This window comes from uncultured Anaerovibrio sp. (assembly GCF_947302755.1).
In the GTDB taxonomy this organism is placed as follows: domain Bacteria; phylum Bacillota; class Negativicutes; order Selenomonadales; family Selenomonadaceae; genus Anaerovibrio.
On record NZ_CAMYWM010000002.1, the window covers coordinates 1 to 57671 of the forward strand.

50 protein-coding genes (1 of these 50 running past the window's edge) are annotated in these 57671 nt (G+C 44.5%); 34 read left to right on the top strand and 16 right to left on the bottom strand.

The features are described from left to right. Positions 1–119 precede the first annotated feature (119 nt). A complete protein-coding gene (locus Q0Y54_RS00320; protein ID WP_297963061.1) occupies positions 120–1892 on the top strand; it encodes a MutS-related protein in 1773 nt (590 codons plus the stop codon). Positions 1893–1949: 57 nt separating this feature from the next. On the opposite strand, the gene Q0Y54_RS00325 is transcribed toward Q0Y54_RS00320, so the two are convergent. Continuing rightward, a complete protein-coding gene (locus tag Q0Y54_RS00325) occupies positions 1950–2888 on the bottom strand; it encodes a sugar-binding transcriptional regulator (RefSeq protein WP_297963063.1) in 939 nt (312 codons plus the stop codon). Positions 2889–3250: 362 nt separating this feature from the next. On the opposite strand from Q0Y54_RS00325, the gene Q0Y54_RS00330 reads away from it, so the two are divergent. Further along, complete coding sequence (locus tag Q0Y54_RS00330) at positions 3251–4135, top strand: YitT family protein (protein WP_297963210.1); 885 nt, start codon at positions 3251–3253, stop codon at positions 4133–4135. A 216-nt stretch (positions 4136–4351) separates the two neighbouring features. Here the strand turns inward: Q0Y54_RS00330 and Q0Y54_RS00335 are convergent, their stop codons facing one another. Beyond that, a complete protein-coding gene (locus Q0Y54_RS00335) occupies positions 4352–4801 on the bottom strand; it encodes a cytidine deaminase (protein ID WP_297963066.1) in 450 nt (149 codons plus the stop codon). A gap of 338 nt (positions 4802–5139) precedes the next feature. On the opposite strand from Q0Y54_RS00335, the gene Q0Y54_RS00340 reads away from it, so the two are divergent. Both Q0Y54_RS00340 and Q0Y54_RS00345 read left to right on the top strand, forming a co-directional pair. Next, complete coding sequence (locus Q0Y54_RS00340; protein WP_297963069.1) at positions 5140–6336, top strand: tetratricopeptide repeat protein; 1197 nt, start codon at positions 5140–5142, stop codon at positions 6334–6336. A gap of 519 nt (positions 6337–6855) precedes the next feature. After that, the gene (locus Q0Y54_RS00345; protein ID WP_297963081.1) at positions 6856–8067 is read left to right on the top strand and encodes an LCP family protein; all 1212 of its coding nucleotides are present in this window, start codon (positions 6856–6858) and stop codon (positions 8065–8067) included. A 101-nt stretch (positions 8068–8168) separates the two neighbouring features. Here Q0Y54_RS00345 and gyrA read toward each other — a convergent pair whose 3' ends face one another. Beyond that, entirely contained in the window at positions 8169–10598 is a 2430-nt protein-coding gene (gyrA, locus tag Q0Y54_RS00350; RefSeq protein ID WP_297963083.1) for a DNA gyrase subunit A, read from the bottom strand. A 233-nt stretch (positions 10599–10831) separates the two neighbouring features. Then, entirely contained in the window at positions 10832–11737 is a 906-nt protein-coding gene (locus Q0Y54_RS00355; protein WP_297963085.1) for an exopolyphosphatase, read from the bottom strand. Positions 11738–12036: 299 nt separating this feature from the next. Here Q0Y54_RS00355 and Q0Y54_RS00360 point away from each other — a divergent pair, with 299 nt between their 5' ends. Next, positions 12037–12603: a guanylate kinase gene (locus Q0Y54_RS00360; RefSeq protein ID WP_297963087.1), complete on the top strand. Its 567-nt coding sequence runs from the start codon at positions 12037–12039 to the stop codon at positions 12601–12603. Positions 12604–12703: 100 nt separating this feature from the next. Here Q0Y54_RS00360 and htpX read toward each other — a convergent pair whose 3' ends face one another. The 7 genes from htpX to dnaA all read right to left on the bottom strand — a co-directional run bounded on the left by htpX (position 12704) and on the right by dnaA (position 20748). After that, positions 12704–13567: a zinc metalloprotease HtpX gene (gene htpX / locus Q0Y54_RS00365; RefSeq protein ID WP_297963089.1), complete on the bottom strand. Its 864-nt coding sequence runs from the start codon at positions 13565–13567 to the stop codon at positions 12704–12706. A gap of 142 nt (positions 13568–13709) precedes the next feature. Continuing rightward, the gene (gene gyrB, locus Q0Y54_RS00370; RefSeq protein WP_297963091.1) at positions 13710–15683 is read right to left on the bottom strand and encodes a DNA topoisomerase (ATP-hydrolyzing) subunit B; all 1974 of its coding nucleotides are present in this window, start codon (positions 15681–15683) and stop codon (positions 13710–13712) included. Between the two features lie 19 nt (positions 15684–15702). Beyond that, positions 15703–16617, bottom strand: coding sequence for a DUF721 domain-containing protein (locus tag Q0Y54_RS00375; protein WP_297963093.1), 915 nt, complete (start codon positions 16615–16617; stop codon positions 15703–15705). 4 nt (positions 16618–16621) lie between these two features. Further along, positions 16622–17743, bottom strand: coding sequence for a DNA replication/repair protein RecF (recF, locus tag Q0Y54_RS00380; protein WP_297963095.1), 1122 nt, complete (start codon positions 17741–17743; stop codon positions 16622–16624). A 6-nt stretch (positions 17744–17749) separates the two neighbouring features. Further along, positions 17750–17971 (bottom strand): RNA-binding S4 domain-containing protein, encoded by a 222-nt coding sequence (locus tag Q0Y54_RS00385; protein ID WP_297963212.1) that lies wholly within the window; start codon positions 17969–17971, stop codon positions 17750–17752. 22 nt (positions 17972–17993) lie between these two features. Beyond that, positions 17994–19109 (bottom strand): DNA polymerase III subunit beta, encoded by a 1116-nt coding sequence (gene dnaN, locus Q0Y54_RS00390; protein ID WP_297963097.1) that lies wholly within the window; start codon positions 19107–19109, stop codon positions 17994–17996. A 247-nt stretch (positions 19110–19356) separates the two neighbouring features. Beyond that, the gene (gene dnaA, locus Q0Y54_RS00395; protein ID WP_297963099.1) at positions 19357–20748 is read right to left on the bottom strand and encodes a chromosomal replication initiator protein DnaA; all 1392 of its coding nucleotides are present in this window, start codon (positions 20746–20748) and stop codon (positions 19357–19359) included. 447 nt (positions 20749–21195) lie between these two features. On the opposite strand from dnaA, the gene rpmH reads away from it, so the two are divergent. The 9 genes from rpmH (at position 21196) to Q0Y54_RS00440 (ending at position 28781) form a co-directional block, all read left to right on the top strand. Beyond that, a complete protein-coding gene (gene rpmH, locus Q0Y54_RS00400) occupies positions 21196–21330 on the top strand; it encodes a 50S ribosomal protein L34 (protein WP_027396727.1) in 135 nt (44 codons plus the stop codon). 111 nt (positions 21331–21441) lie between these two features. After that, positions 21442–21789: a ribonuclease P protein component gene (gene rnpA / locus Q0Y54_RS00405; RefSeq protein WP_297963102.1), complete on the top strand. Its 348-nt coding sequence runs from the start codon at positions 21442–21444 to the stop codon at positions 21787–21789. 9 nt (positions 21790–21798) lie between these two features. Then, entirely contained in the window at positions 21799–22008 is a 210-nt protein-coding gene (gene yidD, locus Q0Y54_RS00410) for a membrane protein insertion efficiency factor YidD (RefSeq protein WP_297963104.1), read from the top strand. Between the two features lie 151 nt (positions 22009–22159). Next, complete coding sequence (locus Q0Y54_RS00415; protein ID WP_297963107.1) at positions 22160–22828, top strand: YidC/Oxa1 family membrane protein insertase; 669 nt, start codon at positions 22160–22162, stop codon at positions 22826–22828. Positions 22829–22831: 3 nt separating this feature from the next. After that, positions 22832–23503 carry an RNA-binding cell elongation regulator Jag/EloR gene (gene jag, locus Q0Y54_RS00420; protein ID WP_297963110.1) on the top strand — a complete coding sequence of 224 codons (672 nt, stop codon included), beginning with the start codon at positions 22832–22834 and terminating at the stop codon, positions 23501–23503. A 179-nt stretch (positions 23504–23682) separates the two neighbouring features. Then, a complete protein-coding gene (gene mnmE / locus Q0Y54_RS00425) occupies positions 23683–25101 on the top strand; it encodes a tRNA uridine-5-carboxymethylaminomethyl(34) synthesis GTPase MnmE (protein WP_297963113.1) in 1419 nt (472 codons plus the stop codon). A 359-nt stretch (positions 25102–25460) separates the two neighbouring features. Then, the gene (gene mnmG / locus Q0Y54_RS00430; RefSeq protein WP_297963116.1) at positions 25461–27356 is read left to right on the top strand and encodes a tRNA uridine-5-carboxymethylaminomethyl(34) synthesis enzyme MnmG; all 1896 of its coding nucleotides are present in this window, start codon (positions 25461–25463) and stop codon (positions 27354–27356) included. Next, entirely contained in the window at positions 27353–28072 is a 720-nt protein-coding gene (gene rsmG, locus Q0Y54_RS00435; protein WP_297963119.1) for a 16S rRNA (guanine(527)-N(7))-methyltransferase RsmG, read from the top strand. The genes mnmG and rsmG overlap by 4 nt, the downstream gene beginning before the upstream one ends. A 247-nt stretch (positions 28073–28319) precedes the next feature. Next, positions 28320–28781, top strand: coding sequence for a hypothetical protein (locus tag Q0Y54_RS00440; protein WP_297963122.1), 462 nt, complete (start codon positions 28320–28322; stop codon positions 28779–28781). A 188-nt stretch (positions 28782–28969) separates the two neighbouring features. On the opposite strand, the gene pfkA is transcribed toward Q0Y54_RS00440, so the two are convergent. Then, entirely contained in the window at positions 28970–29932 is a 963-nt protein-coding gene (pfkA, locus tag Q0Y54_RS00445) for a 6-phosphofructokinase (protein ID WP_297963125.1), read from the bottom strand. Between the two features lie 139 nt (positions 29933–30071). Here pfkA and Q0Y54_RS00450 point away from each other — a divergent pair, with 139 nt between their 5' ends. Beyond that, positions 30072–31244 carry a phosphoribosylaminoimidazolecarboxamide formyltransferase gene (locus Q0Y54_RS00450; protein WP_297963128.1) on the top strand — a complete coding sequence of 391 codons (1173 nt, stop codon included), beginning with the start codon at positions 30072–30074 and terminating at the stop codon, positions 31242–31244. Between the two features lie 688 nt (positions 31245–31932). Here the strand turns inward: Q0Y54_RS00450 and Q0Y54_RS00455 are convergent. Then, positions 31933–34308: a homocysteine S-methyltransferase family protein gene (locus Q0Y54_RS00455; RefSeq protein ID WP_297963131.1), complete on the bottom strand. Its 2376-nt coding sequence runs from the start codon at positions 34306–34308 to the stop codon at positions 31933–31935. Between the two features lie 527 nt (positions 34309–34835). Continuing rightward, positions 34836–35504: a vitamin B12 dependent-methionine synthase activation domain-containing protein gene (locus Q0Y54_RS00460; RefSeq protein ID WP_297963135.1), complete on the bottom strand. Its 669-nt coding sequence runs from the start codon at positions 35502–35504 to the stop codon at positions 34836–34838. A gap of 179 nt (positions 35505–35683) precedes the next feature. Here Q0Y54_RS00460 and Q0Y54_RS00465 point away from each other — a divergent pair, with 179 nt between their 5' ends. From Q0Y54_RS00465 to Q0Y54_RS00490, 6 genes are all read left to right on the top strand, one after another. After that, positions 35684–36442, top strand: coding sequence for a ParA family protein (locus tag Q0Y54_RS00465; RefSeq protein WP_297963138.1), 759 nt, complete (start codon positions 35684–35686; stop codon positions 36440–36442). Further along, on the top strand, positions 36435–37472 hold the full coding sequence (locus tag Q0Y54_RS00470) for a ParB/RepB/Spo0J family partition protein (protein ID WP_297963141.1): 1038 nt from the start codon (positions 36435–36437) through the stop codon (positions 37470–37472). The genes Q0Y54_RS00465 and Q0Y54_RS00470 overlap by 8 nt, the downstream gene beginning before the upstream one ends. Positions 37473–37492: 20 nt before the next feature. Further along, positions 37493–37999: a DUF4446 family protein gene (locus Q0Y54_RS00475; RefSeq protein WP_297963144.1), complete on the top strand. Its 507-nt coding sequence runs from the start codon at positions 37493–37495 to the stop codon at positions 37997–37999. A 92-nt stretch (positions 38000–38091) separates the two neighbouring features. After that, the gene (locus Q0Y54_RS00480) at positions 38092–39027 is read left to right on the top strand and encodes a peptidoglycan DD-metalloendopeptidase family protein (protein WP_297963147.1); all 936 of its coding nucleotides are present in this window, start codon (positions 38092–38094) and stop codon (positions 39025–39027) included. A gap of 24 nt (positions 39028–39051) precedes the next feature. Beyond that, a complete protein-coding gene (locus Q0Y54_RS00485) occupies positions 39052–39441 on the top strand; it encodes a polymer-forming cytoskeletal protein (protein ID WP_297963150.1) in 390 nt (129 codons plus the stop codon). Positions 39442–39506: 65 nt separating this feature from the next. Continuing rightward, positions 39507–39908 (top strand): thioesterase family protein, encoded by a 402-nt coding sequence (locus Q0Y54_RS00490; RefSeq protein ID WP_297963152.1) that lies wholly within the window; start codon positions 39507–39509, stop codon positions 39906–39908. Positions 39909–40342: 434 nt separating this feature from the next. On the opposite strand, the gene Q0Y54_RS00495 is transcribed toward Q0Y54_RS00490, so the two are convergent. Beyond that, positions 40343–40531 (bottom strand): hypothetical protein, encoded by a 189-nt coding sequence (locus tag Q0Y54_RS00495; protein ID WP_297963155.1) that lies wholly within the window; start codon positions 40529–40531, stop codon positions 40343–40345. A gap of 99 nt (positions 40532–40630) precedes the next feature. On the opposite strand from Q0Y54_RS00495, the gene Q0Y54_RS00500 reads away from it, so the two are divergent. The 11 genes from Q0Y54_RS00500 to Q0Y54_RS00550 all read left to right on the top strand — a co-directional run bounded on the left by Q0Y54_RS00500 (position 40631) and on the right by Q0Y54_RS00550 (position 54896). Next, entirely contained in the window at positions 40631–41794 is a 1164-nt protein-coding gene (locus Q0Y54_RS00500; protein ID WP_297963158.1) for an efflux RND transporter periplasmic adaptor subunit, read from the top strand. A 2-nt stretch (positions 41795–41796) separates the two neighbouring features. Continuing rightward, positions 41797–42756 carry a biotin/lipoyl-binding protein gene (locus Q0Y54_RS00505; RefSeq protein ID WP_297963160.1) on the top strand — a complete coding sequence of 320 codons (960 nt, stop codon included), beginning with the start codon at positions 41797–41799 and terminating at the stop codon, positions 42754–42756. Between the two features lie 5 nt (positions 42757–42761). After that, on the top strand, positions 42762–44966 hold the full coding sequence (locus Q0Y54_RS00510; RefSeq protein WP_297963163.1) for an NHLP family bacteriocin export ABC transporter peptidase/permease/ATPase subunit: 2205 nt from the start codon (positions 42762–42764) through the stop codon (positions 44964–44966). Positions 44967–45019: 53 nt separating this feature from the next. Next, positions 45020–47701, top strand: a complete 2682-nt coding sequence (locus tag Q0Y54_RS00515; RefSeq protein WP_297963166.1) for an NHLP bacteriocin export ABC transporter permease/ATPase subunit — start codon at positions 45020–45022, stop codon at positions 47699–47701. A gap of 12 nt (positions 47702–47713) precedes the next feature. After that, positions 47714–48259 (top strand): RNA polymerase sigma factor, encoded by a 546-nt coding sequence (locus tag Q0Y54_RS00520; protein ID WP_297963169.1) that lies wholly within the window; start codon positions 47714–47716, stop codon positions 48257–48259. A gap of 245 nt (positions 48260–48504) precedes the next feature. Beyond that, on the top strand, positions 48505–48678 hold the full coding sequence (locus Q0Y54_RS00525) for a hypothetical protein (protein WP_297963172.1): 174 nt from the start codon (positions 48505–48507) through the stop codon (positions 48676–48678). A gap of 74 nt (positions 48679–48752) precedes the next feature. Then, positions 48753–48911, top strand: coding sequence for a hypothetical protein (locus Q0Y54_RS00530; RefSeq protein ID WP_297963175.1), 159 nt, complete (start codon positions 48753–48755; stop codon positions 48909–48911). Positions 48912–49002: 91 nt separating this feature from the next. Then, complete coding sequence (locus tag Q0Y54_RS00535) at positions 49003–49374, top strand: hypothetical protein (protein ID WP_297963179.1); 372 nt, start codon at positions 49003–49005, stop codon at positions 49372–49374. Between the two features lie 439 nt (positions 49375–49813). Further along, positions 49814–50920, top strand: a complete 1107-nt coding sequence (locus Q0Y54_RS00540) for a glutamate synthase (RefSeq protein WP_297963182.1) — start codon at positions 49814–49816, stop codon at positions 50918–50920. Continuing rightward, complete coding sequence (locus tag Q0Y54_RS00545; RefSeq protein WP_297963185.1) at positions 50908–52539, top strand: glutamate synthase-related protein; 1632 nt, start codon at positions 50908–50910, stop codon at positions 52537–52539. Before Q0Y54_RS00540 ends, Q0Y54_RS00545 begins: the two co-directional genes overlap by 13 nt. 17 nt (positions 52540–52556) lie before the next feature. Then, entirely contained in the window at positions 52557–54896 is a 2340-nt protein-coding gene (locus Q0Y54_RS00550; protein WP_297963188.1) for an FAD-dependent oxidoreductase, read from the top strand. Between the two features lie 260 nt (positions 54897–55156). On the opposite strand, the gene Q0Y54_RS00555 is transcribed toward Q0Y54_RS00550, so the two are convergent. Next, a complete protein-coding gene (locus Q0Y54_RS00555) occupies positions 55157–55927 on the bottom strand; it encodes a DeoR/GlpR family DNA-binding transcription regulator (protein WP_297963198.1) in 771 nt (256 codons plus the stop codon). A 328-nt stretch (positions 55928–56255) separates the two neighbouring features. Between Q0Y54_RS00555 and Q0Y54_RS00560 the strand changes: the two genes are divergently transcribed. Continuing rightward, positions 56256–57440, top strand: coding sequence for a multidrug effflux MFS transporter (locus Q0Y54_RS00560; RefSeq protein WP_297963200.1), 1185 nt, complete (start codon positions 56256–56258; stop codon positions 57438–57440). Positions 57441–57452: 12 nt separating this feature from the next. Beyond that, positions 57453–57671 carry the 5' portion of a M18 family aminopeptidase gene (locus Q0Y54_RS00565; RefSeq protein ID WP_297963202.1) on the top strand. It continues 1080 nt past the right edge of the window, so the window shows 219 of its 1299 coding nt (coding positions 1–219); its start codon is at positions 57453–57455; its stop codon lies beyond the right edge, outside the window.

Genomic DNA, 57671 nt, shown 5'->3' on the forward strand with positions numbered 1-57671 from the left:
CTTTACTCCCACCTAAGAGGAGGGAGTCTTAGCACCCGTTAGCATCGGATAAATTTTAGGATTATTTGTTTATTAAACTCATTAATTGTATAATGATGGAACGTGAGGAGGAATAGCCAATGGAACAAGCCTATTTTGAACAATTGCACAAGGACTCCCAGGCCATCATACAAAAATATCAAAAAACAAGCCAGGCCTTTACCACTAAACGTACCTTATCCTTTCTTGCCCTGCTGGTAACTGTGGCTGGGGCCTATGATATAGGTTCTCCCTGGCCCCTTTTAGCCGGACTGGGGATTTTCGTCTATTTCTTTTATCTCATACGGGGCCACAGCCGTCTCCATGATGACCTTGATTACGAAACAAACCGGGATGAGGTAATAAAGGAATATATTCACCGCTTTACAGGGGATTGGAAGGAATTCCGGGACAAGGGGGAGGATTTTCCGGAAAGAAAGCTGACTCAGGATATTGACCTCAATATTTTAGGTCCTTCCTCAATATTTCAATACCTTAATATTGCCAGAACAAATAAAGGACGCAGTATGCTGGCCCACCGCCTCCGGCCGGAGCCTGTGGAGGTCCATGAATTACCCCTGCGTCAGAAGGAAGTCAGCTTCTTTATAAATCATATAGAGGATGCCATAAAGCTGCAGGCCATAGCCCGCCAGATTCCCTTTAATAACCGCATGGATTCCCTTCTGGCCTATCTAAGGGACAGGCAGGGTGATCCAAGCCCCCTGATGAATAAATTAATATTTATATTGCCCATTACTGCCTTTATATTATTAGTGGTAAGTCTATTTAACGTCATACCCATCGAAATACCTGGAGTATTATTTATCCTACAGCTTTCCATAGCCTTATTGTCATTGGGCAAAAATGGCGTACACATTACCCCATTGTATCGTCTGAATAAGGAATTAATCAGCTATTGCCAGCTTTTATTTACCATCAGAGCCATAATGCCACAAAAAACCGGAGGGATTGACCCGGCGGAAATAGAAGAGGCCCTTGCACCAATAAAAAGGCTGGGAATATTATGTGCCCTGGCGGAGGTCCGTCATAATTTTATTCTCCTGTTTTTATTAAATGCCATCTGCCTATGGGATTTCCACATTGTGCGCAGCTTCATAGGCTGGCAGCAGGCTTACGGACACCGGCTGGAGCATTGGCTGGATATGTGGCATGAAGCCGAGGTTGCCATCAGCCTGTCTGTCATTGGCCATACCCGCCCTGATATTACCATGCCGGAGCTGCTGGAAATGGAGGATGGCAAGCCCCATATTGAAGCTGAAGCACTCAGTAATCTCCTTATTCCACCTGGTGAGGCCATCCCAAATTCCATTACCTTAGGCCCATCCCTAAATATTATTACCGGATCCAATATGTCCGGTAAAACCACCTGGCTGCGCACTCTGGCCAGCTCCTGTATATTGGCCTATGCCGGTGCTCCGGTATGCGGAAAAGCACTTCGTCTCACCCCTGTCCACGTCCTTACCTCCATAAGAGTAAACGATGATCTGGCTAGTGGAATATCCACCTTTTATGCAGAGCTGATACGAATAAAAGCCATGATTGAAGCTGCTGACCGGCATATACCTATGCTGGCGGTAATTGATGAAATATTCAAGGGCACCAACTCTGCCGACCGGATCGTGGGAGCGGAGGCAGCCCTGAGGCGCCTGAGCCGTCCCAACCTTATTACTATGGTTTCCACCCATGACTTTGAGCTTTGCCACATTAAGGCGGAGCAGGTACCGGTATTCAATTATCATTTTGAAGAAAAATACCAGGAGGATAAGCTTCTTTTTGACTATACCATGAAGGAGGGCCCATGCCAGACCACTAATGCCCAATTTCTCCTGAAGCTGGTGGGCATAACAGATTAAAAACAAAAGCTCCTCCCATATGCACCGGCTGTCGGTCACAACAGGGAAGAGCTTCCTTTAGTTCTTCAATAATTCTTTGGCTGTAAATTGGTCAGTTATAAACACATTGGCATAATGGCCCTTTAAGGCCGCTCTTATAGCCGGTATCTTGGCTTCACCGCCGGCAATCATAATACTGTGCTCCTTTGATTTCAGATCCTCCAGCCTGATTCCCACAGTGCGGGCATCCAGCTCCTTGTTACAAATCCGGCCATCGGCATCAAAAAATCTGGAGCAGATATCACCTACAGCCATTTGCTGAATTCTTGACTGCTCAGTTTGATCCGTATACCCCAAGCGGAAAAACAGGGCATTTGGACGAACCGTACCCACACCAAATATGGCAATATTGGCATGACTGCCGATTTCCAGCACCCGCTTTATGTGGCTGTCCTGATCCACCATTTCCTTTACCTCACGGCTGCCAAATACCACCGGAAGTGGTAAATATTGGGCAATGGTGCTGTAATTATTGGAAAAATTGTCCAAAATATCCTTGGCGTAGTTACGCCACTTGGAATGGGTAACGCCCCCCTCCAGCTGGACAATCTGGGAGCCCTTTAAAGCCCTTGGCAGCAAGGAACAGGACATTTCATACAGGGTGGTTCCCCAACCAACACCTATAATATCCCCATCCTTAACGATGGAATCAAGATATTCAGCTGCCTTAATTCCAATGTATTTCTTAATTTCATTTTCATCATTAATAGTAGATGAGGCTATACGTACCTCATGAAGATGATACCTTTCCACAAGCATCTGCTCCGTATTGGACATATCCTCCACCGGATCCATAATCTGAATTTTTACATACCCTTTGTCCTTGGCATATTGCAGCAGCCTTGAAACCGACGGCCTTGATATACCCAGCTCCTCTGCTATCCGTTGCTGGCTGTATTCCGAACGATAATACAGCTTGGCAACATTAATGGACAGCTTATCTCTGTCACGAGTCATACCGCTTTCCCCCTAAAAAAATACCCATGTAGGAAAATATGTACCCACAATGTTTACACAATTTCATTATCCATGTTACAAATGTAAAAATCAAGTAATTATTTAAATTTTCTGAATTTTTTTCAAATTTACAATAAATAACTGTCCCGTGTTAACTTGTGCCATATGTATTCTTATGTTTTAATATTTACTAGAGGTGAACCATTATGAAGGAAACGCAACAAATTGAGCCTATGGTAAATGAGCAGTTAATAGATGATAACAAAATTGCAGATACAAAAAATGAACAGCCGGACAATATTACCACCAATACTGATAATCCATCGGAAGAGAAGGTGGGGGAGAAGGAAGCTGCCTCATTGATGCATAATCCCCTAAAAAAAAGCCTTGTTAAAAAAAATAAAACCATCGGCAGCTATATAAAAAAATTCCTTATCCTGTGCTTCGGTGCTTTTCTTTATGCCGTAGGCCTGGAAACCTTCCTGATACCAAATAATATAATTGATGGCGGAGTGGTGGGTATATCCATTATGGCGGCTGCCCTGACACCCCTTAACTTTAGCGTATATCTGGTTCTTATAAATATCCCTTTCCTGTATTTGGGCTATAAGCATATCGGTAAAACCTTTTCTGTTTCGACCATTGTTTCCATTATTCTGCTATCATTATGGACAGAATATTTTAAGCCGGTCCCTGAGGTGACCAATGACTTTTTCCTGGCTGCCATATTCGGTGGTATTACTGCCGGCATAGGTGTGGGCCTGATTATCCGAAACAGCGGCTCCCTGGATGGCACGGAAATAGTGGCCATCATCATGGATAGGCGCAGTACCTTCTCCGTTGGTGAAGTGGTGCTGTTTTTCAATATATTTATCCTTGGGGCTGCCGGCTTCGTCTTTGGCTGGGATAAGGCCATGTATTCATTGGTTGCTTATTTTGTCATTTCCAAGATGATTGATGTGGTTATAAAGGGCCTGGACGAATCCTACGCCGTAATGATTGTTTCCGAAGAAAGCGACGAAATCGCCGACGCCCTGATGCACCGCCTTGGTCGTGGTGTTACCTTTATAAAAGGCATGGGTGCCTATACTGGTGATCCAAAAAAGGTTATTTATTGCGTAGTTACCCGTCTGGAGGTGGACAAGCTGAAGGATATCACCATCGACAAGGACGAAAACGCCTTCATTACCATAAACCCCGTTCACGACATAGTAGGCGGCCGCTTCAAGAAAAAATCCATACACTAACATCAAAGCCCGCTGGGAACGGATAAGCATATTAATGCTAAAATCCAAACCCAAGCGGGTTTTTATGTGCAAATATGTCATTTTTGAATAATTTTCACAATTATAACTTGTAAATTTTGTCGTTTTTATACAAGTTAATACAGACAAAAAGGCTATGGCCGGATGTATTACATGATGACAAACGACCATAGCCCTTATTAATACTATTTTAATTCCTTATTCCAGCTCACCAAATACGCTGAAATGATCCTCGTAGCGCTCCTTTACATGGTTAATACCCATGTATTTAACAAATGGTGCCAGCTCCTCCAGCTTCATTACCCGGATATCACCATCAAGATTGCCCATGACCACCTCAGGAACATTAAATTCAGCCATAACCTGTAAGCAGCCGCCGCATGGCACAAATGGGCTTTCTGTATCAGCCACCACGGCAATGGCATCAAATTCCTGCTTGCCGTCGGAAATTGCCTTGAAAATAGCCGCCCTTTCAGCGCATATAGAAAGGTTGGACGAGCCGTTTTCCACATTACATGCTCCGTACAAGGTGCCATCGGAGGCTAAGATACAGGCACCAACCTTAATCTTTGAATAAGGGCTGTAGCCCTTCATTCTGGCATCCTTGGCCATCTTAATCATAGTATCGCAGATATCTTCATTTAACATATTATCATGGCTCCTTTACTTAAAAATTTCCGCTTAAAACAACCAAAACCATCTAGCTTTATTTTATTCGATAAGACTATTTTTATCAATATTTTTATGTTCCAAAGTCCCTGTTATTCACACTTTCCACAAGTTATCCACAATTATTAACATCTATACACACAATTTTTGTGCATAACTCAAATATTTGCTAAAATGATAACACTGAGGCAGCTTTAGGGATATAAAGAGCATAACCATATTTTCAAAGGAAAAAAATAAAAGGAATAGAGGTGCTGAAAATGAATAGCCTAAATACTCTTAGAAAAAGCATATTAATCATGGGAATAATCCTATTATTGCCATTATTTCTTTCCCCATCGGCATTTGCAGAGCGGCAGCAGGTGGAAGGGGAGGGCTCCTATTTTTTGATGAACAATGAGCTTGAGGATGAAGCACTGGCCAAGGAACGGGCCCGGTATGAGGCTTTGCTGATTGCCAGCGAACAGGCAGCCATTTTTGTGGACAGCTCACCAGAATTGTATTTTGACCAGCTGACCCTTTCTGAATTACGCAGCTATGCTGCCAGCGTTATAAAGGTTCAAAGATTGCCACAATATACCAGCTACCCCAGAGGAAGGGGTACCATGTATTATTGCCGTCTGGTTGCAGTGGCAGACACCAATGACTTTAAGCATACCTCTATTGAGTATATCCAGAAAAGCCGTCGGGAAAGTGAGGAGCGTAATCGTCTGATACGGGAAATGGATGAATTGAAGCATAAATATGCCCGTGCCTACAGCGAAATAGAAAAGCAGAATATCCGCTCCCGCATGAAGCAGCTGCGGGACAAATTTATGAGAAATGAGACCTATACTTCATCTACATATAATACGGCAATGGCAAAGCTGGCTTATAATGACGGCCTTGATTATGATAATGACAAGGATTATTCTAATGCCATTAAATACTATCAAAAAGCCCTCAGCTATGATCCCCGGTATGTACCGGCATATAACAACCTGGGTATAATTTATGAGGATGTATTGATGGACTATGAAAAGGCCCGTGAATGCTTTGAAACCTCTGTCCAGATAGACCCGGCCTATGATTTTGGCTATTGCAATCTTGGTATACTATATAATGATGTATATCACGATTATGATAAGGCCATGGAAAACTACAGGAGGGTTCTTCGCCTGAATCCTAAATTTCCCGGCATCTATCGTTATATAGCCCGCACCTATCTGGCCATGGAGCAATATGAGGATGCCTTAAGCAATGTGCAGAAGGAAATGTCCAATAACAAACCGAAGAAAAATGACTATTGTCTTTTAGGGGAGATTTATCTGGCAACCGGTGAATACGAAAGGGCAATGGAAGTATTGGAAAAGGCCATCAGCATGGATAAGGATTACGCAGAGGCCTATCTTTACCGGGGACTTACCTATGAACAAATGGGGAACAAATTCCAGGCCCTTAAGGATATCAGCAAAGCCAAGGAGCTTGACCCCAACAATGAAAAGGCCATACAAAATTACAGCCGCTTACAATAATACAGACACTCTAACAATTACAAGTAAGGTGGCCATTACAAAATTATCCACATAAAATAACATTTATCCACACAATAAGTGTTCTATTTCTGTGGATAAAGTGGATAACTTTGTGTATAACTCAATATATAGGTTAATTTTGTATTTAAAATACTATATATTGACCATGATATTTACAAATATCCAATATTGGCTGTGGATATTTTACATCTCATTTTCATTTTGCAATTTTATACTTAAAATAATGGAAATATTATCCACAATTAGTTGCATTAGTTATTTGAAAATCATATACTAGTGAGGCAGTTTACTTTTTTTGATAACGCCATTGTTCAAATTTTTCTTCTTTAGAAGAAAAATCTTCCAATTAGCGTTTCAACGAGCTGGGAGACATCTTAAAGCTCGTTATATTATTCTTTCATAATAAGGAAGGGAGCCTAATTGCAAAATAATAAATATACTCAACAACCTATATACCGATCAAAGCGGCGCAAAAAAAAGAGCAGTAATTTTTGGCCCATGTTCCTCTTATTGTGTGCCTTTGCCATAGCAGCTGTAGGAGGAGCTCTTTTTGCGTCCTCCACCAGCTTTGATAAGCCACATGATAAGCCGGAAAAGCAAAACCTCTTGACGGCCAAGGATAAAATCATAGTTATGATTATGGGTGTAGATGAACGGGAGGATGATGTGGGACGGTCAGATACCCTGATGGTAGCCACATTGGATCCCAAAAAGAAAAAGGCTGCCCTTCTGTCCATTCCCCGGGATACCCGAGTAAAAATCAGGGGCTACGGCTTTGATAAAATAAATTCCGCCTACGCCTATGGGGGATATGAGCTCACCAAGGATACGGTAGAGGACCTGATAGGGGTTCATATGGAGCATCATATCCTGATCAACATAAAATCCTTTAAAAAAATAATTGATGCCATTGGCGGAGTGGATATCAATGTTGAAAAGCGAATGTATTATGAGGACGTATGGGATGATGATGGGGGATTGTTAATCGACCTGCAGCCAGGTCCACAGCATATGGATGGTAATACAGCCATTACATATGTACGATATCGTGATGAGGAGGGTGATATCGGCCGTATACGACGTCAGCAGAAGTTCATGCAGGCCGTTATGGACCGAATAACATCACCGGCTATTATTCCACGTATTCCATCCATCATTAAGGAAGTAATCAGCAGCGTTGAGACGGATTTGTCCATGAAGCAGCTTATCGAATTTGCCACTTCCCTTAAGGACGCCCAAAAAACAGGCTTGCAGGCGGAAATGCTGCCCGGTAAGCCAATTTATATCGATGGTGTAAGCTATTGGCTGCCTGATTTGGCAAAGCTTAGAACCACAGTGGCCAATACCCTTGATTGTACCCTTGATAAAAGCTTAAGGGATGATTTGGCTGAGGATACCCGGGAATATGAGCAATCTATTCCGGATAATGCCCGGGAGCTTAATGCCGAGGAGGCACGGGAAATTTATCGTCGGGAAAATACCGAGGATATTGAGCGGGCCAGAAAAATCAACAGGAAGGAATTAACTGATGAAACCCTTAGAAGAGATCCATATGAACGGGCAAATGAACGGTCTGCCGAAAGGGATTCTGATAGGGTAGATGAACCAATAAATACCCCTGCCACTAAGGCGGAGCCGGCTGAACAGCCTAAGAGCCGAGTCCCGGCCCCTTCCCCTACTGTGCCTGGTGTTGGAAAAACCGCCAACTGACAATAACTGAAAATAGTATGGGTAATTGCCTTGAGCAGTTACCCATATTTTTTTAAATCAAAAAGGGACTGGTATTACCCAGTCCCAAATTATATTGTATATTAGTCATTTTTCTGCAACAAGGTTGCCATGGAGGAAACCTTATCCCCATCACTTGGCTTCATGATGATTACCCCCTGGGTATTGCGGCCAATCTGGCTGATACCGCTGATGGAGGTTCTCAATACCACGCCGCCTTCAGTAATGAGAAGCAGCTCGTGATCCTCCTGAACTACTGCCATACCGATTACCTTACCGGTCTTTTCCGTTACCTTGAGGTTGATTATTCCCTTGCCGCCACGATGCTGAACGGTATATTGATCAATGGTAGTACGCTTACCAAGTCCACACTCGGTAACCGTCAATACATCTGCATCCTCTTTTAAGGTATCCATTGCCACCACCTCATCACCGGCAGTAAGTCTGATACCCTTCACACCTCTGGATATGCGGCCCATAACCCGAACCTGATCCTCTTCAAAGGCAATGGCCATACCATTTTTGGTTCCCAGCATAATTTTCTGCTTGCCGTTAGTGATTTTTACACCAATAAGCTCATCCTCCTCCTGAAGATTGATGGCAATAACCCCAATCTTACGGGAGGTATTGAAGTCAGACAGGCTTACCCGCTTAACAACACCCATCTTGGTGGCCATAAACAGGTATTTCTCCGGATCATAATCTCTTACCTGAATAACGGCGCTGACCTTTTCATCCTTATCCAGCTTCAGCAGATTAATAAGAGCTGTACCCTTGGCTGTACGGCTGGCCTCAGCAATCTGATAGGCCTTAAGATAGTATACCCGGCCCTTATTGGTATAGAACAATATGGTATGATGATTGGTAGTAATCAACAGATTTTCTACGAAATCATCCTCCTTGGTGGGCATACCATTTACCCCGGCACCACCGCGGTTCTGCCGTCTATAGGTATCCAGCTTGATACGCTTTATATAATTTCTGTGAGTAATGGAAATAACCACATCATCATCAGCAATCATATCCTCAATATCAATCTCACTCATGTCATGGGTGATATTGGTACGACGCTCATCACCAAATCTGCGCTTAACCTCTGTAAGCTCCTCCTTGATGATTTCCATAATTTTCCACTCGTCAGCCAATACGGACTTCAACCATTCAATTCTCTTCAATACTTCCTGATATTCTTCCTCAATCTTTTCACGCTCCAGACCGGTTAACCGCTGGAGACGCAAATCGAGGATTGCCTGGGCCTGCTTTTCACTTAAGCTGAAGCCCTCCATGAGAGCAGTACGGGCAATATCCGCCGTACGGGACTCACGAATGGTAGTGATTACCGCATCGATGTGGTCAAGGGCAATATTCAAGCCCTCCAAAATATGGGCCCTGGCCTCAGCCTTGGCCAGCTCATACCTGGTACGACGGGTAATAACATCCTCCTGATGCTTAATATAGTAATGGAGAACCTCCTTAAGGGTAAGCACACGGGGCTGATTTTCCACCAAGGCCAGCATGATTACACCGAAGGTTTCCTGCATCTGGGTGTGCTTATACAGCTGGTTAAGCATAATATCAGGATTAATATCCTTGCGCAGCTCCATAACTATACGCATACCACTGCGGTCTGATTCATCCCTGAGGTCAGTAATACCCTCAATCTGCTTATCCCGGACCAGCTCAGCAATTTTCTCAATAAGACGGGCCTTATTGACCTGATAAGGAAGCTCAGTAACGATAATACGCGGCTTGCCATTGGACATGGTCTCAATATTGGCCTTGGCCCGCATCTTAATCTGACCGCGGCCGGTGCTATATGCGCTCTTAATGCCGGCAGTGCCCATAATAAGACCACCGGTAGGAAAATCCGGTCCCTTGATAACGGTCATAAGCTCCTCAGCCGTGGCATCAGGATTATCAATAAGCATTAATACACCATCAATAACCTCATTCATATTATGAGGAGGAATATTGGTAGCCATTCCCACCGCGATACCGGAGGTACCATTTACCAGCAGCTCCGGAAATTTGGATGGTAATACCGTTGGCTCCTTTAATGATTCATCATAGTTAGGAGCAAAATCTACAGTTTCCTTGTCAATATCCTGAAGCATAAGCTCAGAAATCTTTGACATACGAACCTCAGTATAACGCATTGCCGCTGCCGGGTCACCATCCACGGAACCAAAGTTACCATGACCATCGGCCAGCAAATAACGCATGGAAAAGTCCTGGGCCATACGTACAATGGCATCATACACAGAGCTGTCACCATGGGGATGATATTTACCCAATACTTCGCCCACAATACGTGCGGATTTTTTATATGGTTTGCCAGGGGTCATGCCGGCTTCCTGCATAGCGTACAAAATACGTCTGTGTACAGGCTTCAGACCGTCACGAACATCTGGTATTGCTCTGGAAACAATAACACTCATGGCGTAATCAATATAAGAATTACGCATTTCCTGTTCCAGATTTACAGGTAAAATCTTACCTTCACCGAATTCCACTATCTCACCTCAAAAAAAGTTTATTACAAAATCACTTAGCTACTTATTATAACATATTTTGCCTGTTTTTTAAAGCTTTAATCTGCTTAAACCATTGAAAATTAGGCATCCATGGTTTATAACGCCATTGTTCAAATTTTTCTTCTTTAGAAGAAAAATCTTCCAATTAGCGTTTCAACGAGCTTGGGGACATCTTAAAGCTCGTTATAAGGAGGTAATTCACCTATCGTCTGTTATTTCATTAGCTCTGAATAAATAAATCCCTCACGTACCCCGGAGTCACTGTAAATTACCTGCTCAGTACCAAACTTTTTGGCAATTACATCAGCAATTACCAGACCGGAAACAAAGGTATGAATTCTGTCCGGTATATTTTTCATAAGTATAATTGCCTCAGATTGACTTAAATTACCTGTGGAGCCAAACCGCTCAATAATATCATGAAATTTATCCGTATTAATTTCCTTATTATCCTTCTCCATACCGTATAGGTAATTATAAAGAGCCCTTGCCCCCTTAAAGGTTCCTCCAATACCACAAATAACCCTTGCCCTGATATCTGCAAAATCACTGGCTCCGTCAATTACCCTGCGGGCCAGGTCATACATCCTCGCCACCTGGTTGCTGTCGGGAATCAGGGAAGCAGCACATTCCTTTTTTATCCCCAGGGAGCCAATATGGAGACTGATTTTATGCTTTATCTGATTATCCTTGTAATAGACCAGCTCCGTGCTGCCGCCGCCAATATCCACCAGCAGTCCCTCATTCATCCTTAAATTTCTGGTGGCACCCACAAAATCATATTCGGCCTCCTTGTCACCGGAAATAACCGCAATATTAATACCTGTACGATTAATAATTTCATTTACCACCTGATTGCTGTTTTTACAATTTCTCAAGGCAGCTGTGGTAAAGGCTGTAATATTATTTATGCTGAACACCTTCAAAAAATCTTTATATTCCTCCAATACCCGGCAAACCTGATCAACGCCCTCCTGGCCCATAACATTGTCAGTAACATAGCCAGACAGCCCAACCATATGCTTTTTCTTTAAAATCAGCTCCATGGAATCATCCTCTATTTCATAAATTGCCATGCGAACCGTATTGGATCCAATATCTATAATGGCCTGAATCATTTTATGCACCTCTTTGAAAATAATTGAACCATATATATAATATCATAATTTAGTTGAAATTATGATGGAATTATGTTATTATCATTTTGGGTGAACACTGTGGGGACAGTGTTATGGTGGAAAAGGTAGATGGCATGAAACGGGTAGCGTTCGGTTGCTGCCCGTTTTGTGTTTTTTTTATTTATTTATTTTTGCACTTAATTTTTATTACCTCTATTTATTTAAATTTTTTTATGATAAAATAAATATATGACACTATATAAATTATCATTTTATGCGATGAATCGACGGTGAAGTATATGACCAATAAAATTTATGCATTAATTGGACCACATGCCAGCGGTAAATCTACGCTTATTTCCAAGCTTGCCCAAATGGGAGTTCATTTCATTCCGGTTTATACCACCAGAGCTCCTTCTGAATACGACAAAAATTCTGAGGCCACCAAATTTTTGAGCCAAAGTGATTTTTTGCGGCAGGATTGGATTGTAAAGGTTACCTATAAGGGGGATTATTATGGTCTCCTGAAAAACGATGTACTTAGTGCCCTAAAAACTGAGAAGATCAGTGTTACCATGCTTACAATCAACGGTGTAAAGCAGGTCAGCAAGCTCCTGACCAATAATCTTGAGACTATTTTTATTATGGTGGATTATGTTACATTAATCGACCGTATGCTTAAGATGGGTCACAATAATGTGGATATGAAATATCATCTGGAATACGCTGAAAATAACGGCGAATTCGATAATTGGAAGAGCACCAACCACGTTGTTAAGAATATTGGTGACATAGAAAAAACAGTGGATCAGCTGATGGCTATTATGGGACTTATCGGCAGAGTACAGGTCACTAAAAAGGCTTAATATGATTATTAAAAAAAGACTGCTCATTGCGGGCAGTCTTTTTTTTATGCTGTTGATTTGGGCTGACTAATGCCCGGTCTCCAACGGAATAATTATCATTTTACTTTCCCATGCTGGCAGCCTGCTGACGAAGGAGCTGAATCCGTTCACTGGTAGCAGGATGAGTGCTGAACAGGGTAGAGAGCTTCATATCAGAGCCAGCCAGAGGATTTATTATAAACATATGTGAGGTGGCCGGAGTAGCCTGTTCCATTGGCCTTGCATGCATCGAATAATATTCGATCTTTTGCAGGGCATCTGCCAAATAATTTGGATTGCCGCAAATAATACCGCCGGACCTATCAGCCTCATATTCCCTGGAGCGGGAAATAGCCATCTGAATAAGGGCCGCCGCCAACGGTGCCAAAATTATTGTAGCCAGCAAGCCCACAATATTACCACGATCATCATCATCAGAATTTCCCCCAAAAATCATGGACCACTGGGCGATATTGGCAATCATGGATACAACACCGGCAATGGCAGCCGCCACAGTGGAAATCAGGGTGTCGCGATGCTTGATATGAGACAGCTCATGGGCCAAAACACCACTTAATTCATCTGGTGTAAGGGCATTCATAATTCCCGTAGTCACTGCCACCGCAGCGTGGGACGGATTGCGGCCCGTCGCAAAGGCATTTGGAATAGCACTGTTTATAATGCAAACCTTGGGCATCGGCAGCTGGGCATTGGCAGCCAAACCGGCAACCATATTAAACAGATTTGGGGCCTCCTGCTGGGAAATTTCCCTGGCACCGTACATTTTCAATACCATGGTATCACTGAACCAATAAGTAAAGAAGTTCATACCCAGGGAAATCAGCAGCATAAGCATGGCTCCATGACGTCCTCCAAAGGCACTGCCGATGGCTATCATAATACCCATCAGAAGAGCCATCAATACAGTAGTTTTTAACGTATTCATAATTTACATTCACCTCTCTGGCAATATACATTCTCCATCAGATAGGGGCCCGCAGGCCACTCCCTGCCAAGCAGGGCCAAGTCTTTATTTATACTGATTGTACATCACTATTATGAAAAATAAATTAAAAAATGTCAAAAAATCAAATATCCAGATTTCTTACGTATTTGGCGTGCTCTTCAATAAATTGACGACGGGGCTCAACCTTGTCACCCATGAGAATATTAAATAATTCATCAGCCTCCTGGGCGTCCTCCATATCCACCCGCAGCATGGTTCTTGTCTCCGGATCCATGGTAGTCTCCCAAAGCTGTTCAGGGTTCATCTCACCGAGACCCTTATAACGCTGTACATTTACGCCATCACGGCCCACCTCGTTAAGCTTTGCCTCCAGCTCCTCATCGCTGAAGGTATACCAGTGCTTCTTGCCCTTGCGAATCTGGTATAGAGGTGGCTGGGCAATATAAACATGGCCACGCTCAATAAGGGGCTTCATATAGCGGTAGAAGAAGGTGAGCAGCAGGGTACGGATGTGGGCACCATCCACATCAGCATCAGTCATTATAATAATCTTGCCATACCGCCGCTTGGATATATCAAATTCATCACCGATACCACTGCCAAAGGCTGTAATCATGGTGCGGATTTCTGCATTGCTGTAAATCTTGTCCAGACGGGCCTTCTCCACGTTGAGAATCTTGCCGCGAAGGGGCAGGATAGCCTGGAAGCGGCGGTCACGCCCCTGCTTGGCACTGCCGCCTGCCGAATCACCCTCAACAATATAAATTTCTGCCTGTTCAGGGTCCTTGATGGAGCAGTCAGCCAGCTTCCCCGGCAGAGAGCTTACCTCAAGGGCATTCTTTCTTCTGGTAAGCTCCCGGGCCTTTCTGGCCGCCTCCCGGGCCCGGGAGGCCATAACAGCCTTATCCAGTACCCGCTTGGTAATAGCCGGATTTTCTTCAAAGTATTCGTTCAGACCCTCTGATACGATGGAGTCCACAATTCCCCTGACCTCGGAATTTCCCAGCTTGGTCTTGGTCTGACCCTCAAACTGAGGCTCACGGATCTTCAGGCTGATAACGCAGGTAAGACCCTCCCGCACATCCTCACCGGATAAATTCTGCTGATTGCCTTTAATAATATTATTCTTCTTGGCAAAATCATTGGCAGCCCGGGTCAGGGCAATTTTAAAGCCAGCCAGATGAGTGCCGCCTTCCTCAGTATTAATGTTATTTACAAAGCTGTAGATATTCTCCTGATAGGTATCGTTGTACTGCATGGCAATTTCCACAACAATATCATCCTTGGTACCATTAAAGTAAATTGGGGTTTCGTTAATCTTGGCCTTTTTGCGGTTCAGGTGCTCCACAAAGGAACGTATTCCCCCCTCATAATGGAAGGCCTCCTGATTGCCGCTGCGCTCATCCCGAAGGTTAATGGTAATTCCCCTATTCAGGAAGGCCAGCTCCCGAAGTCTGTGCTTAAGGGTATCAAAATTGTATTCGGTAACACTGAATATCTCCTTGTCCGGCATAAAATGAACCTTTGTGCCGGTTTCCTCTGTACTGCCGGTAATGGTCATGGGTGAAGTGGTAACACCGCGCTTAAAGGCAATTTCATGAATCTTGCCATCCCGCTTTACCTGAACCTCCATGTATTCACTAAGGGCATTAACTACCGATACACCTACGCCATGAAGACCACCAGATACCTTGTATCCATCGCCGCCAAATTTACCGCCGGCATGGAGCACCGTAAGAACTACCTCCACAGCCGGTTTGCCGGTTTCATGGAGATCAACGGGGATACCTCGGCCATTATCCACAACGGTGATGCTGTTGTCATTATGAATAGTTACATCAATATCAGTACAGTAGCCGGCCAGGGCCTCATCAATGGAATTATCCACTACCTCATATACCAGGTGGTGAAGACCGCGCTCAGAGGTACTGCCGATATACATACCTGGACGCTTTCTTACTGCCTCCAGACCCTCCAGCACCTGGATCTGATCAGCACCATAATCACCGTCAACAGCCGATACCTCGGAACCGATTTCCTCCACATGTATCTGTACTTCTTCATCATTAATCAAAGCTTCATTTTCAGTGGCCATGAATTAATTCTCCTCCAAATCAAACATTCTTACGCTTTATGCTCTTATGGTATTTATTGCCGGTTTGCATGGCAAAGCTGTCCATAAAATCATATTTGAATTTTTCTATAGTCTGCTTTATCAGCTCCGGAGTCAGCCTATCCGGAGAAACAGATTTATAAAGCATGGTAAGTATGGTGGCCTCCATGCAATCAGTCTTTTTTGAGCTTATCTTTGATGCCAGTATCTGCATCAGTATAATCCGCTGCTCATTTACCTCTTCTGCAGTACAGGGAATGGCTTTTACAATATCGCAAAATCTTGCCCAGGGTACATCCATAAGGTATCTTCTTATGCTTTTCAGCCTATCTATATTGGCATTCCGCTTACAGCTGTCACAAAGCTGGTCCTCCGGGGGACACAGGGTATGACATTTGCTGCAGGGATGCCAATTAGCATTTTTGCGGTATTTTTTATATTTTTCATCGTTAATCTGAACCTTCAGAAGAATTTTTCGCAGCTCATCATCCTGTACTCCCTCAAGCTCATGGGATATCTCATTGACCCTTTCATCAGGTATATCCAGCTTCTGAATTTCCCGGCCCATATCAGCTTCACTGCCATTATCGTCAAAATCAATTTTTTCCGGCTTTACGTTGGTAAATACCAGTTCCTCCACCAGATATTCACCCATAAAGCTGTTTATTTTATTTTTTATTTCATCCTTCATGTATGAAAGCTGGGCAGCCCAAATAGGATGAGAGGTATAAAGAAACAGCTTCCTGAATTCCAGCCTTACAGGGGATACATTATTGGAAATATGCTTTCCCACGATTTTAGGCCAGTAAAACATCACCATGTGGGAAGAAAAATCCTTGCCAATTCCCATAGACTTCACAATCTTTGGAAGTATGATATTCATTTTCTCCAGCTTGCCTTTTCTGGGAGCTGACATGGTATCACATCCTGTCACTTACCTCAACGGTTCCCCTGGACACCGTATAAAATACGCAATTGGCATCCACAGGGAAATAAGCCTTGTCAGTGGCGGTAATAATGGTCTGTATATTTTCCTTTTTGATGAATTCCAAAAGCTGCTGCCGTCGGTTCATATCCAGCTCACTCATAACATCATCCAAAAGCAAAATAGGGTATTCACCCTTTTCTGAACGGATAAATTCCAGCTCTGACAGCTTCATGGACAATACACCGGTCCGCTGCTGCCCCTGGGAGCCAAATGCCTTTAAATCTATGTCATTTACATAAATCTGAATGTCATCACGATGGGGGCCTATGCTGGTGGAACCACGATAAATATCATCCCTTGTTATATTACGCAACGTCTCATTATACCATAAAATTACATTTTCATCTATCTTATCCACAGCTCCCGTATATCCCCGGATAAAATAGGACAGGGACAGATTTTCCTCATTGGTGGAAATGCGCCTCTGCATAAGATTTGCCAGCATATTAAGCTTTTTTACGGTTTCCAGCCGCTTGCCAATGATTTTTATACCGCTGTCCACCAGCTGACTGTCCCACATCTCCAGCATGGACAGACTGGACCTTCCTTCCCTGATATTTTTTAGCAGGGTATTGCGCTGCTGCAATACGCGATTGTATTTTATCAGCTCCCCATAGTAGGCTGGACTAGCCTGGGAAATCTCCATATCCAGAAAGCGGCGGCGCTGGGCAGGTGCCCCCTTTATCAGGGTTAAATCCTCCGGGGAAAAAAGTACTACATTGATTATACCAATCAATTCCTTGGCCTTTATTTTGCTGCCATTATAAATAATCTGACGCCGCTTTTCCCGCTGAAAAATAAATTCCAGCCTATTATCCACACCCATGCGCTGAAAATCAATGGATACAGAGCTTCCGGGCTGATTCCACATAATAAGGTCATTATCCGTACCGGTCCTGAAGGAGCTGCCCATGGAGGCATAGCAAACAGACTCAAGAATATTGGTCTTTCCTTGAGCATTTCTGCCGATAAATATATTCGTTCCATCAGATAAATCCAGGGACAGCTTCTCGTAATTCCTGTATCCCACCAGCTTAAGGTGCTTCAGCTTCATGACATGTTATTCTCCCTTGAAAACAACCTGCCAGCTGCCCATTCCCTTGATTTCTACCACATCACCGTCATGGAGCTTTTTCCGGCGGGCTGTTTCCACTGTGCCATTAACCAGAAGCATCTTATCTTCGATCATCAGCTTCACCTGTCCACCGGATTCCAATACACCGGCCCATTTTAAAAACTGGTCAAGCTGTATAATTTCCGTATTTATTTCGATTTTTTCAATTTTTGACATTTTTACCTCTTTTTTATCTTCCAGGAGTACGTACAGGAGTGATTATATAAGTAAATTCCTCATCCTCCACCATGCGGATTGCTGCCGGACTCAATGAATTATTGAGACTTATGTATAATTCCTTGTCATGAATAATTTTAAGAGCATCAGCAATATAATCAACGTTAAAGGAAATAATAATATTATCCCCATCTATTTCAGCCGGAAGTGCTTCGTCAGCATTACCAATTTCAGGATTATCAGAGGTAATCCGCAGCATACCGTTGGCAAATTCCAGTGTGGCCACATTGTAATCATTGGTACGGGAAATAAGGGATATACGATCAATAACAGCTTTAAATTCTTCAGTATTTAATTTAATCCTGGTGGCAAAAGAATTTGGCACAACCCGGTGATAATCCGGAAACTGACCATCAATGAGGCGGGAAGAAATATAGGTATTATCGAATTCAAAGCTGATTTGATTGGAATTGTATCTGATATTTACCATACGTGGCATATCAGATAATAAAAGCTTTTGAATTTCATTTAAAAGCTTTGATGGAATAATCATTTTGCTTTGGCCTGTAAAATTTTCCAGTACCTTTGATTGAACAGCCAGGCGCTTGGTATCGGTAGCTGCCATAACCACAGTGGAATCCCTCAATTCCATAAAGCATCCGGTAAATACCGGTCTGGCTTCCTCATTGGAGCAGGCAAAGGTGGTTCTGCCAATCAGATCATATAGTACATTATCCATAATCTGCAAATTAAGATTACTGTTTAATTTCTTTATTATAGGGAAATCATCGGCTGACATGCTTATAAACTTAAAATGAGAACGATTGGAGCGGATGTGGGTAATTTTTTCCTCTCTGTCATATTCCAGTTCAATGGTGACCCCAGGAAGCTTTCTCACCACCTCCTGAAAATGACGTCCCACCAGTACTATATTGCCTGGCTCTGTTACTTCAGCCTCTATTTTACATATAATGCCCATTTCATAATCTGTGGCCTGAAGCTCCACCATATTATTTTCGGCTTTAATATAAATTCCTGAAAGGATTGGGTTCTGAGGTTTTGAGGAAACGGCCTTTGATACGGTCTGTATTGCCTGTGATAAATCATTTCTTTGGCATATAAATTTCATTCTATGCACTCCTTATTGTATTTATGATTATTATATATAAAAAATTAGTAGCCGTAATAGTAGGGCATGTGGAAATGTGGATAAGTAGGCAGAGGATATGAAAAAGCTAAAAGCAATACTGTTCATAAAAAGTTGATAAAACAGGGAAGGATATCCACATTAATCACAGGATTATCCTTCCCTGGGGGTTATCTACATTTCTTCTACAGGGAATATACATAGTTATTCACAGAAAATGTGGAATAACTTATACGCGTTCAATGCGCTTTATAAGCTCCTGCAGAGTATTATCAAGTTTTCTGTCTTCCTTCTTTTCTTCACTTATCTTATTGTGGGCATGGAGAACCGTAGTATGGTCCCTGCCACCGAAGAAGTCACCAATTTGTGGCAGGGATGTATCCGTAAGCTCACGGCAAAGATACATGGCAATCTGTCTTGGATAGGCCAAGGCCTTGGTACGTTTGCTGCTGTTCAAATCATCGACCCTAAGATTAAAGTGATTGGCCACCACCTCACGGATAACGTCCATGGTGATTTCTTTATTGTGATTTTCAGGATATACATCCTTTAGGGTGTCGGCCACCAGATCAGTGGTAATCTTTTCCCCGATAAGCTCAGAATAGGCAACTACTCTGGTAAGAGCTCCCTCCAGCTCACGTATGTTGTTATCGATGCGGCTGGCAATATAAACCAGGGCATCAGTTGGTACATTAATGTGATCTGTTTCCGTCTTTTTCTTCAAAATGGCAATCCGCGTTTCCAGATCAGGTGGCTGAATATCTGTCAGCATACCGCCGGCAAAGCGGGAGCTGAGCCGCTCCTCCAGAGTCTTTATTTCATGGGGGGGCCGGTCACTGGACAGAACGATTTGTTTGTTGGCCTGATGCAGGGCGTTAAAGGTGTGGAAGAATTCCTCCTGGGTACGTTCCTTTTTGGACAGGAACTGGATATCATCCACCATCAGCAGGTCGATATTTCTGTATTTTTGACGAAAGGCCTCAGTGGTATTATCCCGAATGGAATTAATAAGTTCATTGGTAAATTTTTCACTGGTGATGTACAGAACCCGCTTTTCCGGATTATTTTTTAAAACCTCATGGCCAATGGCATGCATCAGATGGGTTTTGCCAAGACCTACGCCGCCGTACATAAAGAGGGGATTGTAGTTCTTGCCCGGATTTTTGGCCACTGCCTGGGCAGCTGCATAGGCTATACGGTTAAAGCTGCCTGCTACTATTGTGTCGAATACATAGCGCGGATTGAGGGAAGAGGCATCCCCTGGGGCTATTTGACCAGGTGTGTCATAGGCCGATATAAAGGAATTTCTTTCCTCATTTCCTTCAAAAAGATTATCTATTGGTTCTTCAAGCTCCGGCTCTGATTTTTCTACTACCCTTATTTCAAAGGAAACATCAGATTTATTGAGGCTGTTTTTGCAGGCATCCTCAATAATTGCCATGTAACGCTCATCGATAAACTTTTTTACAATATCATTTGGTGCACCTAAAATTATCACATTATCAGTAAAATCCATTGGTGTAAGCATTGACAGCCAGTTTTCAATAACCTGGGGAGCCAGGTCGTTTTGCAGTTCTTTGATAATTTTATCCCAAATTTCATTCAGCTGCTCTTGAGTCATCTATATATTCTCCTTGATAAAGATAAATGCAATAACTGAGCTTCTCAAATTATTGCATTATCAACAGACAAATAAATTTATCCACACTTGTTAATAAGTATGTGGATAAATTTGGTGTAATAGGCATTATTTTTAAACTTTTTTAATTTTTCTTCTATAATAAATATATGCATATTTTTTATAGCAAAATCTGTTGATAAGTACATGTGAAATACCTCCATAATAATATCAGAATATGTTCCGGTTATCAACAAAAAAAGGTGTATATGTGGTTCCAGTAAATGAATTTATCCACAAAAATTACAATTTATACCCAGGTCAGAAAGTAAAATTTCTTGACACTATAATAAACGGTGGTCTATAATCTTGTTAGTTAAAATCCAAGGACTATGTTTATTGTGGTTTGACCGAGTATTTTGCTCGTAATTATATAAGGAGGTGCCAGCATTGAAGCAGACTTATCAGCCTAATAATCATTGGAAGAAGAAGACTCATGGTTTTCGTGAGCGCATGAAGACCAAGGGTGGCCGTCAGGTTTTGGCAAGAAGACGTGCCAGAGGCAGAAAGAAGATTTCAGCTTAATAAAATGGTCACTTCGGTGGCCTATTTTTCTCTATAGAACCAGTTATATTCCCCAAAGGGCGAATGATGTACCTGGTTCTATGTTCTATTTGCTGAAATGAGGATTTTGCCATGTACAAGTTACCTAAAAGTCGAATCCTGCGCCGTAGGAACGATTTTCAAAAGGTCCACCGTTTTGGGAAATCCTATGCAAACAGATACTTAGTATTGTATGTCTTTACAGCAACCGGGCTGGAGGACAGGGTTGGCTTTGCTGCCGGAAAAAAGCTGGGCAATGCAGTGGCGCGTAATAGAGTCAAGCGTCTTATGCGCGAGTGTTACCGGTTGCACCAGCATGATATCAAGAATGATATTTGTATCCTGTTGGTTGGCAGAAAACCAGCTGTGGAAGTTAAATACCATGTTATCGAAAAGGCTTTTCTCAATTTAGGCAGAAAGGCCGAAATTTTTGGGAGATGAGGATAATTGGTGAAGAAATTCATGTTATTCATGATTGAGCTTTATCGTTCTTATATTTCACCACTTAAGCCGCCTTCCTGTCGCTATGTTCCCACCTGTTCGGAATATGCGATGATTGCTATTGAAAAATACGGACCATTGAAGGGTGGTTATTTGGCAATAAGGAGAATTCTCCGTTGTCATCCCTTTCATAAAGGTGGATATGATCCGGTTCCGTAGAATAGGATTTTATTTTTTTGCACGGAGTTTACTACGAAATCTTAGCAAATCAAATCCGAATGAGGGAGATGAGCTTTAGATTTCGTTGTAAGGGCGCAGTGCGAAATAAGATTTCGCACGAAGTTTACTGTAGAAATTAGGATGTGTTAAATTGGATTTTTTAGCATCGGCCTTTGAGCCTGTTGTAAATCTGTTCCGCCTCATTATGGATGGCTTTTACAACATTACTGTTGCTGCCGGATTTCCAAACTATGGAGTTGCCATCATTCTCATGACTATCTGCGTAAAGCTTTGCCTTTATCCCTTAAATGCAAAGCAGATTAAGTCTATGAAGGCTATGCAGGAAATTCAGCCTAAATTAAAGAAAATACAGAAGGATTATAAGAACAACCCACAGCTGATGCAGCAGAAGATGGGTGAGCTTTACCAGGAGTCAGGAGTAAATCCTCTGGCAGGCTGTCTGCCGCTTCTGGTACAGATGCCAATCCTCATGGGTGTTTATTATTCTCTGTATGGACTGGAATATTCTGGTGACCCAACCTTCTTGTGGTTGTCCAGCCTGTCTGATTCCGACCCTACCTTCATCCTGCCTCTTCTCTCTGCGTTGACCACATATTTGGCTCAGCGTCAGTCCATGGCAATGAATGGTCAGGATAATCAGCAGATGAAGATGATGACGTACATTATGCCTATATTTATTGGTTACATCTCCATAAATTTTCCAGCAGGTCTGGTACTGTACTGGGTAGTAATGAATTTATGCCAGATGGCTCAGCAGTGGTATATGTTCAGAAATGAGGAGCAGAAGGGAGCAGCTTGATAGATGTCTTTAGAAATTGAAAAAACTGGTAAAACAGTTGATGAAGCAAAGCAGGCTGCCATATTGGAGCTTGGTGTTGACCCTGCTTTAGTGGAATTTGTGAAAGTAGTGGAGCCTACTAAGGGATTTTTGGGGCTGCTCGGTGGCAAGCCGGCCCGGGTCAGAGCCGTTGTCCGTGAGCTGTCACCTATTGAAAAGGCAGAAAAATTCCTTGGTGATATATTCAAGGCTATGAAGCTGGATATTGAGATTGAGAAGAGGGAGTCTGAGGATGGTACTGTTTTCAATCTTATCGGCGATAATCTTGGTATCTTGATTGGTAAGCATGGTCAGACCCTTGATTCATTGCAGTACCTTTCAAATTTGGCTGCCAATCGTGGCCTGATTGATAATAAGGTTCGGGTTATTATTGATATTGAGAATTATCGGAGCCGTCGTGAGGATACTCTGCGTCGCTTGGCTATGCGCCTGGCCGACAAGGTAAGAAGAACCGGGGAGCGTATTGTTCTGGAGCCCATGAACCGTCATGAAAGAAAGATTATTCATATGGCCCTGCAGGATAATTATCGGGTATCTACCTACAGCTCCGGTGATGAGCCTTACCGTAAGGTTGTAATTGAACTGAAGCGCGGCGGTCGTCGGGATAATCATGAACGTAGGGAAAGAGAAGATTGATTTTCTCTGGAAATAAGATTGTATAGAGGCTGTCTCACATTATGGGACAGCCTTTTACTATGAAATCTTAGCGAAGCAAATCCGAAGGATGCAGATGAGCTTTAGATTTCGTTGTAAGGGCGTAGTGCAAAATATCATTTTGCACGGAGTTTACGATTAGATGTGCATTTGGAGGATTTATGCAGGAGAAAAAAATGATGGAGGATACCATCAGTGCCATTGCCACAGCTCCCGGTGAGGGTGGTATCGGAATTATACGACTCAGTGGTGAAAAGGCTGTTTCTATCGCCTATAAAATTTTCAGACCTCATTCTGCAAAATCATTACAGGAATATGGCAACAGAGTGGCGGTTTATGGTAAAGTTTACGACGAACATGGTCATATCATAGATGAGGCAATTTGTATTGTCATGAATGCTCCAAATTCATATACCTGTGAAGATGTGGTGGAAATCCAGTGTCATGGTGGCAGCGTTGTTATGCGGGAAATTTTGTCCCTTACCTACCGTATGGGGGCCAGGCCAGCTGAACCAGGTGAGTTTACCAAGCGGGCCTTTCTTAATGGCAGGCTGGATTTAAGTCAGGCCCAGGCTGTAATGGATATAATCAATGCCAAGACCAAGGCGTCGCTGGATATGGCCATAAATCATCTTTCTGGGTATTTTTCCAATAAAATTAGGGAGTTCAGGCACGATATTTTGGCTATTATTGCCCATTTGGAGGCTTCAATCGATTTCCCTGAGGATGATATTGAGGATTTGGATTTTGAAGATACCAGGGAAAAGGTAAAGCTGCTGCAGGACAAAATTCAGAAAATGCTGGCGTCGGCCCATATGGGAATTATTCTGCGGGATGGGCTAAAAACGGCGATAATTGGCAGGCCAAATGCGGGAAAATCAAGTATTATGAATTTGCTGCTGGGTCAGGAGCGGGCTATTGTTACCGATGTCCCGGGTACCACCAGGGACAGTATTGAGGAATACGTAAATATTGGTGGTATACCACTTCGCCTTATCGATACGGCCGGTATCCGTGCTACTGATGATATTGTGGAAAAAATAGGAGTGGATAAGGCCTATTCATATGCCGGTGAGGCTGAGCTTGTACTGGCTGTATTTGACACCAATGAGGAATTGTCAGCTGAAGATGAGGAAATAATCCGGCTGATGGATAAATGCCCAGGCAATATTATTGTTATACTGAATAAAATTGACCTATCTGGAGATAAAAATACTGAACTGCTTAAGGAAAGGCTAAAGGGCTGTACAGCTGCAAAAATTCGTGGTATTGTTCCTATGTCAGCCAAAAATGGGGAAGGTCAGGAAGGGCTGGAGGAGCTGTTAAAGGAAATTGTATACAATGGCCGGACCAATATAGGGGAAAGCCAGGCTGTGTGCGATGCCCGTCATGAGGAAATTCTCCGCCGGACTGTCAATCTTTTGGAGGAAGCACTGAATACCATTGATATGGGCATGAGCGAGGATTTTATAGTTATTGACCTGCGCTCAGCATGGGAAAAGCTGGGAGAAATTACTGGTGAAACCTTTGATGACGACATTGTTAATCAGATATTCAGCAATTTCTGTATCGGTAAATAAAGGCCTTTGCATCTGGAAGCAAATTTATCTCCAGGTAAAGGGGTGCTAAGTATCCTCCTATTAGGCGGGAGAAAAGCCCCCATAGTGGTCAGTGTCAGCTGCTCAGCTAAGACCATAGTCTTGCTTTACAGGACACTTTCGCATGGGACGTATTAACCAATAGGCTTTGCCTCTTGGATACGTCCGCAAAGCTTTTGATTAATTCGACTACATTCAGTGGGGGTATAAATCTACCACTGAATAAGTATCATTTAATGAGCTGGTGCCCTAGGGGAGTAGATACACCTAATGGCACCAGTAGGAACGCTCCGTAGGTGACGAGGCCGGCAGGCGGATGAGGTGTTTGGGAGGAATTAGAATTGAGTGACAAGCTTTTTATAGCCGGAGAATATGAGGTTATTGTAATAGGTGCCGGTCATGCCGGAGTGGAGGCAGCCCTGGCTTCAGCCAGAATGGGCTGCAGCACCCTGCTGGCCACTCTCAGTATGGATAATATTGCCCTTATGCCCTGCAATCCGTCGGTTGGGGGTCCCGCCAAGGGGCATTTGGTCCGTGAATTGGATGCTCTTGGCGGACAAATGGGCATTAATGCTGATGAAACCTGTATCCAGTTCAGGATGCTGAATACGGGTAAGGGCCCGGCTGTCCATGCCATCAGGGCCCAGGCAGACAAAAAGCATTATCAGTTTCGCATGAAGGAGGTATGCGAAAATACGGAAAACCTTGATGTTAAGCAGCTTATGATAGATAAGCTTATTATTGAGGATAATCAGATAAAGGGCATTATCACGGAAAATATGGAGCAGTATTTGTGTAAGGCTGCTATATTGGCCACTGGAACTTATTTGAAGGGACAGATTATTATTGGCCTACACACCTATTCCGGTGGTCCCAGCGGTCAACGGTCGGCAGAAAATTTATCCCAATCCCTGTTGGAGGCTGGTATTAAGCTGATGCGGTTTAAGACCGGTACTCCGGCCCGGGTGGATGCCCGAACTCTGGACTATGATAAAATGGAAATTCAGCCTGGCAACGAGGAGGCCAGAAATTTCTCCTTTATGAGTGATATTACTACCCGTCAGCAGACTCCATGCTGGCTTACCTATACCAATGCCCAGACCCACAAGATTATTATGGACAATATAGACCGGGCCCCTATGGCCAATGGTATTATCAAGGGAATTGGGCCAAGATATTGTCCTTCCATTGAAACCAAGCTTATCAGATTTCCGGATAAGGAACGCCATCAGCTTTTTCTGGAGCCTGAGGGGTTGCATACCAATGAGGTATATGTGCAGGGAATGTCCACCAGCCTCCCAATGGATGTGCAGATAGCCTTTCTTCATACTATTCCCGGTCTGGAGCATGCCAAGGTAATGCGGCCTGGCTATGCCATTGAATACGATTGTCTTGATCCACTGCAGCTTAAGGCAACTCTGGAGCTAAAAAAAATATCCGGCTTGTTCTCTGCCGGACAGGCTAATGGAACCTCCGGCTATGAGGAGGCTGCAGCCCAGGGAATAATTGCCGGCATTAATGCTGCCCTGCAGGTAAAGGGAGAGGAGCCAATTATTCTGAAGCGGTCTGATGCCTATATTGGTGTATTGATAGATGATTTGGTTACCAAGGGTACTAGTGAGCCATACAGAATAATGACCTCACGGGCTGAATATCGCCTGATTTTACGTCAGGATAATGCGGATCAGCGGCTGACTCCATTGGGCCGACGGGTGGGACTTGTGAAGGATGACCGCTGGCAGCGATTTACCCGAAAAATGGCGGTTATCAATGATACGGTACAGCTTTTAAAGGAAAAAAAGCTTAATCCAAATCAGGAAACATTAAATTTATTGGCCAAAAACGGTATTGAGGAAATCCGTAACACCATCAGCCTATATGATTTATTGAAGCGTCCCGATATCGATTACGATAAATTAAAGAAAATATTTTCTTTGCCGGATATTGACGAAGAGGCCAAGCAGCAGGTGGAAATATCCATAACCTATGAAGGATATATCAAGAAGCAGCTGGAGCAGGTGGAAAAAATGAAAAGGCTGGAGGAAAAGCTGATACCTGAATCAATTGATTATGATAAGGTGGCCAATCTCAGGGATGAGGCCAGGGAAAAGCTGGCGGATATACGACCAAGGTCCATAGGTCAGGCCGGCCGGATATCCGGTGTTTCTCCGGCAGATATTTCTGTATTGATGATATATTTGGAGCAGCAAAAGAGAATAGAGGAGACCCAAAAATGAGCTTTAAGGAATGTCTGAGGGATGGAGCAGCTGTATATGGCCTTGCCCTTACCGAGGTTCAGCTGGAACAATTTGATAAATACTTCCAGCTGTTGATAGAATGGAATGAAAAAATTAATCTTACAGCCATTACGGAGCCCCGGGAAGTGGCGGTAAAGCATATGATAGATTCCCTGACCTGCTGGGATGATGACCGTTTTGATAATAATATCAGGGTTATTGATGTGGGAACCGGAGCCGGCTTTCCAGGTATTCCTCTGAAAATCTTTCGACCTGATATACGGCTGACCTTGTTGGATTCCCTAAATAAGCGTATTAAATTTCTTCAGCTGGTTGTGGACGAATTGGCCCTCCATGGAGTAGAGTGTATCCATGCCCGTGCGGAGGAGGGAGCCAGAAATAAGCAGCTGAGAGAACAATTTGATTTGGTGGTTTCACGGGCAGTGGCCAGATTGCCGGTGCTGGCCGAATACTGTCTGCCCTTTGTAAAAAAGGGAGGAACCTTTGCTGCCTTAAAGGGGATGAAATACGGTGAGGAAGCAGAGTCAGCCACCAAGGCCCTGGCTGTTTTGGGCGGAGGTAAGGCAGAATGTGTTGAGGTAAAGCTTCCCTATATTGATGACAAGCGGGCGGTTATTTACGTAAAAAAAGAAAATAGTACCCCTAAAATCTATCCGCGTAAGGCCGGAACTCCCGATAAAAGCCCCATTGAATAGTAAGGATTTAGTTTTTGTCTAAAGTGTGATATGATATTGTTGAGTTGTTGATATATTACACAGACGGGATGTGATTGTGGTGAAAAGAAATATTATTTTCCTTTTTACTTTTATATCTATATTACTTAGCATTAGTGTTGTAAGTGCTTCAAAAGATACCGGCACGGCTGTTCTTCAGCCCCCTGACACAAGAAGCTCTGCCTCTGGGGAGGAAGACAGTACTGTCAGTAATTCAATAAGCCGATTTATGAAATTTGCCGAGGATAGCTCCTATGTATATTACCTGGACAAGCAGGATTCCGGCTGGGTAAGACGGCCATATACCTTTGATAAGTATATTCTTGAGGCCTGGGTAAAGATGGTTCCATATGAATATGCCGGTGAAGATATATACAGTCCTGAAATGGACGATTCCCATTATTTTTTGGAGCATTATTTAGTTGATCCTCAGAACAGGAAAATTCAGTTTCTCTGTGAAATCGAGGTAGAGGGGGGACGGCCCCAGAATAATGTGAAGCAGCTTAAATACGACCACAACAATTGGGAGTCTTTGATACCGGAAAGTGTGGAGGATATCGTATACCATGCTGTGATTGATAAATATGGTACATCAAATGAAAACAATACCTGGAAGACCATTGATGATGTTATTGAAGGCCTGTTTACTGCCCGTGTATTGAAGGAAGTTATAAAAATGGGTAAGCTTTAAAAGAAATCCACAGATTTTTCTACATATCCACAGATAAATAGAACAAAGCTGTGAATATGTTAATAAAATTGTGGATAACGTAATCAAAATAGTAAGAAAAGCAAAAAAAATCCTGAGGAACACCAATATTTACGGTGAAACTCAGGATTTTTTATATACATATGTTAATAACCTGTGGAAAAAGAATATTAATTTAATTCCTTGGCCAGGTGGAAGAATTCTGCATTCATTTTCTTTTTATTGGTTATAGCATCGTGGAGGTCAATGGCCACCACCTTGCCCTGATTGAAGCCAAATACCACATCGGATTGTCCGGCAATTAGGGCCAGAGTAGCCCGTTCACCTAACTGGCTGGCCTTTACCCGATCCTGTACAGAAGGGGACCCACCCCGCTGGATATGACCCAATACGGATACGCGAACATCCATATTTGTTTTCTCTTCGATGTATTTGCCAATATCAAGGGAGCTTCCAACACCCTCGGCAACTACTACCAATGAGTAGCGGCGTCCCTCCTCATATGATTTTATAATACCGTTGCAGATATCATCAAGATCATATTCCTCCTCCGGTACAAGAATAAATTCTGCACCGCCGGCAATACCGGCCAGCATGGCCAGCCAGCCACAATGACGGCCCATAACCTCAACTACAGCAATACGGTTATGGGAGGAGGCAGTATCCCGAAGCTTGTTAATGGCATCAATAATCGTATTGGCTGCCGTATCGGAGCCAATGGTATAATCTGTACCCCATACATCATTATCAATGGTGCCTGGGAGACCAACAATGGGGACACCTGTTTCCAGACTGAGCTGGGTAGCACCACGGAGACTGCCATCGCCACCAATTACAACCAGTCCCTCGATGCCACGTTTTTTCATGTTTTCATAGGCCTGTCGGCGTCCTTCTTCAGTCATGAAACGTTTGCAACGGGCTGTACCAAGTATGGTACCTCCCCGTTGAATAATATCACTTACACTTCTGGAGTTCATTTCCTCGATTTCCTCATCCAGAAGTCCACGGTAGCCGTTATAAATACCCCATACCTTTACCCCTTCAAAAAGTGCAGTACGTACAACTGCGCGAAGTGCTGCATTCATACCAGGGCTATCTCCGCCGCTGGTCAATACGCCAATGCTTTTTAACATACTATATACCCCCTGTAAGTTTTATTGACAAAAAAACATACTGATGTTACAGTAAATTCGTGGCTGTAATAATGACGTAGCTGATACGTCCTTGAAGATATTATAGCGCAGTTTATAAATTTAATAAAGGAGTAAAGATATGGAAGAATTAGAATTGAAGTATGGTTGTAATCCTAATCAGAAGCCTGCCCGTGTATTTGTGAAGAATGGGAATATTCCTTTTACGGTGCTGAACGGTAAGCCAGGTTATATCAATTTACTGGATGCCATGAATAGCTGGCAGCTGGTTCAGGAATTGAAGGAGGCCACCGGACTTCCAGCAGCAGCTTCCTTTAAGCATGTCAGCCCGGCTGGTGCGGCTGTTGCTGCTCCATTATCAGAGCTTCTTCAAAGGGTTTACTTCGTAGAGGGGATTGAGCTTTCACCGATTGCCACTGCCTATATCCGTGCAAGGGGAGCTGACAGAATGTCCTCCTATGGTGATTTTGTGGCCCTTTCTGATGAATGTGATGCTCAGACAGCTTCTTTTCTGGCCCGGGAGGTTTCCGACGGTATAATAGCACCCTCCTATTCACCGGAGGCCCTGGAAATTTTAAAGAAAAAGCGCAAGGGAACCTATCTTGTACTTCAGATGGATACTGGCTTTAAGCCTGCTGAGTTGGAGCAGAAGGAGGTATTTGGTATTACCTTTGAGCAGAAGCGAAATGATGTAAAAATCACCCAGGGTTGTTTAAAGGAAATTCCTACCAGGTCAAAGAGCTTTACAGAAGCAGCCAAACGGGATCTTCTTATTGCATTAATTACTCTAAAATATACTCAGTCCAATTCAGTATGCTATGCCAAGGATGGTCAGGCCATCGGCATTGGTGCAGGCCAGCAGTCCCGTGTACATTGTACCCGCTTGGCCGGTAATAAGGCTGATGTATGGCATCTTCGTCAGCATCCAAAGGTATTGGCTCTGCCCTTCAAGGAGGAGGTTCGCCGTCCTGACCGGGATAATGCTATTGATGTATATATCAGCGATGAGTGGGAGGATCTGTTGGAGACCGATGAATGGAAGCGCCTGTTTACTGAGAAGCCGGAGCCCCTTTCCCGGGAAGAGAAAAAGGAATTTTTAAAGGGAATTAGGGGAGTTGCCCTTGGTTCTGACGCATTCTTCCCATTTGGTGACAACGTGGAACGGGCCCATAAGAGTGGTGTAGAGTTCATCGCTCAGGCCGGTGGTTCTATCCGTGATGATAATGTAATCGAAACTGCGGATAAATACGGAATGACCATGGCCTTTACTCATATTCGCCTGTTCCATCATTAATTAGTAATTAAATATATCATAATTAAAATACCCTGCTCGCTATGAGCAGGGTATTTGTGTGTATGAAATTGTTTCACGTGAAACATTTTATTTGGAAATAGTAAGCGGGGAAACTTTTTCGGCTTCATTCCTCCGTCCAAATCATCATGCAATATATATGCGATTCTTCGGTGGCGACATGGTCGCACATACATCTAGGCTTTAATGTCTTTCGTGCCCATGATGAACCTCCGGCAGGTGGACTCCGTTATTGCAGGCGAAAAAATTACCCCGCTTTTTTATTTATATGTAAGTAACAATTAAGAAAGGGGCAATTGCTTGAAGCACTTGGGCGAAGGGCGTTAAGAAACTATTTTTTGCATACTTACACATCGATAAAACATCCATTGTTTGAGCAAAGCGAGTTTGGATTTTTCTTGATGACTAATTAAAAGCAAAACAATGGTTTTAGCCCTGAGTCCCTTGCTGAAAGCAATGCCCCTTTTCTTAGATAATTTTTACTATGAACATTTAGTGAGCACAAGCCTACGGCGCAGTGGGAGCTTAGTGTTCGTTGTAAGGGCGTAGTGCGAAAAACCGTTTCGCACGGAGTTTACTATGAAATCTTAGCGAAGCAAATCCGAAGGATGCAGATGAGCTCTAGATTTCGTTGTAAGGGCTGATGAAAGCCCCTATGCTTTCATCTTGCTTACTTAGAAATTATATCATTTGCAATATTTAACGCGATTACTGCATCCTGGGCATAGAAGTCGGCCCCGGCTTCATCTGCATAATCCTGAGTTAGTGCAGCACCACCCACAATAACCTTTGAAGTATTTCCACTTTCCTTTAACTGGCGAATTACTTCATCAATTTCCGTCATGGTGGTGGTCATAAGGGCGCAGAGGCCAACTATATCAGCCTCATTTTTTATGGCAGTGGCCACAATTTCCTCTGCCGGTACATCCTTGCCCAGGTCAATAAGCCTAAAGCCACTGTTCTCCAGTAAAGCTCCCACAATATTTTTTCCAAGATCGTGTACATCCCCCTTTACGGTGGCCAATACTACAGTGCCCTTTCCTTCCCCTTCTTTAGCAGGAAATTTTTCCTTGATAATGTTGAAGGCACTGCGCATTGCCTCAGCGGAAAGCAATACCTGAGGCAAAAATACCCGACCTGCACCAAAGTCCACACCTATATCATTCATGGCAGCGGTAAGAGCCTTTTCAGTTAACTCATTTGGATCAATATTATCATTGAAGGCCATTTCCAGCAGCTCCGGCATTGCATCGGCATTTCCCTCTATAACAGCCTGCTTTATGGCCTCCAAGGGAGTCAGCTTCTCCGTTTTTGCTAAGGCGGCCTTTTTGGGAACAGCAAGATTTTTTTCGTTGGAGCTGAAATCACGGCCATTGGGATCCTTCCCTAACAGGGCCATGGAAGCCATCAGGGCATTTTGCATTTGATCATCATATGGGTTCATAATAGGTGCATCCAGGCCGGCAGCCAGACACATAGCAAAAAAAGTGCTGTTGATAAGTGGTCTGTTGGGCAATCCAAAGGATATATTACTCAATCCCATGGTGGAAGGGTAGCCGTATTTTTCCCTGTACAGCTTCAATGTATTTAATACATTGAAGCAGGCATTTTGGTCAGCGGCCACAGTCATTACAAGACCATCCAGCAAAAAATCCCCATCCCTAAGGCCAGCTTTCTTGGCCGCTGTTATGATGGTATCCATCACCCTTATTCTTTCCTCAGCGGTCTGTGGTATGCCCTCATCTGTTAGTGGCAGACATAGAATAGCTGCTCCGTACTTTTTGGCCAAGGGAATGAATTTATCCAGTCGTTCCTTTTCTGCGCTGACGGAATTAATCAATGCCCGGCCGGGATAGGCTCTCAGACCTGCTTCCAATACCTCCGGATCACTGGTATCAATCACCAGGGGAGCATCAGTAAGCTGGGATATTTCTGTTATGGCCCGTTTCATGGCCTTGGCCTGGTGGATACCACCTACGCCCATATTTACATCCAGCAGTCTTGCCCCTGCCTTTACCTGGTCCATAGCCTCTTTTTTTACCGAAAGAAATGAGCCATCCTTAATTTCTGCAGCCAATTTTTTACGTCCTGTAGGGTTAATCCGTTCACCAATTAATACTGTAGGAAGCTCTTTATCTATCACAACTGTTTTGCTGCGGCTGGATAACATAAGTCGGCGGCGCAGTGGCTTGAAGGCTGGTTCCTGGTAATCCTTTAGGGCATTTTTTATAGCCGAAATATGGGCTGGGGAAGTACCACAGCAGCCACCTATGTAGGTTGCTCCGGCCATGAGCAATTTTGGTGCCCATTTACCAAAGTCCTCAGGGCCCATAGGGAAGGTGGTTTTTCCGTTTACCAGCTGAGGTAATCCGGCATTTGGCTGTACACTAATTGGTTTTTCCGTATTTTCAGATAAAATTTTTACAATGGGAACAAGCTGCTCTGGTCCAAGGGAACAGTTAATACCAATAATATCAGCACCCATGGCATCCAGGGTTATAGCAGCAGTTTGTGGATCTGTGCCGGTAACAGTCCGCCCGTCCTCACTGTAAGAAAGCTGACAAATTATTGGAAGATTGGTGACCTCTTTGGCAGCCAGCAGGGCAGCACGCATTTCCTGCAAATCAATCGATGTTTCAATGAGAATATAATCTGCACCGCCATCAGCCAGGGCTTTGGCCTGTAACTTATAGTTTTCAAAGGCAGCTTCAAAATCTAAATCGCCAAGAGGTTTTATAAATTTACCGGTTGGGCCCATGCTTCCAGCTATCTTGACTGTGCTGCCGGCTGCGGCTTTGGCTGCTTTGACAGCAGCCATATTTATTTCTCTTGCTCTGTGACTTAGATTATAGTGAGCCAGCTTTAATGGTGAGGCACCAAAGGTATTAGTTTCGATAATGGTGGAGCCTGCTTCTATGTATTGCTTGTGAACGGCAGTTATTTCCTCCGGTTTATCTATGCAAAGCAGTTCCGGGCAATATCCTGGTGGAAGCAGTCCTTTTTGTTGTAATATTGTGCCCATGGCACCATCAAATATATGAATCATAAAATCATTCCTTAAGATATGAGTAATTGTATTATTTCAGGTCATGTCATGTGGGTGTTCCATTCATGCACTTCGCTAGTGTCACATCAAGAATGGGATTGGCATCTCCTCTGAATTGACAGGCTTCGCGACCGTCAGCCACTTCATATATACTTATATAAGTGATGTGCTGATGTGACATTTTAAAGCTACGTTTATTCATGAAATCACCCACATGACTACTACAGCTATATAGTTAATATGTACATGATAGGCGGTAGGCAGATTACCTGAAGCATTTGGCGAATGGCGTAAAAAACTATTTTTTGCATTCTTACACATCAAGAAAACATCCACTGTTTGAGCGACATACAAAAACAGTATAAACGTCGCGAGTTTGGATTTTTCTTGATGACTAATTAATGGCAAAACAATAGTTTTAGCCATGAGTCCATGGCTGAAGGTAACTGCCTACCGCCAGCATCAAGATTATTTACATAATAGGTATACTAGAAAGTATATAGGTTTACAATATTACATGCAAGCTTTTATTTCCTAGCTAAACAGTCGGTTTTTGTACAGTTGCTGCAATCGTGCGTTTTTGTGTCTCTTGGACAGCTTTCTTCTATTAAGTATAAGCCTATAATTGCTGTTATTGATTTACGTGGTTCTAGCATCATGGACTCAGTAAGATGTATACCAATTGTATCTGCCTTTGCAGTCCTAATCATTTCCGGTTGTTGTTCAATTGGCCAGTCCCCATAACCTGGACTAAAACGCCATTTCATAATATATCCTTCTCTGTTCACCCTTTCAGATATGGCCTTTTCCATAAGATTGGCGTTTTCTTCTACGGCAGTGGTGGCTGCTGCATCCAGAAGGAGGGACAGGGTATATTTTCCTTCCTTAAATAATGCTGTAATTTTTTCTTCTATTTCCTGTCCAACTGTTGCTGTAAGGATGACTACTTTGGTGCAGCCTAGCAGGTGGTTTTTTATAGAGCTTCCTTCCAGGTAAAAAGGTGGATCTGAATAGATGGTTTGGCTATGGTCATCATAATCATATATTTCCCAGTTTCCTGTTGGATGAATAAGGAGTCTGGCCAGGTCACATGCCTCTTCAATTATTTCCTCATTGAAGGTGGTTTGCTGCAGACCAGCATATCGTTTTGTTTCCTCTTTATCTATTTTATAGTAGGGGGCATTGAAAATTGCCATTATATCACCTCAAAACTATGAATTGTTTCACGTGAAACAATTCTATAACCAATCTTATTATATCTTATCAGTAATGAAATGAGCATACCATGAAAATAAGTTTTAATTTTATTATCGAAAAAAATATTCAATAATGGTACAATAATATAGTAAAAATATATAGTAAGGTCGGTGACTTAATGGGCAAGGTAATTGCAGTGGCAAATCAGAAAGGCGGTGTAGGCAAAACAACTACATCCGTCAGCTTAAGTGCTGCTTTGGCAGAAAAGGGTAAAAGGGTATTGTTGGTAGACTGTGACCCACAGGGAAATGCCACCAGTGGCTTTGGTATAAATAAACAGGAATTGGAACTCAGTGTGTACGATATTATAATTGATGAATGGAATATTTCTGACATTATATTACCCACTGATTACAAAATAGATATTGCGCCATCACAGATTGGCCTGGCTGGTGCAGAAATAGAATTATCCTCCCTTGAAGACAGGGAATATAGATTACAAAGAGGAATAAATACAGTTAGGGAAAAATACGATTTCATAATTATCGATTGTCCTCCTTCCCTGGGTTTTTTGACTTTAAACTCCCTGGCAGCTGCTGATTCCGTTTTAATTCCCCTGCAGTGTGAATTCTATGCACTGGAGGGATTATCCCAGCTGCTTAAGACCATTGAAATGGTCAGGTCACGAATAAATGTAAATTTATATATTGAAGGCGTGGTACTAACCATGTATGATTCCCGCACCAATCTTTCCCAGCAGGTAGAGAATGAGGTTCGCAATTATATTGGCGATAAGGTATATAATACTACTATTCCAAGAAATGTAAGGCTTAGTGAGGCACCTTCCTATGGCTGCCCAATTTTTTCTTATGATCCAGCCTCTAAGGGTGCACAGGCATATATGGAACTCGCACAGGAGGTTATTGATAATGGTTAAGAAAAAAGGTGGCTTAGGTCGTGGTCTTGACGCCTTGGGTCTCGGTAATACAGCATCCAATCAACCTACCAAGCAATATACAGCCCATGAACAATCAGGTACGAGGAAGGGTAACAGGGTGACGCCTGCCCACAATAATATTCAGGCTGCAGATGATATAATTCAGGACATAGAGGTTGCTTCCATCAAGGCAAATCCCAATCAGCCACGTACAGATTTTGATGAAGAAGCATTAAATGCCCTTCAGGAGTCAATAAAGGAATATGGGGTAATTCAGCCGGTAATTGTGAGAAAAACAGCTGCCGGCTACGAGCTGATTGCCGGTGAAAGAAGGCTTAGAGCATCAAAATTGGCCGGCAAAAAAACAATTCCAGCCATTGTAAAGGAATACAATGATGCACAAATGACAGAAATTGCCCTTATAGAAAATATTCAGCGGGAAAACCTGAACCCAGTTGAAGAAGCCAATGCTTATCACCATCTTTTAACAGATTACGGTTTAACTCAGGATATGTTATCGAAAAAGGTTGGGCGCAGCCGCTCCCATATTGCAAATTTTCTCCGGCTCTTAAAGCTGTCTGAAAAAATTCAGACTATGCTGACGGAGAATAAGATTTCCATGGGGCAGGCCAAGCCCCTCCTGGCTATTGATGATATGGACTTGCAAGAAAAGGCAGCAAACTTTATAATAGACAATGACTTGTCTGTACGTAAGGTAGAGACACTGGTTAAACAGCTTTTAAAGCATCCTGATTACCTGGAGGAAAAGGAAATTGATACAACGGGAAGGGATACCGACCCCGAGCGGCTGTTCATATTGGATGCTGAGGATAAATTAAAAATGCTTCTCGGCACCTCAGTTCATATAAAGGGAACAGGCAAGAAGAAAAAGCTTGAAATTGATTTTACCTCACAGTATGAATTGGAAAGACTGATTGCTTTATTATCGGACAAGCTGACTTCAAATGATGCTGCGGAAAAGCTAAAAAAGCTTAGAGAATTTTCCACCACAGGTAAATTAAATGTGTAATTATGATGGGGAGTTTATTAATGGAAAATACGGAAATAATGCAATTTGTCGTCAATAATCTCAGCTACATGGTGGCTGTGTTGGGTATAATGATGATTGTTATGTACCTGATGATGATAAATGCTATGTATAATATTAATTACATGAAGAAACGATACAAGAAGATGATGACCGGGGTAGATGGTGCCAATCTGGAACGGTTGATTATCGGCTGTGTAGATGATGCCAAGGCAGTTTCTGATGAGAATAAAAAATTGCGGGAGGATCTGGATAGTGCCCGTGCACTTCTTCAACAGGCCATTACCAAGGTGGCTGTGGTCCGGTTCAGGGCCTTTGAGGATATGGGCAGCGATTTAAGCTATGCAGTGGCAATGCTTGATTCTGATAATAATGGTGTGGTAATGTCAAGTATTTTTGGCAGAGAGGATTCCAGAAGCTACGTCAAGCCAATTACCTCCGGTACCTCCACCTATGCCATGACTGGAGAGGAAGAGGAAGCATTAAAGCAGGCCATGGCCCAAAGCTAAACAATATTAATTAATTGAAAAGGAAAAGGCTCTATGATATAATAGTTTAGCTATTAGTAGAGTCTTTTTTATTTTTTTATGGAGGCTTATATTTGGATAAGGACGAGAAAAGTACGGATAATCGCGAATATACAATCAAGATAATTCCCCATCAGGGTTCAAATGTACATAGTATACATTTGCCCATGCGATGGATAAAGGCTGCCGCTATATCTGTTGCCACCGTGGTTTTGCTGTTGGTGGGTGCCTTCAGCTACTCTGTATACAGCAGCTATTCCCTTAGGAATGAAGCATCTCAGATAGAGAAGCTCAAGGAGGCAAATTCCCTTCAGCAGGAGCAGCTTTTGGAATTGTCAAAAAAGGCCACTGATCTTCAAAGTGAGGTGGAGCAGCTGGGGCAGATTGAGAAGGAGCTGCGGCAGCTTACCGGTATTGGTGGCACAGAGAGTGTGGATGCTACCGGCAACGGCAGTGATGGCACTCACAATGGCCAGGGTGGCCCCTATAAGGCCCTGGATATTCAGGACGTAAGCAATGCCCTTAATGATGTTGAAAGAAGGGTGGTTGTGCGTCGGGATAGTCTCATCAGGCTCAGGGACATGTTGAATGAGCAGAAGCGGCTGGTACAGCAACAGGTGGCTATACAGCATACTACGCCTTCTATTTGGCCTTCCACAGGTGATGTAAGTTCCCCTTATGGCATGAGATGGGGTGGATCAGATTTCCATCCTGGTATAGATATTGCTGATGATTATGGCACGCCGATTGTTGCCACTGCTGACGGTGTAGTTACAGTGGCTGGATGGAATTCCGGCGGTTACGGAAATATGGTTGATATTGACCATGGTAATGGTTATATGACGCGGTATGGTCACGCGCAGCAGGTTGTGGTCAGCGCAGGAGACCATGTGAAGCAGGGACAGGTTATCGCTTATATGGGAAGTACCGGATTTAGTACCGGTCCACACGTTCATTATGAGGTTCGGGTAAATGGACAGGTTGTAAATCCTGCAGGTTATATCAGGTAACCGTTTTATATAAGGAGATTAAAAATGTTCGGAATGGTAAAGAAGCAGCTGGATGCTTCTACAAAAAACGATATAGAAGCTATTATAGGAGAAAATACTGCTGTAAAGGGAGAAATAAGTGGCAGCAGCAGTATAAGAGTAGATGGCACTGTTGAAGGTTCCATTTCTGTCGCAGCTACGGTTATCATCGGTGAAAATGGTCATGTAAAGGGGGATATTACAGCCCCTGATCTTGTGATATACGGCAAGGTCGATGGTAATGCAACCATTGAAAACTGCTTGTCAATTTGCTCCTCCGGACAGCTTATAGGCGATGTTAAGGTAGGCAGCCTGAAAATCGACGACGGCGGATTATTCCGGGGACGTAGTGAGATGAACGAGATTAGACGCAATGACCCTGCGTTGGAAGGTTAAAAATTAAAGCCATGATGAGATGCTTTTCATCATGGCTTTAATTCCAAAAAGGAAGGTGTTTTGTAATGGATTTTTTAAAAAAAGAAATTAAAGTAGGCTTGAAAAATACAGTGAAGGAACAGGTTTGGCCAAAAAATACAGCCAAGGTTATGGGAAGTGGCTGTATGGAGGTATATGCCACGCCGGCCATGACCTGTCTTATGGAAAAGGCAGCTGCTGAAGCACTGGAGCCTTTTATGGAGGAGGGCTGGACAACGGTTGGCATATCCATTAATGTACAGCACACAGCTGCCACCCCGGTGGGGTTGGCTGTGCGGGCCGAAGCAGAGGTTACGGCTGTGGATGGCCGGAAGATAAGCTTTAAGGTTCGGGCCTTTGATGATAAGGAAGAAATTGGTTCTGGTACACACGAACGCTTTGCCGTCATGAGTGAAAAATTTATGGCCAAGGCTTCCGGTAAGCTGTGATTTGATACAATATGCACATTGATAAAAATATGGCAGGTGCTCACATGGCACCTGTTATTTTTTATGAAAAGGTATGACGGAATATTTTTCTTCTTTTAGAAGAAAAATTTGTGCAATGGCGTTATAATTAAATAAGACTAATTCGGTGGGAGATTTATACGTCTACTGAATGCATCCGAATTAATCCAGAGCTTTGCGGACGTATCCAAGAGGCAAAGCCTATTGGTTAATACGTCCCATGGGAAAGTGTCCTGTAAAGCAAGACCATGGTCTTAGCTGAGCAGCTGACACTGACCGCTATGGGGGATTTTCTCACACCTAAGAGGAGGGAGAATTAGCACCCGTTGGCGTGGGGTTAAATTTAGAAAAAAAACTGTATACAGCAATATTGTACACAGTCCTCAATATATATAAAATTGGCAGGAAGTCAGCCATTACAGCGGCTTCTTTGGCATTAAGGGATTAACAGGATTTTGGCCTCCGGCAGCTGCCAGACCGTCCAGTTCATCCCAGGATAATTCACGCTTTTGCTGACGAATATCATGGAGACGGGTCTTGAGACTGGTCTTAATCTTGCTTAAGTGGGAAAAATCTGTATTTTGTAATTCATCCTGAATGCTCATAATACTCACTCCTATCTGTTCCATGTTCTTATTCTATCATAACATACGAATAATTGGCAGGAGTATTACAAATTTTTTTTAGCTTGGTGGAAGTTTATAATGAAGATATATTTTTATTTAGGTATAGGCATTATTATCACATTAATAGTTGCTTTACTGGGTTATGGTGTTTATCTGAATACCCGTGGGGAAAATGAAATCTCCCAGCGTATGGCCAATCACCATTTGCCATTAACCGGGGTTATGGCAAAGGAAAGACAGCTATTGCCTATGGTGGAGCTGGATTTAGTCAATCTCTATTCCAATGATATGACAGATGTGGTGGCCCTGGAGGATGGCCGTATAGTTCGTTTCTTTGTGGAAAAAAACAGCAATGTTGATGTAAATACCCCAATATTGCAGCTGATGGACGAAAATCTTCCATTGAAAATGCGTCAATCGGACAGTGATATTTTTGATGCTGAGGCCCAGCTGGTCAAGGCCAGAAATTCTTATAACAGATATCGTCAGCTGTTGGAGGTAAATGCCATTTCTGTGGAGAGATATGAGGAGGCAGAGGCTGCATACAAGGCTGCCCAGGCCCGGCTGGCCAATTATCAGGCCCAACGGGATCAGCTGATGGTACATGAATCCAGGGAGATTATCCAATCCCCAATCAAGGGTGAGGTACTGAACCTCTATCATACAGTCGGGGCCTATGTTAAAGCGGGAACGGCTGTAGCCCTGGTGGGTGATTTTTCCCATTTAAGCTTTAACAGTACACTGGAGGATATATTTACCAGGAGGCTATATATAGGACGCGAATTTGAACTGACGGTCAGCGACGAGACGGGAATGCACAAATCCTATGGTGCCAATTTGGCGTCGGGGAATTTAGGCGCCAATCAGGTATTTAAGGCCAAGGTGGAAAAAATAACACCGGATCTGGGAGAAGAGGCCTCCATTCGCCAGGTTATATGGCAGATTGATAACCGGGTAGGTCTGCTGGAGCCTGGGGCCTACAGCAAGGTGCGTCTGTATTCTGATTTACCTCATAAGTGTTTGACTGTTCCCGTGGAAGCCTTTATCAATGAATCCAGAAAGCAGGTGGCAGTGCTGGATTCAGATAATCGCCTGGCCTTTCGGCGGGTGGAAGCCGGTGTGACTGACGGTAAATATGTGGAAATAAAAAGCGGACTGGCGGCTGGTGATATAGTTATTACCTCGGATACAGAGGGCATTGATGAAGGAACAAAAATCGAAATTATAGTGGAGGATAACTAGCCATGGCAGATGGAAGCAAAATTTTTAGTCGGGCGGCCTTGGATAAATTAAGGTCACCGGACCGATTGGATATGCTTTTGCCCATAACTACCCCTATTGGTTGGATGGGCTTGTTGGCCGTCGGCTTGCTGCTGTTGTCTGTGGTCATGTGGTCTATTTTTGGTTCCCTCACCGTCAGGGCTGATGGTGTGGGGATGATTATGGACTATGGCGGAGTAGCTAATATTACACATGTGGCCGGAGGTAAGGTAACCAACGTCTATGTTCGTGAGGGCACTGAGGTAAAAAAGGGAGATTTGATTGCCCGCCTTGATCAGTCCGATCAATCGGCAGATACCAATATGGCCCAGTTTGAATCCCAGCTGGCGGGCAACATGCAGGATACTGCCAGTGAGGTATATAAATATCGGTATAAATTGTACAAACAGGAAAAGTCCCGGGATGTATTCAGCGAATATGATGGTATTGTGGATGAGCTGATGGTCCGCAGGGGAAGTATTATTGACAGCGGAAGTCCAATTTGCAGTGTCCGCCTGACCCAAAAGAATACGGACCTGATGGGGGTTATGTACGTTCCGGTGGATAAGGGAAAGCAGATTGAGACGGGACAGACAATCCAGATAGTGCCCAGCGGAGTAGATGCCCAGGAATCAGGCAGCCTGATAGGGGTAGTACGTACTGTGTCCAGCTATCCCGTATCCCTGCGGTCAATTCAGCAGCAGCTGGGTAATCCTGAATTGTCCCAACGATTGATGGCCAGTGGCCAGGGGGCAGTTATGGAGGTGCGATTTGTTTTGGTTAAGGATGAAAAATCCCCCTCCGGTTATTTATGGACCTCGGTGGTGGGACCCCACAAGCCGGTATCGGCAGGCAGCTTTTGTACCGGTTCCATTATTATTGAACGGCGTCCTCCCTTGGAAAAAGTATTTTATAAAATCAGCCAATGGCTGCGAAATAGGTGAGTCATATGGCCTTTGAATTTTTGGGATATTTTAATATTGGCGGGGGAAAGCATGTTAATGTGCCGACCATACTGCAAATGGAAGCTACTGAGTGTGGTGCGGCCTGTCTGTCCATGGTGCTGGCCTATTATGGGATGTGGGTTCCATTGGAAAAGCTGCGGGCTGAATGCGGTGTAAACCGAGACGGCAGTAAAGCCAGCAATGTGCTGCGGGCGGCCCAGGCCCGTAATTGTGAGGTTCACGGTTATTGCTGGGAGGCAGAAAGCCTTCGGGAGGAGCAGGAATTTCCTCAGATCATACATTGGGAATTTAACCATTTTGTGGTGCTGGAGGGCATTGTACAGGACAAGGTTTATATAAATGATCCGGCTATGGGACGGCGCACCGTGGAGTGGGAGGATTTTTTAACCTCCTATACGGGTATTGCCCTGACTATTAAGCCGGGGCCCGGCTTTAAACCGGAGGGCCATCGATATAACGTATTCAAGGCCGTCGGGAAAAAGCTGTGGCAGGATAAATGGGGAATGTGCTTCCTGCTTTTATTGGGCTTATTTATGATTATTCCCGGCTTGGCGGCACCGGTGTTCAGCCAAATATTTTTGGATGATATTCTGACGGGTAAGCATTCTGATTGGATGACGAATTTATGCATAGCCATTACCCTATCCTTTGTGGTATCGGCGGTATTGACCTGGCTCAGATCGGTAATCCTCACCCGTTGGCAGCAAAAGATGACCCTGGCCGATTCATCCAGCTTTTTCTGGCATTTGCTAAGGCTGCCTATGCAGTTCTTTCATCAGCGGTATGCGGCTGAGGTGGCAGGGCGTATCAGCATGAATGAGGCGGTGGCAGGTGTTTTGTCCGGAAGTGCGGCCACGGCCGTACTGGACGCCTTTGTGGCCCTCTTCTTTTTGTTGCTTCTGCTGCAATACAATGTGCTGTTAACCATTATTGGTATTGCATTTCTGGCCATGAATGTAGGAGTTCTTGTGTTAACCCGCCGTCATATGACGGATTTGGCCATGCGTATTCAGCAGGATGCAGGCAAGGAGTATGGAGCCAGTATAAACGGGCTGTCTATGATTGACAGCATAAAGGCCAATGGCAATGAAGGTGATTTCTTCATGAAATGGTCCGGCTATCGGGCCAAGGTATTGGCAGGAATGCAGGAAACCCAGCTGTGGATGCTGTCGGTAACCATGCTTCCTGCTCTGTTAAACGGGTTAAATGGGGCTATTATCATGACCTTTGGCGGTTTTTCCATTATGGATGGGGCTATGACTGCCGGTATGTTTGTGGCCTTTCAGCATTTAATGAACAGCTTTCAGGCTCCGGTGAACAATCTGACGGGCTTATATACCAGCCTGCAGACCACGGAAATGCAGCTGCAGCGGCTGAACGATGTGCGCTGCTACAATATTGATACCCTTAATTATCCCGAGGAATACGGGGATACTACCTTAACAGATGGGTCACAAATGCGTCTTTCAGGTGAATTAACCCTGGAGCATGTTACCTTTGGCTACAATCCCCTGGAGGAGCCTTTGCTTAAAGATTTTAATCTTCACGTAAAGCCTGGTCATTGGGTGGCCATAGTAGGAGCATCAGGCAGTGGTAAATCCACTGTGGCCAAGCTCATTACCGGTTTATATGGGGAGTGGGATGGCCAGGTGCTGTTTGATGGCAAACCCCGCCGTCAGCTTTCACGGAAGGTAATCACCTCCTCCCTGGCGGCAGTTGATCAGGATGTTTTCCAGGTCACCGGCACTGTAGGCCAAAATATTGGTCTATTCGATGATTCACTGCGCCAGATTGACATTATTAACGCTGCCAGGGATGCATGTATCCACGATGATATAATTCAGCTGGAGGGTGGCTATGAGGCCCAGGTTGACGAGGGTGGCCTGAATTTCAGCGGTGGTCAGCGTCAGCGGATGGAGATTGCCCGGGCCCTGGCTGTAAATCCTTCTCTTCTCGTTTTGGATGAGGCCACCAGTGCCCTGGATCCGGTTACGGAAGAACAGGTTCTGAGTAATATCCGGCATCGGGGATGTTCCTGTGTGATTATTGCCCACAGATTGTCCACCATTCGGGATGCTGATGAAATACTGGTATTGGATAAGGGCCATGTGGTGGAGCGTGGACGCCACCGGGATATGATAAAGCATGATGGGCCTTATCGCCGATTGATTAAAGAACGAAGTTCATAATTATTTTAGTGAGTTGTGATGGTATGGAATTACAAGCGGGAAAGCGCTGGCGAATGACAAATGAAGAAGAATTTTTGCTGCTGGAAACAGGACAGGTGGAGGTTTATGCTGTTACTGCCCACCAGAGCTCATATCGCCAGGAATATCTTTTTTCATTAAGCCCGGGAGATAGTGTATTTCCGGCCTTGGATGAATTTGGGGAGGTCAATATACTCCTGTATGGCTTGGAGGATTGCCGGCTCAGGGCAATTAAATTTACGGATATATCAGCTGACGAATTGCAGCATTGTCTCCAGGGCTGGTTTTTGAAGCTGGGCAGCATTAAATGGATAAAGCGATTGGCCGATATGGGTGACAATACGCTGCTGCAGTGGTCCGGGCCGGAGATGCTGGAGGGCTGTGCAGGCAGCAGCAGGGACCTGTATAGCCATTTTAAAGAAAATCAGGGTATTTTTGCCATGCTCCAGGGCATCCGTTTTTTGTCTGCCGACAGGCGGCTGGAACGGCGGCATCATATTATCGACCAGCAGAAGAAGCGTCTGATAGATGATGCAATCAACAATCTGTTAGGCGAGGATGAAATATTTTACGAAGAGCACAGTACTGAACAGCGGGGCAAGAGTCTGGAGGAAGCCAGCTTTATCATTCGTCTGATAGAAAAGGCCCTGTCAATGGGTGAGGCCGATATAGGACTGTCCCCGGAAATTGTCAAAAAATTGGACAAAATCCATCTCCTTCGCCGGGTGGCCCAAAAGGCCAATATTCAGCTGCGGCTGGTGAAGCTGGAGCGGGGGTGGTATACAAAGGATTGTGGCCCTATGATCGGTTATTTTGGGGAGAAAAAGGAAATGGCTGCACTTATTCCCAAGACCCCCAGTACCTATGTTATGATAACCAGGAGAGAGCCGGAGGGGATACCGGTCACCGGTGAACTGGCCGATGAGCTGGATGTGGATGCCTTCCTGTGTTATGCCGGTTTTCCGCGCCGTAAGCTGTCCATAAAGGATTTGATCAGGTTTATGTTTCGTCAGTGCTGGCAAATCGATTATCGGACTATATTGCTGGTGAGCTTCATTGCGGGACTTATTCCCCTGGTGAGTCCTATCATTACGGAAACCATTTTTCAAAATATCATTCCTATAATGGATCGGAAGGGACTGGTATCCGTTACCCAGGTTATTATGGTTACCAGCTTTACCATGGCCGCCCTCAGTATGATACGGATGGTGGCGGTAATGCGTATAAGCACCCGATTGGATATGTCAGTGGAGGCAGCTCTCTGGGGCAGGCTGCTGACCTTGCCGGAAAAATTTTTCCGTCAGTTTACCTCCGGTGAATTAGCCAGCCGTATGCGTGGCATTGAAATGGTAAAGGAGGTGGTCAGCGGTAATTTTGTTTCCACGGTATTTAACACGGTATTTTCCTTCTGGAGTCTGTTTCTGATGTGCTGGTACAGCCTTAAGCTGACGGCTGTGGCTGTGGCTGTATGGGCTGTATGGTTCATGATAACGGCCATGATTTACGGGCGGGTATTGTTCTTTCAACGTAAATTAATCGCAGCCAATAATGCTGAGGCAGGCCTGGTGCAGCAGCTATTTACCGGTCTGGCCAAATTTAGAGTCCATGGAGCGGAGGAACAGGCCTTTCATCTATGGAGTAAGGTTTTTGGGGAAACCTGGAGGTGGAATCTGGCCCTGAGATGGCAAAACAACTATAATACAATTATAGGAGCAGCCCAGCCCTTTATTTTGACTATGGTGCTGTATTATATGGCAGTAAATGGCCTCCAGGAGCCCCTGAGGGAGGGGACGGTGGCCTCCACGGCTGCCGGAGGCATGGGATATGCCCAGTTTCTGGCCTTTGAGGCGGCCTTTACCGCATTTAACGCCTCCTTAAAGGCGTTTGTACCCTTGATTGGTTCCTGTTTTGCTATTCAGCCCCATATAGAAAATCTTCGTCCCATATTGAATGAGATTCCGGAAACCACCGGTGACAAGGTGGAGGCTGAACCATTATCCGGTGCCATAGAGGTGAGTCATTTGACCTTTGCCTATGGCGAGGATAAGAAGGATGTCCTCCATGATATAACCTTTCAAATTGCGGCAGGGGAAAATGTGGCCATAGTGGGCCATTCCGGTTGTGGTAAATCAACACTGGTACGATTGCTATTGGGCTTTGAGCAGCCTAAAAGCGGTGCCATATATTATGACGGTCAGTCCCTGGCGGAATTATCACCACCCTCTGTACGGTCGCAAATGGGGGTGGTATTGCAAAATGGCCAGCTGATGACCGGCGATATATTTACCAATATTGTGGGACAGACTGCCCTTACCCAGGATGATGCCTGGGTGGCGGCAGAAGCAGCGGGGATTGCCGATGATATCCGGGCCATGCCCATGGGTATGCAGACAGTCATTAGTGAAGGCTCCAACAATATTTCCGGGGGACAGCGTCAACGGATAATGATTGCCAGAGCCCTGGCGGCCAAGCCGGCTATTATTATTTTTGATGAAGCTACCAGTGCACTGGATAATCGGACCCAGGCCATTGTAACCAACAGCCTGAATAAATTGAAAACCACCAGGCTGGTAATCGCCCATCGGTTGTCCACCATAAGGGGCTGTGATCGGATTTTGGTCATGGACAAGGGATATTTGGTGGAAAGCGGAACATATGAGGAATTGTTGGCCAGGGATGGAATATTTGCCAAACTGGTAAAGCGTCAGGTAGCATAGGAGAAGGAAAGTATGGATGAACAGGATTGGAATGGTATAGCCCGAAAGGCCATACATGATGATGCAGCTTTTGATGAGCTGTATGAGCATTTTTTTTCCAAAATATACAATTTAATCTACGCCCGGGTAAAGAATGCCTCTATTGCCGATGATATTGTCAGCGATGTTTTTGAGAAAATGGTGGGACATCTGGACAGCTTTGACAGCAGTAAGGCCTCCTTTGCCACCTGGTTAAGCCGTATAGCCATGCGTACCCTGACCGATTATTATCGTTGGCAAAGCCATCGGCAAAATGTGGAATGGGATGATGTGTTCTCTCCCAAGGTAGATGATAAGGAGGTTCCGGATGGTCATTTGCTGGAGCAGGATGGGAAAAGGGAGCTGTTGCTGGCGTTGGGAAAATTATCCCAACGGGAGCAGGAAATTATTGAATTAAAATTTTGGGGCGATATGAATAATAGGGAAATTGCTGATACACTTGGTATATCCTCGGCCAATGTGGGGGTAATTCTCTTTCGGGCCATGGGGACCCTGCGAAAAATTCTGGGACGGGATTAACCCGTCCTTTTTTTAATACGAAATCTTAGCAAATCAAATCCGAAGGATGCAGAAGAGCTTTAGATTTCGTTGTAAGGGCGTAGTGGGAAATAACGTTTCGCACGAGGTTTCCTATGTTTTTTATTCGGGAGATTGAACTGGCCTGCGCAGCCAGATTTTTTTTATTTTTTTGTAATGGATTGGCCGGACAGTCGTATATAAGGTTGTAAGACAGTTAATCAGGCATAGGAAAGGAGTCGGTGGATATGCAGGAATTGACTAAGGTAATTATCAGTGTCCTTAAAAGGTTTGATACGACAAAATTTCAGGGTGCTAATCGCGTGGAGGCGGTAAATACCATCCTGGAAGACCAGGGAATTTGGGTAAATCGGGATGATATCAGCATAGCATTGAAGCATTTTACAGAGCTGGCCAATTAGTATTGTGACCATATACAATCGTAAAAGCGACGGATGGTTAATTAATAGTATTGTTGGAAAGGGGCGTTTATATTATGGCAATGGAAAAAATGATGGAAGAACAGGAATTGAAGGAGTCATCCGCAGCAAAAACCGTGGAGCTTATGATTCCGATGATTAAAAAGGGCCTTGCCAGCTATAACAGGGGTAAGGATATGAAGAATAAGAAACCCTTGGATGGCAGGGTAGCATAAATATTTAAATAATTAAGTGAAATTATTTACAAATTGAGTTATAATCATATTAGAGTTTGTACGTAACAACAAATTTAAGGAGGTATGTACTATGAGATTCGTAAACGTATTGAAGGTATTCCTGGTAGCAGTAGTTATGGCTGTTGGTTTTCAGGGGACGGCCTTGGCCGGTAGTCAGGATTTTAGCCTGATTAATGGTACTGGCAGGACCATATCCTATATTTATCTGAGCCCAACCCATGAATCTAACTGGATTTATCAGGATGAGCTTGGTCCTAATCACGTTCTTGCTCCAGGTCAGGATATTTTTATCGGCTTTGACCCACGGGATGGGGTACAGTATTGGGATGTTAAGGTAGTTTATGATAACGGAGCTGAGGATTATTGGTACGGTTTGGACCTGTATCGGGTTTACTCGTTAACCATTCGTCCTGGCGGAGCTTCCAGTATTGAAATGATTTAAGATAAAATGAAATGAAAACCGTTGGCTTTGTTATGAAGCCAGCGGTTTTTTTGATATATATTTTATGCCAAAATACAATACATAATATACATTTTATGTTATATAAAATAAAATGAGGCTATAGCAGAAAAGACAAGGGTTTACTGGGATTGTATACAGTATTATTTTCATAAATGTGCATATATGAGGTTATTAAATGCATAAAAATACATAAAGGTGATATAACGTTTATAAAAAACAGGATAATAATTGGATTTGTTGGCTTGTATACATGAATAATTATATTGACACTAAGAATAATAATACATATAATTATACTTGTTACTCAAAGGGGATATATTACAGAAAAACAAATGTCTACTAAACAAGGATTTTATCTGTACTATACCCATAGCTTTTGAGAAAAAAAGTTAGACTTGTGTATTGGAGGAGTGTTACGATGTGTAGAATTGGTTCAATAAAAAGCAAGGTACCTGTTCATCCATCCAAGGCCTTACATTTGATGCTGCCTCAGCAGGAGGGGCATGACAATTCGGGCTTTGCCATGGTAATGCAGGATTTATATGGTACTTTTTCCAATTATAAAGATAAACCACTCCTTTCCATGGCCTGCACCCAGAGGGGCAATCAAATGGTAGAGGAATACATGGATGCCCATAACTTTGTGCAGCTGGCCGAATGGATTCCAATTCCGAATAAGCAGCCTAACCTGGACATTCAGGCTATGCCATATTATGTATTCCGCAATTATGATTTTCCGGAGCATTACAATGAGCTTTCCGAGGAGGAAAAGCAAAATCTGCTGCTGGATACCCGGTTGGCTTTGCGCAAAATGCTGGAGGACGCCAATGAGGGCTTTGTGTATTCCTTCTGGCCGGATGTGCTGACCCTTAAGGAAATCGGTGATCCCCGGGATATTGCCACCTACTTCCATTTGTGGGACGACCATGGCGGACTTATGGCGAAGAATATTGTGGTTCAGTGCCGTCAGAATACCAATTACGATATTGTCCGTTATGCGGCTCATCCATTTTTCCTCCAGGGCTACACCCTGTGTGCCAATGGTGAGAATACTTTTTACACTAAAAACAAGGAGTTCCAAAAGTCCCTCCATCGGGGCTATATCGGCTTTGAGTCCGACTCCCAGTGCTTTCTTTATACCCTTCATTATGTACTCCACGAATTGAAGTGGCCTATTAATTATTATAAACACGTTATTACTCCATTGCCCTTTGAGGAAATCGAGGAGCGGGAGGATAAGGAGGTTCTTAAGGCCATTCGTCAGTCTCTGGCCCATCTGGAAATCAATGGACCAAATACGATTATTGCCACCCTGCCGGATAACCGGATGATTACCTGCTGCGACTCCAAGAAGCTGCGTCCCGTGGTGTTGGGTCAGGATGACAATATGATAGCCATTTCCTCGGAGGTATGCGGTCTCAATGAAATAATGCCAAACCGGGACAGGGAAAAGGATATCTATCCTAATGAGCGGGAAGTAATTGTGATTGATAATGAATTGGAGGTACAGAGATGGAAGCAGTAAAAACACAGGATGTGTCAGTCAATGACCTTTCTTGGAAAATCGAATATCATGCTGAGCGCTGTACCATGTGCGGCAGCTGTGTGGCCACCTGTTCCTTTAAGGCCATTGAGGTAAAGACCCAGGCCCAGTCCATTGTGGTATCCACGGACAGTCAGCCAAAGCCGGAGCATCGTCACATTGCCCGGCCAATTATTACCCAAAAGGCCAGTCTCACCGATTATTGCCGGGGCTGCGGCATGTGTGAAAAGGTGTGCCCAAACAACGCCATTCGCCCTGTCAGGAATGTGGATACCCGTCAGGTGCTGCTTTCCAAGGACAGTGGCCCTATTAAGCGGGGCGGCCGCACCAATCTCAATGCCCAGCGCACCTTGGACAGCATTGTAGTTGGCCGTATTTCCCAGATGACGGACCCATCCCTGGACTCGGCCCGCCATACCTTTGATATCCGTTCCCCATTGGGCCGGGTGCTTTCGCCAAAGGAGCTGCCCTTCAGATTGGAGAATGGCAGGATGGTGATGGATCATAAGGCCCCGCCTGTAAACTGGATTTATCCGCTTATTTTTTCCGATATGTCCATTGGTGCCCTGTCCACCCGGGCCTGGGAGGCTGTGGCTCTGGCCTGTGCCTATCTCAATGAGAAGTGTGGCCTGCCGGTGCGCATGAGCTCCGGTGAGGGCGGCATGCCGGTAAAGCTGATGGAATCCGATTATTTAAAGTATTTTATTTTGCAGATAGCCTCCGGTCATTTCGGCTGGAACCGTATTATAAAGGCGATACCCCACATGGTGACGGATCCCGCCGGTGTGCTTATTAAAATCGGCCAGGGAGCCAAGCCGGGGGATGGCGGTTTACTGCCGGCGGCCAAGGTGGCAGAGCATGTTCAGGCTATTCGCGGTGTTCCAAAGGCCACCCTGTCCTCCCCGCCAAATCATCAGGGCCTGTATTCTATAGAAGAATCTGTACAGAAGATGCACCTGTCACTGAATGCAGCCTTTGGCTTCAGAGTGCCGGTGGCCATTAAATGTGCGGCTTCCGCCACCTCTGTGTCCGTTTATAATAATTTGCTGCGGGATCCATATAAGATTTGCGGCGGCTTCTTCCTGGATGGCATTCAGGGCGGTACTGGTGCCGCCAATGAGGTTTCCCTGGATCATACAGGACATCCGGTGGTGTCCAAGATTCGCGATTGCTACAATGCGGCAGTGAAGCAGGGCCTTCAGGGCCAGATCCCTCTGTATGGCGGCGGCGGTATTGGCCTTACGGGCAATGCGGCTGCGGATGCCTTTAAGATGATTTGCCTTGGTGCCAATGGCGTATTTGTGGGCAAGGTGCTTATCCAGCTATTGGGCTGTGTGGGTAACGAGCGTGGCCGCTGTAATTCCTGTAATACCGGTAAGTGTCCTATGGGGATTTGTACCCAGGATCCGCGGCTGGTGAAGCGGCTGGACATCGATAAGGGCGCCCAGAAGATTGTGGATTATGTATTGGCCTTTGATGCTGAGCTTAGGAAGCTTATGGCTCCTATTGGCAACAGCTCCCTGCCGGTGGGTCGCAGTGATGCCCTTGTATCAACTGACAAGGCCATTGCGGACAAGCTGGGAATTCAGTATGTATGCTAAGGAAGGAGCGGTAAGGTATGTTTAAGATTGATACGATGAATGGACATGAGCGCATGTCCACCCAGGATCTGCTCCTAAAGATTGAGGAGGCAGTAAGGTCCGGTGAAACAGAGTTTGAAATTGCGGCCTCCGGCCAGCATGATATAGGCGGTCCCTTATGGAACAGTGAAGGAAAAAAGCTGAACTTCCGCGTTACCAATGCGGGCCAGCGGGTGGGCTCCATGTGTCTGCCCAATACGGAAATCGTGGTGGAGGGCTCCACCTCGGCGGATGTGGGCTGGCTCAATGCCGGCGGTGTGATTACCGTCAAGGGAGATGCCGGTGATACAGCAGGCCATTGCTCTGCCGGGGGAAAGATTTTCATCGGTGGCCGGGCAGGTACCCGCAGCGGTTCCCTGATGAAGCACGACCCCCTTTACGAAGAGCCGGAGCTGTGGATTTTAAAAAATACCGGTTCCTTCTCCTTTGAGTTTATGGGGGGCGGCCGGGCCGTAGTTTGTGGCTATGACTCTGAGCAGTTTGACTCAGTTCTTGGTGAGCGGGCCTGTGTAGGCATGGTAGGTGGCGTGGTATACGTCCGCGGTCCGGTGTCGACATATCCAAAGGACATTAAGTGCCTGGATTTGGAGCAGGAGGATATTGATTTCCTCACTGCTGGCATGGATGAATTCCTGAAAAAAATAGAGCGTCAGGAGTTAAAGGGTGAACTTTCCCAGTGGAGTCAGTGGAAAAAGCTGCGTCCCCTTACCTTTGAGGAAAAGAGTGCCACCCCGTCCAAGAAAATGACTATGAGGGAATTCCGCACCCAGGAATGGGTGAAGGGAGGGATTTTCTCCGACGTGGCCATGGATGATTTTGCAGTTCATAATACCATTTCCCATGGTCTCTATCGCTTGAGAGTTCCCAGCTGGGATAACGCCAAATATGCGGCTCCCTGTGAGTTCAGCTGTCCTACTGGCATTCCTACCCAGCTTCGCTATAATCTTATTCGCCAGGGCCGGCTTCAGGAGGCCATTGAGCTGGAGCTCCAGTATACTCCGTTCCCGGGCTCGGTATGTGGCAGTGTTTGTCCAAATCCTTGCATGGAGGGCTGTACCCGTGGCACCATTGATGAGGCCATTCAGATTGGTCCCCTTGGGTACCTTTCGGCCTTTACCCCGGTGAAGAAGCCAGCTGTGTCCACTGGCAAAAAGGTGGGAATTGTGGGCGGCGGCGTAGCCGGTCTGTCCGCAGCCTGGCAGCTGGCCCGCAAGGGACATGAGGTCTTCGTCTTTGATGATGCAGAGAAAATGGGGGGTAAGCTGGAGCAGGTTATTCCCCGGGGCCGGTTATCCCATGATTTACTGGAAGCTGAGCTGAAGCGCATTGAAAGCCTGGGGGTAAAATTCGTACCTAATTGTCGGGTAGACAAGGAAAGCTTTAAGAAATTTCAGGATACATATGATGCCGTCATCGTGGCCAACGGCGGCCATGAATCCCGGTATTTCAACTGGGAGGGCAAGGAGCTGCTCACCATGGGCCTGGATTTCCTGAAAAAGGTAAATCGGGGCGAAAATCCAAAGGTGGGTAAACGGGTAGTAGTAATCGGCTGCGGTAATTCCGGTATGGATACCTGCCGGGCGGCCTTTGATATGGGGGCTGAATCGGTGGTGGCTGTGGATGTGCAGAAGCCGGCGGCCTTTGCTGATGAAATAGAGTATGTGGAGAGCCGGGGCGGCAAGCTGGTATGGCCCTTCTTTACGGAAAAAATCACCAAGGAGGGGGTATATGCCAACGATGGGCGGTTTATTCCGGCGGATGAGGTCATCGTATCCATTGGTGAATCACCAATTCTGGACTTTTTGCCGGAGGATGCTTCCATTAAAAAGTTCCGGGACAGCTGGCTGATTACCAAAGAGGACAAGTCCATTATGCCAGGTGTATTTGCCGCCGGGGATGTTATTAAGCCGGGCCGGTTAACCGATGCCATTGGTGATGGTATCAAGGCCGCTTATTATGCTGACCGTTATCTGATGGGGCAGGAGCTTGTTCCCTTCCCGGAGAAGGAAAAAATACCGGCCGAGCGGCTATCCAAGGCCTATTTTGAAAAATGTCATCATTGTCAGCTGGGGGATCCGGCGGATGATCATACGCGGTGTGTTAGCTGCGGTACCTGCCGTGACTGCAGGATGTGCCTGGAATCATGTCCGGAAAAGGCCATCAGCCGCATAGAAAATGAGGATGGTTCCTGGACCTATGTATCTGACCCCAATAAATGCATAGGCTGTGGTATTTGTGCCGGTGTATGTCCATGCGGTGTATGGAGCATAAATGATAATCCTGAGCCAATAAGGATGTATCGTACCTACAATAAGTGATTATTGTAGAGTAAGCAGCCTATTGGGGCTCCTGCCACCAGCGTTTGTATATTAAACTCCGTGCGAAACAGTGTTTCGCACTACGCCCTTACAACGAAATCTAAAGCTTATCTGCATCCTTTGGATTTGATTCGCTAAGATTTCCTAGTAAAATGACCTGCAGAAAAGCTCTGCAGGTCATTTTTTAGCCTGTATTAACGTATGCAATTCAATTAATTTCATGTGTAGTTAAAACTCCACCTGAATAAGTTATCATTTTATCAGTCGTCACATACAATAACTTCAATATTGTACTTGGCGAAGAAGGCCTTATACCGTAGGGGCAGCTCCTTGTCCACCACGATACAGTCTATTTCATCCAGATTACAGAAGGAAATAAGGGAGGCTGCATCGATTTTGGTGCTGTCCACCATAAGAATTTTCTTGCCCGGTTTATCCACCAGGTAGCGTTTAATATCACACTCCAGGGGGGAAGCCGTAGTAAGGCCCTTTTCAATGGAAATACCTGTACTGGATATGAAAATCTTTGATATATTGTACTGCTTCAGGCAGTTGAGTACACTAGGTCCCACAAAGGCCTTGGTAGGGGCATATATGGTGCCGCCGGTGGCGATCAGGTTGAATTTGGCTGAGGCGGCAGCAATATTAATAACATGGATGCTGGCGGTAACAATGGTGATGTTGTGCTTATCCTCCAGATAAGGCATCATGTGCATGGTAGTGGTACCGGAATCAATATATATTACATCATCATCCTGAACCAGGCTGGCCGCCATACGGGCAATTTTCTGCTTGTGAAGCTTGTCAGCACTGTTTTCCTGGGCAGCCGGTGCCTTTTCCTGTGGGTCTACATGTTCCTGAAGCACTATGCCGCCATATACCTTATTAATGGTACCTCGTTTTTCCAGCTCGGCAATATCCCGGCGGATGGTATTCTTGGATACATCAAAGGTGGCACATAAATCATTTATGGAGATGCTTTTTTTCTCTTCCAGTAATTCCTGAATTTTGCGGAGACGATTGATTTTCATTCATTCACCTGTATTCTTATGAATTTTACATCATCATATACCCATTGATATCAAAAAAAGTGATAATATTATGAGTATGTGTGCTATAATTATACTGTAATGTACAATTTTCTACAAGATAAATTATTTAAAAAAGCCAAAAGTATATCATTTTTGTAATGTAGGCAAAATTTTACAATGAAGAGGAACAAGGCCTTATCCCATGTTAATAGGTAAAATTCAGCTAAATCAAGCTGGAATTCAAAAGCTGCGCCGGGATAGGTTTACAATTTACAGGGAACTGATTAGGAAATTGCTTTCTGTCGTTAATTGTTTTGGAGGTTATTGAATGAGTGAGACAAAACGCAGTGTTTGGCTGGTTATTTTTTTGGGTATTATGTCAGCAATGGCTCCCCTGGCCACAGATATGTATTTGCCGGCCCTGCCGGTGATGCAGGAGGACTACGGTATCAGTACCTCTGCGGTACAGATGACCTTGACCATGACGATGATTGGTATGGCCATAGGTCAAATCTTTGCCGGTCCCATCAGTGATATGAAGGGACGTAAGCTCCCCCTTTTATTGGGTATGCTGGTGTTTATGTCCATGTCCGCTATTTGTGCTTTGGCAACCAATATATGGATTTTTCTGGCAGCCAGGTTTATTCAGGGCTTTGCCGGTGCCTGTGGCATCGTAATATCCAGAGCCATTGCCAGAGACATGTGTAAGGGGGCCGAGCTGACAAAATTCTTTTCTATACTAATGATGGTAAATGGTCTGGCACCTATATTGGCACCGGTTTTAGGCGGTCAGATTTTGGTGATGGGCAGCTGGCGCCATGTATTTTGGGTTCTGGCCATTATTGGCCTGGTAATGGCAGGGGCAACAGTTATATTTAAGGAAAGTCTGCCTGTGGAGCTGCGGCTGAAAAACATTAACAGAACCCTTCTGACCTTTCCCATTCTCATGCGAAATAAATATTTCATGGGTCACTGTCTGGTGCAGATGTTTGAATTTGCGGCGTTTTTTGCCTATATTGGCTGCTCCTCCTTCGTTTTTCAGGGAATTTATCATATTTCGCCCCAGGTATACAGTTATGTATTTGGTGGTATTGGGGCTTCCTTAATGATTGCCGGGGGACTGCCGGCCAAGCTGTCAGGTCGGGTCAGCGATGAGAAAATGCTCCGCTGTTCCCTTTATCTTCAGGCGATTGTGGCGGTGCTTCTTGTGGGAATTTTTTATGTTGAGGCACCATTTCCGGTGGTAGTACCCTTACTGGTATTGGGTCTGGCTCCCCTTTCTGTGGTAGGGGCGGCCAGCTTTTCCCTGGCCCTGTCCTCCCAGGGAAGAAACGCAGGAAGTGCATCAGCTCTTTTGGGCTGCTCATCCATGATATTAGGCGGTCTGCTGATGCCGATAGTGGGGATTTTCGGTACAGACAGCGGCGTTCCCATGGCGGTAATGATGCTTGTGGGCTTTACCATGGCTATAGCAGCCTGTCACAGGTATATTCTTTCCGGCAAACAGAAATAGGAGGCAGAGGCTATGTACGGTGATATTATAGATTTATTGGAATTTACAAGGAAAGCAACCTCCCCATGGCACACGGTTCAGACCGGGGCCGAGGAATTGGAGGCACATGGCTTTACAGAGCTGGATTGGGCCGGTGCCTGGGATATATCAGCCCGGGGAAGGTACTTTACCAGGGTATATGGTTCCTCATTGTTCGCCTTTACCATTGGTGAGGGGAATTTGACAGACAAA

Excerpts from the sequence above, each read along its gene's own strand:
- Q0Y54_RS00320 (WP_297963061.1), top strand. The coding sequence starts at position 120 with ATGGAACAAGCCTATTTTGAACAATTGCACAAGGACTCCCAGGCCATC.
- Q0Y54_RS00325 (WP_297963063.1), bottom strand. The coding sequence starts at position 2,888 with ATGACTCGTGACAGAGATAAGCTGTCCATTAATGTTGCCAAGCTGTAT.
- Q0Y54_RS00330 (WP_297963210.1), top strand. The coding sequence starts at position 3,251 with ATGCATAATCCCCTAAAAAAAAGCCTTGTTAAAAAAAATAAAACCATC.
- Q0Y54_RS00335 (WP_297963066.1), bottom strand. The coding sequence starts at position 4,801 with ATGTTAAATGAAGATATCTGCGATACTATGATTAAGATGGCCAAGGAT.
- Q0Y54_RS00345 (WP_297963081.1), top strand. The coding sequence starts at position 6,856 with ATGTTCCTCTTATTGTGTGCCTTTGCCATAGCAGCTGTAGGAGGAGCT.
- Q0Y54_RS00355 (WP_297963085.1), bottom strand. The coding sequence starts at position 11,737 with ATGATTCAGGCCATTATAGATATTGGATCCAATACGGTTCGCATGGCA.
- Q0Y54_RS00360 (WP_297963087.1), top strand. The coding sequence starts at position 12,037 with ATGACCAATAAAATTTATGCATTAATTGGACCACATGCCAGCGGTAAA.
- htpX (WP_297963089.1), bottom strand. The coding sequence starts at position 13,567 with ATGAATACGTTAAAAACTACTGTATTGATGGCTCTTCTGATGGGTATT.
- gyrB (WP_297963091.1), bottom strand. The coding sequence starts at position 15,683 with ATGGCCACTGAAAATGAAGCTTTGATTAATGATGAAGAAGTACAGATA.
- Q0Y54_RS00375 (WP_297963093.1), bottom strand. The coding sequence starts at position 16,617 with ATGTCAGCTCCCAGAAAAGGCAAGCTGGAGAAAATGAATATCATACTT.
- recF (WP_297963095.1), bottom strand. The coding sequence starts at position 17,743 with ATGAAGCTGAAGCACCTTAAGCTGGTGGGATACAGGAATTACGAGAAG.
- dnaN (WP_297963097.1), bottom strand. The coding sequence starts at position 19,109 with ATGAAATTTATATGCCAAAGAAATGATTTATCACAGGCAATACAGACC.
- dnaA (WP_297963099.1), bottom strand. The coding sequence starts at position 20,748 with ATGACTCAAGAGCAGCTGAATGAAATTTGGGATAAAATTATCAAAGAA.
- rnpA (WP_297963102.1), top strand. The coding sequence starts at position 21,442 with ATGTACAAGTTACCTAAAAGTCGAATCCTGCGCCGTAGGAACGATTTT.
- jag (WP_297963110.1), top strand. The coding sequence starts at position 22,832 with ATGTCTTTAGAAATTGAAAAAACTGGTAAAACAGTTGATGAAGCAAAG.
- mnmE (WP_297963113.1), top strand. The coding sequence starts at position 23,683 with ATGCAGGAGAAAAAAATGATGGAGGATACCATCAGTGCCATTGCCACA.
- rsmG (WP_297963119.1), top strand. The coding sequence starts at position 27,353 with ATGAGCTTTAAGGAATGTCTGAGGGATGGAGCAGCTGTATATGGCCTT.
- Q0Y54_RS00440 (WP_297963122.1), top strand. The coding sequence starts at position 28,320 with ATGAAATTTGCCGAGGATAGCTCCTATGTATATTACCTGGACAAGCAG.
- pfkA (WP_297963125.1), bottom strand. The coding sequence starts at position 29,932 with ATGTTAAAAAGCATTGGCGTATTGACCAGCGGCGGAGATAGCCCTGGT.
- Q0Y54_RS00450 (WP_297963128.1), top strand. The coding sequence starts at position 30,072 with ATGGAAGAATTAGAATTGAAGTATGGTTGTAATCCTAATCAGAAGCCT.
- Q0Y54_RS00455 (WP_297963131.1), bottom strand. The coding sequence starts at position 34,308 with ATGATTCATATATTTGATGGTGCCATGGGCACAATATTACAACAAAAA.
- Q0Y54_RS00460 (WP_297963135.1), bottom strand. The coding sequence starts at position 35,504 with ATGGCAATTTTCAATGCCCCCTACTATAAAATAGATAAAGAGGAAACA.
- Q0Y54_RS00465 (WP_297963138.1), top strand. The coding sequence starts at position 35,684 with ATGGGCAAGGTAATTGCAGTGGCAAATCAGAAAGGCGGTGTAGGCAAA.
- Q0Y54_RS00470 (WP_297963141.1), top strand. The coding sequence starts at position 36,435 with ATGGTTAAGAAAAAAGGTGGCTTAGGTCGTGGTCTTGACGCCTTGGGT.
- Q0Y54_RS00475 (WP_297963144.1), top strand. The coding sequence starts at position 37,493 with ATGGAAAATACGGAAATAATGCAATTTGTCGTCAATAATCTCAGCTAC.
- Q0Y54_RS00485 (WP_297963150.1), top strand. The coding sequence starts at position 39,052 with ATGTTCGGAATGGTAAAGAAGCAGCTGGATGCTTCTACAAAAAACGAT.
- Q0Y54_RS00490 (WP_297963152.1), top strand. The coding sequence starts at position 39,507 with ATGGATTTTTTAAAAAAAGAAATTAAAGTAGGCTTGAAAAATACAGTG.
- Q0Y54_RS00495 (WP_297963155.1), bottom strand. The coding sequence starts at position 40,531 with ATGAGCATTCAGGATGAATTACAAAATACAGATTTTTCCCACTTAAGC.
- Q0Y54_RS00500 (WP_297963158.1), top strand. The coding sequence starts at position 40,631 with ATGAAGATATATTTTTATTTAGGTATAGGCATTATTATCACATTAATA.
- Q0Y54_RS00505 (WP_297963160.1), top strand. The coding sequence starts at position 41,797 with ATGGCAGATGGAAGCAAAATTTTTAGTCGGGCGGCCTTGGATAAATTA.
- Q0Y54_RS00510 (WP_297963163.1), top strand. The coding sequence starts at position 42,762 with ATGGCCTTTGAATTTTTGGGATATTTTAATATTGGCGGGGGAAAGCAT.
- Q0Y54_RS00515 (WP_297963166.1), top strand. The coding sequence starts at position 45,020 with ATGACAAATGAAGAAGAATTTTTGCTGCTGGAAACAGGACAGGTGGAG.
- Q0Y54_RS00520 (WP_297963169.1), top strand. The coding sequence starts at position 47,714 with ATGGATGAACAGGATTGGAATGGTATAGCCCGAAAGGCCATACATGAT.
- Q0Y54_RS00525 (WP_297963172.1), top strand. The coding sequence starts at position 48,505 with ATGCAGGAATTGACTAAGGTAATTATCAGTGTCCTTAAAAGGTTTGAT.
- Q0Y54_RS00530 (WP_297963175.1), top strand. The coding sequence starts at position 48,753 with ATGGCAATGGAAAAAATGATGGAAGAACAGGAATTGAAGGAGTCATCC.
- Q0Y54_RS00535 (WP_297963179.1), top strand. The coding sequence starts at position 49,003 with ATGAGATTCGTAAACGTATTGAAGGTATTCCTGGTAGCAGTAGTTATG.
- Q0Y54_RS00540 (WP_297963182.1), top strand. The coding sequence starts at position 49,814 with ATGTGTAGAATTGGTTCAATAAAAAGCAAGGTACCTGTTCATCCATCC.
- Q0Y54_RS00545 (WP_297963185.1), top strand. The coding sequence starts at position 50,908 with ATGGAAGCAGTAAAAACACAGGATGTGTCAGTCAATGACCTTTCTTGG.
- Q0Y54_RS00550 (WP_297963188.1), top strand. The coding sequence starts at position 52,557 with ATGTTTAAGATTGATACGATGAATGGACATGAGCGCATGTCCACCCAG.
- Q0Y54_RS00555 (WP_297963198.1), bottom strand. The coding sequence starts at position 55,927 with ATGAAAATCAATCGTCTCCGCAAAATTCAGGAATTACTGGAAGAGAAA.
- Q0Y54_RS00560 (WP_297963200.1), top strand. The coding sequence starts at position 56,256 with ATGAGTGAGACAAAACGCAGTGTTTGGCTGGTTATTTTTTTGGGTATT.